We start from the raw sequence: 56,722 nt of genomic DNA on the forward strand, positions 1-56,722 counted from the left end.
CGAAGTCACAGGCGATGGCCATGCCGAATTGCTCGACGATGGCTCCATCGAAATCACGTTTGCCTATCACAACGGCGATGAGGTCATCCTCAAGGCCGCGCGACATACTTCTTCAACAGCCTGCTAGAACAATTCCAGGAAAAGTGTGGAACGGTTTCCGTCCGGAATTGCGCAGGAGCAAAGAGGGAGAGCAGCGATTGGCCGCTCTCCGAAAAGGTCACGCTGTACCGAAGGCGCTGGCGCCATGGTCGGCGCGGCCTACCAACTGCCGGAACCCGGCGAAAAGCTCGCGGCCGAAGCCGAATTCATTGCCTATGAGGTCGCTGTCGGCGGGCCGGCGCAGGGCAAAGTCGCCGGCCGGCACCAGCACTTCGAGAGTCCCGGCCTCGGCGTCGAGCCTGATGATATCGCCGTCATGGATCCTGGCGATCGGCCCGTCCTCCGCCGCTTCCGGCGTCACGTGGATCGCCGCCGGCACCTTGCCTGAAGCGCCCGACATGCGGCCGTCGGTGACCAGCGCCACATGCTGGCCGCGGTCCTGCAGGATGCCGAGCACGGTGGTCAGCCTGTGCAATTCTGGCATGCCGTTGGCCTTCGGACCCTGGAACCGAATGACGGCGATGAAGTCGCCGGTCAGCGACCCCGCCTTGAACGCCTCGTTCAGCCCTTGCTGGCTGTCGAACACCTTGGCCGGCGCCTCGATGATGCGCCGCTCCGGCTTGACCGCCGATGTCTTGATGACGGCGTGGCCGAGATTGCCTGAAAGCACTTTCAGCCCGCCGCTCGGCTGGAACGCCTTCTTGAACGGTGCCAGCACCTTCTCGTCGCCGCTTTGGCGCGGGGAGGCCTCGCGCACGACGCCGCCGTCTACACCGAGCTTGGCCTCGACCGCGTAGGGGCGCAGCCCTTCGCCCCACACAGTCTGCACATCCTCATGCAGGACGCCCGCGTCGAGCAGTTCGCGGATCAGGAAGCCGAGCCCGCCGGCGGCGTGGAAATGGTTCACATCGGCAAGGCCGTTCGGATAGACCCGCGCCAGCAGCGGCACCGCTTCCGAGATATCGGAGATGTCCTGCCAGGTAATGGCGATGCCGGCCGCCGCTGCCATGGCGATCAGGTGGATGGTGTGGTTGGTCGAACCGCCGGTTGCGTGCAGGCCGACGATGCCATTGACGATCGAGCGCTCGTCGATCATCCGCCCGACTGGCGTGTAGGCGTTGCCGAGCGCGGTGATCGCCAGCGCCCGCTTCGTCGCTTCCCTGGTTAGCGCGTCGCGCAACGGCGTGCCGGGATTGACGAAGGAAGCGCCAGGCGTGTGCAGGCCCATGATCTCCATCAGCATCTGGTTGGAATTGGCGGTACCGTAGAAAGTGCAGGTTCCCGGCCCGTGATAGGATTTTGATTCCGCTTCGAGCAGTTCGGCCCGCCCCGCCTTGCCCTCGGCATAGAGCTGGCGGATCTTGGCTTTTTCGTCGTTCGGAATGCCGGTCGTCATCGGCCCGGCCGGGATGAAGACCGCCGGCAGATGGCCGAAGGTCAGCGCCGCGATCACCAGCCCCGGCACGATCTTGTCGCAGACGCCGAGATAGACGGCGGCATCGAACATGTTGTGCGACAGGCCGATTGCCGCGGCCATGGCGATCACGTCGCGCGAGAACAGCGACAGCTCCATTCCGGGCTGGCCCTGGGTGACGCCGTCGCACATCGCCGGCACGCCGCCGGCCACCTGGGCGATGCCGCCGGCCTCGCGCGCCGCGTCCTTGATCAGCGCCGGAAATGTCTCGAAAGGCTGATGCGCCGACAGCATGTCGTTATAGGAGGTGATGATACCGAGGTTCGGCACCCGGTCGCCGCCAAGCGCTACCTTTTCGGAAGGGCTGCAGACGGCAAAGCCGTGGGCCAGGTTGCCGCAGGACAGCACGGCCCGGTTGGCGGTGCGGTTCGAGGCTTCGGCGATGCGGCCGAGATAGGCCTCGCGACCGGGCTTGGAGCGCTCACGGATGCGCTGGGTGATGGCTTCGATGTCGCGTCTTGCGGTCATGGCGGTCGGTCCTTTCAGGCGAGGTCCCGCAACACCTTCCGGCTGTTGCCGGGACCTGCAGCCAAGTTGAGATCAGGGTGCCCAGAAAACCTCTACGGGCTTTTGAGTGGCATCGAGCACGGCGCGAATGGGCTTTCGTGTTCCAGTTCCAAGCGCGGCCTCGAATGCGGTGCGTTTTTCCGCGCCCTCGATATGCAGCGCGATGAAGGCGGCATTGATGATCCGCGCCAATGACAGCGTCAGCCGTGGCTCGCCGGCGCTTGCCGCGTGAACCGGAAGCACGATCCTTTGCGACGACGGATCGAGCAATCTTGCCAGGTTGTCGGCATCCGGAAAGAACGAGGCGGTGTGGCCATCAGTTCCCATGCCGAGCACAACGACGTCGAGTGGCCAGGGCAGCACTTGCAGCGCCTCACCGTCGGAGACCGCTGCACCCTCGATACTTGCCGCGGCGCGGTAGAGCGGCACGAAATTCGCGGCCGCGGCCGCGTTCTGCAGCAGGTTGGCGGCAACCAGGCCGGCATTGGAGCGCGGCGATGAGGGCGGCACGAAGCGCTCGTCGACCAATGTTATCGTCACCTTTTCCCAGGCGATCGGAACGGTCGAAAGCGCCGCGAAGAATTTCGCCGGCGTCGTGCCGCCCGAGACCGCGAGCAGTGCCGTGCCGCGCTCGGCGATCGCCTTTGACAGACGGCCGGCGACGTGGCCGGCAAGCGCTGTCGCCAGCTCCTGGCGTCCGGCAAATTCGTGCCAGTTGTAGGCGCCGCCTAATTGCTCTCGTGCCATGTCCGCCCGTCGCGTTCGATCAGCGCAATCGAGGCCGAGGGGCCCCACGTGCCGGCGGTGTAGCCTTGCGCCTCTTGCCTGCCGCTTTCCCAGGCGTCCTGGATCGGGTCGATCCATTTCCACGCCGCCTCGACCTCGTCGCGGCGCATGAACAGCGTCTGGTTGCCACGGATGACGTCCATGATCAGCCGCTCATAGGCATCGGGGGCGCGGCCGTCGAAGGATTGCGCAAAACTCATGTCGAGCGGGATCTGGCGCAGCCGCATGCCGCCCGGCCCCGGATCCTTGATCATGATGAACTGCTTGACGCCTTCGTCGGGCTGCAGCCTGATGACCAGCTGGTTGGCGGAGATCGGCCCGGCGCTCTCGCCGAAGATCGAGTGCGGGATCGGCTTGAATTCGATGACGATCTCCGAAACGCGGGTCGCCAGCCGCTTGCCGGTTCGGAGGTAGAACGGCACGCCCGCCCAGCGCCAGTTGCCGATCTCGGCCTTGAGCGCAACGAAAGTCTCGGTGTTGCTGTTCTTGCCGAGTTCCTCGACATAGCCTTTCACCGGCCCGCCGGCCGAGGCGCCGGCACGATATTGCCCGCGCACCGTGTGCTTCGGCGCTTCGTTGCCGTTGATGCGCTTCAGCGCCCGCAGCACCTTCAGCTTTTCGTCACGGACAGCATCGGCGTCCATCGACGACGGCGCCTCCATCGCGACCAGGCAGAGCAGCTGCAGCATGTGGTTCTGCACCATGTCGCGCAATGCGCCGGCCTTGTCGTAATAGGTGACGCGGTCTTCCAGGCCGACCGTCTCGGCCACGGTGATCTGCACATGATCGACATTGGCGGAATTCCAAAGCGGCTCGTAGAGCGCGTTGGCAAAGCGCAGCGCCATCAAGTTTTGAACCGTCTCCTTGCCGAGATAGTGGTCGATACGGAAAATCTGGCTTTCATGGAAGTCGTCGCCGACCAGGTCGTTGAGCGCGCGCGCCGAAGCGAGATCGCGGCCGATCGGCTTTTCCAGCACGATGCGCGAATTCGGCGTGATCAGCCCGTGCTCCTTCAGCTTGTGCGAGATGTCGCCGAACAGCGCCGGCGCCACCGCCAGATAGAAAGCGCGGATGTGTTCGCTGTCGCCGATCGCCTTCTTCAGCCTGTCGAAGCCGGCACCTGTGGTTGCATCTGCCGGGACATAGGAGAGCCGCGCGAGGAACGTCTTCAGTTCCGTGGCGTCGATATCCTCCGGTTTCACATGATCGGCAATCGCCTGCCTGGCGAACGACTGGAATTCCTCGTCGGTCATCTTCGAACGTGATGTGCCGATGATGCGCGTCGGCTCGGAAAACTGGTGGTCGCGCTGCCGGTGGTACAGCGACGGCAGAAGCTTACGTTCCGACAGGTCGCCGGTGCCGCCGAAAATGATGAAGTCGAAGGGGTCGACGGGAATGATCTGGCTGGTCATGGTCTGTCCGCTGTGACGCCGGTCGCGATAACGCGGCTGATATAATCTAATCGATTTAAACTTGCCAGTGCCATTGCGTCACATCCGCGTGTGCTCTTGACACGGGCGCTAGGCGGAGGCTTGTCGGCAAGCGATGCTTCCGGAACCTTCGCAGGTGCAGCATAGTGCCGGATGGCAGTGAAAGCCAAAGGAGAAATCGTCGATGGACGCACATCTTTCGATGGCCTGGCCAAAGGCGTCGTCGATCGCCTTCAACGATGAGTGAGAAAAGCATGCGCCTGCAAAACAAAGTCGCCATCATCACCGGCGCTGCCTCGGGCTTTGGCGAGGGCATGGCCAGGCGCTTTGCCGAGGAGGGCGCGCGGGTAGTCGTCGCGGATCTGAACGCCAAGGGCGCGGAGCGCGTTGCCGGCGAGATCGGCGAAAAGGCGATCTGGACCCAGACCGACGTCTCGCTGCGGTCCGAATTCGACGACATGGTCCATGCGGCAATGAGCGCCTTCGGCCGCATCGACATCATGGTCAACAATGCCGGTTACACCCATCGCAACGGTGACATGCTGGAAGTCGACGAAGCGACCTTCGACCTGATCACAGCTGTCAACATGAAGGCGATCTACCACGCAGCGCTTGCCGTGGTGCCGGTCATGGACCGGCAAGGCGGTGGCGTCATCCTGACGACGGCCTCCACGGCCGGTATCAGGCCGCGGCCTGGCCTCACCTGGTACAACGCATCGAAGGGCTGGGCGATCACCGCGACCAAATCGATGGCGGTGGAACTCGCGCCGAAGAACATCCGCGTCAACTGCCTCTGCCCAGTTGCCGGCGAGACCGGCATGCTCGCGAAATTCATGGGCGCCGACACACCCGAGATCCGCGAGAAGTTCCGCGCATCGATCCCGCTCGGCCGGCTTTCGACGCCGCTCGATATTGCCAATGCCGCGTTTTGGCTTGCTTCGGACGAAGCGGCTTTCATCACTGGCGTGGCGCTGGAAGTCGACGGCGGACGTTGTATTTGAACGGCCGGGTCGTCAGGCGCAGGACTGGCTGATGGCGAGCCACCCGCGATCGCTGTGCCGGCCTTACGCCCCGGTTTTGACGTAGCTCTTGTACACCCAGCCCCGCTTGCCGTTGTAGACGATCTGGCACCATTGCTTGCAGCTCATCACCTGCACCGAGGTCTTGGCAGGCACGGTGAGAATGGCGGCAGCATTCTTCTTCGGGCCGATCCGCATGGTGACGGATCTCAGGATGCGTCCGGTACCCGCAGTATTGGCTTTTCCGGATTTTGCCTTGGCGCCGTCGCCGTCCTCACTCGCGGACTGCGTTGCCGGTAGTTGCGGCTTGGGTGTCGGGATGGCGGCGGTCTGAGCACCGTCTGGCCCTGTGTTTTTCGTCGAGCTGCCGGGAGCCGCCACTTTGGCAAACAGTGCCGCAGCGTCGGGCTTCGCTGCGGGGTCAGCAAACGCCACCGCGGCGGACGATTTATCGGCCGCCTGCTCGGTCTGGCTTGCCAGTTGGTCGGATGCTGCCGTGGCGGCGGCCGATGCCGTCTTTGGCCCCGTCCAGCGCGGATCGTTGGGAGCCAGAGCCGGTATCTCGGCTTCCGCAGCGGCAACCGCCGGGGAAACCGCATCTGCCTTGCCCGTCGTCCGCGGCGCCGCAGCGACCTTGGCAGGCATGATCTTTGTCGTCTTGACCGGGATGGTCGGAACGATCTGCTCAGGGCTTGCGGCCGCTTGTCGCTCATTTGCCGGCAATGCCAGCCATAGTGCCACCGCGGCAACGCCGAGCAGTGCGGCCGTGCCAAGCGCGGCGATTACCAGATGCGCGTTCGACCGGACCCCATGCCAGAACGTCGGCCGCATATCGTAACCGAATTGCATCGCAAGGCGCCGTCGTTCCGGCGCGCCGAAACTGAAGGGCTCTCTCACTCTTGCCACCTCCATTTGCGGGCCGATGTTCTTACGACCCCTTGCCGGAGAGCCGGCATTTCGATCGGCATCGGTCCCAAACCAAAAGCGGGCAAGCCCGCAAAATACCCCGTTCAGCTGCCCACGAGCATCATCTTTCGCCCGCGATTGTGGCATCACTGCGCCCTTGGCGGGAATTCTGCGCCCAGGTTAAGGATTCCGCAACGTCTGGTTAAATCCTGTCCCGCAACGCGTACCAGTTGAGCGCAAGAAAGAGCAATGGCGCGCGCAAACGCCGGCCGCCGGGGAAGGGAGGAATTTTCAGGTCCTCGATCAGCTTCAGCCGGTCGCGGTTGCCGGCGACCGTCTCGGCATAAAGCTTGCCGAAAAAGTTCGACAGCATGACGCCATGGCCGGAATAACCGCCGATCGAGATCACATTGGGCATCACTTCGCGCACGAATGGCTTTCTCGGCACGGTGATGCCGACATAGCCGCCCCAGCCATGGGTGATCTCGACGTCCTTCAATGAGGGATAGATCTCGGCGATCTGCCGGCGGATGTGGATGTGGATGTCCTTGGGATCGTTGACCGCGTAGATCTCGCGCCCGCCAAACAGCAGCCGCCCATCCTTCGATTTGCGGAAATAGCGCACGACGAAGCGCGAATCGTCGACCGCCTCGCCACCCGGCAACACTTTGGAATCGGCTCCCAGCGGCACCGTTGCACCGATGAAGGAGCCGATCGGCATGATATGCGCGGCACTCACCGGTTCGAGCGTGCCGCCATAGGCGTTGACCCCGATCAGGCATTTAGCGGCGGTAATCGTGCCCTTCGGCGTCGCAACCCTGACCTTGCCGCCGCCGGAGGTGATGCCGGTCGACGGCGTCTGCTCGAAAAGCTTTGCGCCGGCCTGTGTCGCGACTTTCGCGGTGCCGATCACCAGCTTCAGCGGATGGATGTGGCCGGTGCCGGTATCGCGGGTGCCGCCGAAATAATGCGTCGAGCCGAGCCGCTCGGCAGTCTCCGCGGCATCCATGAATGAGATGTGCGGATAACCGAACCGGTTTGCCATGATCTCGGCATGAGCCTTGTAGTCGTCGACATAGCGCTTCTTGTGCGCCACCGACATTTGGCCGGGCATATAGTCGATCTCGATCTGGTTGACCGCGGCGAAGTCGAGCAGATGCGCCTTGGCCTCTTCGGCCAGGTCGAACAGCGCCTTGGCGCGGGAAAAGCCGTATTCCGCTTCCAGCTCCTCTGCCCAGGCCCGCTGTCCGGTGCCGAGCTGGCCACCATTGCGGCCCGATGCGCCGTCACCGAAACGATGCGTTTCGATAAGCACGACATCCGCGCCTGTCTTGGCGAGGTGAGCCGCCGCCGACAGGCCGGTAAAGCCGCCGCCGACAATCACGACATCGCATGTCCGGTCGCCGTCGAGCGCCGGATATTCGGGCCTTGGCCCGGCGGTGTCTTCGTACCAGGAGCGGCCGGGGGAGATTGGGGATTGGTAGGGCATGGTGCTCGGAGTGGGGGAGTAGGGGAGTAGGGGAGTAGGGGAGTAGGGGAAATAGGCGCTTTAATCGGCTGAAAGTTTGCGAATTAGAAGTCGAAGAAGCTTTCCGACGCTTTCGGTACTCGCCAATAGTGAGGCCGCCGTTGCTTTTTGCGCGATGCCGGTACGCTCGGCTATCAGAAGCTGAGTTTCCAGTTCCTTCAATGATCCTTGAGCGATACGGAGAAATTGTTGATAGGAGCCTCGGATCTCTCTGCCATATCCCTCCGCAATGTTCGACGGCACCGAGCTTGCAGCGCGCCGCACTTGGCTGGTCAGTCCATAAAGTTCTTCCTTGGGCCACGATTTCGTCGCGCCGTAAACCGCCACCGCAAGGTCCATTGCCTGTTGCCAGACTATCAAATCCTTGTAGGAACCCGTTTTCTCAGCCATTCGTCCCTACTCCCCTACTCCCCTACTCCCCTACTCCCCTACTCCCCTACTCGCCTACTCCCCTACTACACATTCAGCAGCAAATACTCCCTCTCCCACGGGCTGATCACTTCCATGAAGGTCTCGAATTCCGCTCGCTTGATCGCCGCATAGGTCGCTGCGAAGGATTTGCCGAGGAGGGCGCAGAGTTCCTCGTCGGCCTCGAACAGGTCGACGGCTTCGAGCAGGCTGCGCGGCAGGTCGATCTGGTCCTCGTTGGCGGTCGTCAGAACCGGCGGCTCGGCCTGGATCTTGTTGGTCATGCCGATCAGCCCGCAGGCGAGCGATGCCGCCAGCGCCAGATAGGGGTTGGCGTCAGAGGAGGGAATGCGGTTTTCGACGCGCCGCGCCGCCGGGTCGGAGCGGGGCACGCGGAAGGCCGTGGTCCGGTTATCGTAGCCCCATTTGTTGTTGACCGGCGCCGAGGCCGACTGCGTCAGCCGCCGGTAGGAATTGACGTAGGGCGCAAACATCACCAGCGCGTTCGGCACATGTTTCTGCATGCCGCCGATGAAGTGGAAGAAGGCGTCGGTCTCCGAGCCGTCCTCCGCCGAAAAGACGTTCTTGCCGGTCTTCTTGTCGATGATCGACTGATGGATATGCATGGCGGAACCGGGCTGGCCCTGGATCGGCTTGGCCATGAAGGTGGCGTAGATTTCGTGCTTCAGCGCCGCCTCGCGGATGGTGCGCTTGAACATGAACACCTGGTCGGCGAGCTCGATCGGGTCGCCGTGACGCAGATTGATTTCGAGCTGGCCGGCGCCCTCCTCGTGGATCAGCGTGTCGATCTCCAGGCCCTGGCTTTCGGAGAAATGATAGATGTCGTCGATCAGTTCGTCGAATTCGTTGACCCCGGCGATCGAATAGCCGGCGCCGCCGCCGATCGGCCGCCCGGAGCGCCCGACAGGCGGGGTGAGCGGGTAGTCCGGATCGGGGTTCTTGCGCACCAGGTAGAACTCGATCTCGGGCGCCACGACCGGTCTCAGCCCGCGTCTGTCATAAGCGGCGAGCACGCGCTTCAGCACGTTGCGCGGCGTGAACTCGACCGAGCGGCCGTCCTGGTGGACGAGGTCGCAGATAACCGCCGCCGTCGGGTCCTCCTCCCACGGCACCACGGTCAGCGTCGAGAGGTCGGGCATCAGCTTGAGGTCGCCATCGTCCTCCGGATAGTGGAAGCCGTTGCCGTCCTCCGGATAGCCGCCGGAAATCGTCGTCATGAACACCGCCGAAGGCAGTGCCAGCGAGGTATTGGAGGTGAATTTCTTCGATGGCATCATCTTGCCGCGCGCAACCCCGGCCTGGTCGGGCGTGATGCATTCGATGTCTTCGATGCCGCGCCATTGTAGCCAGGCGCTGACTTCTTTCCAGTTCTTGACGCCACGTTGGTTTTTCACGAAGGCAGGCGTGCGGGCGCGTCCTCCGCGGCTCGACGGACGGACTTCCTTTTTTGCAGGCGGCATCAATCACCAGATTTGTTGCAGATTGTGGAGTATAGCTGTTGCCGACGACGGAAGGGAAGGGGAGCTGGCTGGCATGCGCCTCGATAATCGGGGAAACACAACGACTTCCGGATAAAGGCCTCTTGGTCTAGGGTCGGCCTCCCGCGACGCTGCAATTAATGGGCCGCATGCAACACAGCCGCAAACTGACGACGATCGGCTTCGACGCCGATGACACGCTGTGGCAGAATGAACAGTTCTTCCGCATGACCGAGACGCGCTTTGCCGCACTGCTCGCCGATCACGCCGAGGAGGACCGGATTTCAGCAAGGTTGTTGGAGGCCGAGAAGCGCAACCTCGCGGTCTACGGCTTCGGCATCAAGGGATTTACGCTGTCGATGATCGAGACGGCTATCGAGGTCACCGAGGGCCAGGTGCCGGCCTCAACGATCGCCGAAATTCTCGCCGCGGGCCGCGAGATGCTCAGCCATCCGATCGAGCCGCTTCCGTATGCGCGCGAGACCGTGGAAAAGCTGGCCGGCGCCTACCGCCTGGTGCTGATCACCAAGGGCGACCTGTTCGACCAGGAACGCAAGCTGGCGCAATCCGGACTGGGAGCGCTGTTCCATGCGGTCGAAATCGTCAGCGACAAGAGCGCTGCCACCTATAGCCGCATCTTCAGCCGCCACGGCGATGGCCCGGAAAAGGGCATGATGGTCGGCAACTCGCTCAAATCGGACGTCGTGCCGGCCATCGAAGCCGGCAGTTGGGGCATCCACGTGCCGCATGAACTGACCTGGGTGCTGGAGCATGTCGAGCCGCCGGTCTCAGCACCGCGCTTTCGCCAGATAGCCAATCTCGGTGAACTGCCAGGCCTGATCGAGCGTATCGGCGAGATTGATTGATCAGGTCTGCGGTCGGCGCGTCGCCGTAGAGGTCAGTTGCGGCCGACCCCGACCAGCCGGTCAATCACCGGCTGCAGCCGTTCGGTGGTGATCGGCTTGACGACCACCACATCGACGACGCTCGACAGGCCCAGGCTCTCCGGAGTGCCGGTCTTGACCGAAAGCAGGATCACCGACGGAAGCGATCTGCCTGACGCCCTTCGCAGTGCATCGATACCCGACAGCAAGGCGTCGCAGTCCCCGTTCTCCGCGCCGCCGTCGAGAACGACAGTCCCGGGTATCAGCGCCTGCAAGGCCTTTGCCGCGGTTTCGGGAGTTTCCGAGATCGGTTTGAGGCCGGACCGCTCCACGATTTTTGAAACCACGACGCGGTTGATCGGTGATTTTCCGACCACCAGCACCCGCGAGAAATCCGGCAGCATCCGCGTCTCCATGTCCCGGCTAACGAAAGGCGGCTGTTTTGCAGGCTCGATATCGCGATTCGCTGGGCACATGGCGGGGCAGGCCGTTGTTCAACATTTCAATGCAGGGTTGAAACTCGAGCGGTAATTGGCGTGAGATCACTGCTCATGTCAAGCTCAAATGGCATATCAGGAGAATATCGCAAGAAACATTAAAATTAAAATTAAGTGCTTTCTTTGTCGCCGCCCGAAGGAGAAGTTGCCACCACAACGGGGCAGGCTCCAGTGAACTTGAGCTTTGCAGCGCGAACGCACCAACTCGCAGCCGTAGCCGGGTTGACGAAAGATTGGATGAAGGCGAGGCAGGTCTGTCGCGAGCTTGTCGTATCGTCTCGGCGGACTACCCTTCCTCGTTGGCTAAGCACGTCTCTTTGATCGACGGGAGATGACAATGGAACTCGTGACTCACAAGAAATTCAAAAATGGCCGGTTGATGCCGTGGGGAAAGGGTACGGTCGTTACCGGCGCAAAGGGGTTTGTCTATCTTTCCGGAAACACCGCGACCGTCGAGGACTACGATCCGATCGGCAAAAGCGGCGGCGGCGCCGTCGGCGGTGCGGCCGCGCAGTGGCGCGAAATTCTCACCAACATCAAATCAGACCTGGAAGAGCTTGGCACTGCGCTCGACCATCTCATCAGACTGACCTTCTTTGTTAAGGGGCCATTTCCCGATGGCGGCGTTCTGAGCTCTCCCAATTTTCGCCTGGACGTCCTGGACGAATTCTTTGCCGAGCACTGCCCGAAGCACTGCAGCTACAACAACCCGCCGCCCTCGGAAGTTATCGGCGTTGCAGCACTTGCGCAGCCTGATCTTGTCATTGAAATCGTTGCACTAGCGGCTCTGCCGGACTAGGCAGAGCCGCGGCGTGCGGGGTGCGATAACATGCGCTCAAAAACGGCGCGGTGCGGTAGAATTCATCAGTCGTGGCTCCGTTGCGTGACGATGACCGGGATCAGCAGGTCGCCCCAGTTGCCGTCGCCGCCATGGTGCCGTGCCGAGCGCACCAGTTCGACCGAGACGCCGGCCTCGACCGCCTTCATTACCGACTGATTGAGCCTGTGCAGATCGTTCGCCAGCATTCGGATGGTCGCCTGCTGGTCGACATTCATGCTGGTGGCCTGCTCTTCGGCCCGTTCCTTGACGCGGCTTATCGATGCCATTGGTCTTTTCCCTGTGTTGCCATGCCTGTTGTGTTGCCATGCCCGTTTGGGCGTTCCCTCTGTTTGTCTGCTATTCCGCCGCCGGCCTGAATTGGGCGTGCTCGGTCGATCCATGCATGGCCGTGGTCGAAGACTGGCCACCGGTGATCGCCATCGAGACGGCGTCGAAATAGCCGGTGCCGACCTCGCGCTGGTGCTTGGTGGCGGTGTAGCCATAGGCTTCCGCGGCGAATTCCGCCTCCTGCAGTTCCGAATAGGCTGCCATCTGCCGCTCCTTGTAGCCGCGGGCGAGCTCGAACATGCCGAAATTGAGCTGGTGGAAACCGGCCAGCGTAATGAACTGGAACTTGTAACCCATGGCGCCGAGTTCCTTCTGGAACTTCGCAATCGTCGCGTCATCGAGATTCTTCTTCCAGTTGAAAGACGGCGAGCAATTATAGGCAAGCAGCTTGCCTGGATGATGCTTGCGCACGCCCTCGGCAAACGTCCTGGCCTGCCCCAGATCGGGCCTGGAGGTCTCGCACCAGATCAGGTCCGCATAGGGCGCATAGGCGACGGCACGGGCGATGCAGGGCTCGATGCCGTTGCTGACATGGTAGAAGCCCTCCGCCGTACGGCCGGCACCATAATCGACGAAGGGCCGGTCGCGTTCGTCGATGTCGGAGGTCAGGAGCTTTGCCGCTTCCGCGTCGGTGCGCGCCACGACCAGTGTCGGCGTGCCCATGACGTCGGCGGCAAGGCGCGCCGCGTTGAGATTGCGGATGTGTGCGGCGGTTGGGATCAGCACCTTGCCGCCGAGATGGCCGCATTTCTTCTCCGAAGCCAGCTGGTCCTCGTAATGGACGCCGGCCGCACCCGCCTCGATGAATGCCTTCATGATCTCGAAGGCGTTGAGCGGCCCGCCGAAGCCGGCTTCCGCATCGGCGACGATCGGCGCGAACCAGGTGTCGACCGACAGCCCCTTGCCTTCGCAAGTCTCGATCTGGTCGGCGCGCTGCAGGGTGCGGTTGATGCGCTTGACCAGTTCGGGCGCCGCATTGGCGGGATAGAGCGACTGGTCCGGGTACATGGCGGAAGCGGTGTTGGCATCTGCGGCGACCTGCCATCCCGACAGATAGATCGCCTTCAGCCCGGCCCGCACCTGCTGCATCGCCTGGTTGCCCGACATGGCACCCAGCGCGTTGACGAAATCCTCTTCATGGATGAGCTGCCACAGCCGGTTTGCCCCCATTTCGGCGAGGCTCTGCCGGATCTGCACCGAGCCGCGCAGCCGCTTCACCTCCTCCGGCGAATAAGGCCGTTCGATGCCATCAAAGCGGCCTTGCGGCGCCGACGGAACAAGATTGTAAAAGTCGGTCATTGGTCACTCCAGGCGGGTTTGATGCCGGTTTTCGGATGGCGTCGCAGAGGGAAAAATGTGTGCGCCATGTGTGAGATCATTTACACACCGGCACGACGCAAGCGAGGTAAACCTCCAGATTAGCCAGAAAATAAGAGAAAACCTGTGTTGTGTTTGACTAATGAGAGCGGTAAATCTGTCATGGTTGTAAAGGCCGCCATGCCATCGGCGGATGTAAATTCTGTCAAGGGCAGTCGATTGGCCGACCATAAAATCTTCGCCGGGCCGCGCATTCGTCGCATCCGCAACGCCAAGGGGCTAACCCAGACGGCGATGGCCGAAGGGCTCGGCATCTCGCCGTCCTATCTCAATCTCATCGAGCGCAACCAGCGGCCGCTGACGGTGCAGTTGATCCTGAGGCTGGCATCCGTCTACAAGGTCGACCCGCACGAACTGCAAGGCGAGGCGAGGGGGTCGGTCGCCGATTTGAAGGAAGTGTTTTCAGATCCGTTGCTGGCCGGCGAACTGCCGGGCGACCAGGAACTCATCGAGCTTGCCGAGGCGGCGCCCAACGCTTCCGCCGCTGTGATAAAACTGTTTCGCGCCTATCGCGAGCAGGCCAAGCGATTATCGGATCTCAACGAGCTGCTCGCGCGCGAGGGCAAGGCCACCGCACTCTCCGGTGCCCGGCTGCCGATCGACGAGGTGCATGAGATTTTCGAACGCCGGCCGAATCATTTTCCCGCGCTCGAAGAGGAAGCCGAGGCATTCACGTCGGTGCTCGATCCCGGCGACGATCTGTTCAGTGCGTTGAAGGCTTGGCTGCGGCGTGAATTCGGTATCGTCGTCAAGGTACTGCCGGTCGCCACCATGCCCAACTGGCGCCGTCGCTATGACCGTCACTCGCAACGCCTGTTCCTGTCCGAGCGCCTGTCGCCATTCGATCAGTTGCGCGAGGTGGCTATGGAGGCCTGCCTGATCCGCATGAGCGTCGCTGTCGCCGCCGAGATCCAGGCGCTGAAGCTGACCACGGACGAAGCCCGCCGGCTGGCGCGTTTCGAGCTCGGCCGCTATGCCGCGCACGCGCTGATGATGCCCTATCAGCCTTTTCACGCCGCTGCGGTCCGCACCCGCTACGACATAGACATGTTGCGGTCGCGCTTCGGCGTTTCCTTCGAGCAGGCGGCGAACCGGCTGGCCACGCTGCAGCGGCCGGGTGCGTCAGGTGTGCCGTTCTTCATGCTCGAGGTCGACAGTGCCGGCAATCGGTTCCGCAAGGCGGGCAGCCACGGCTTTCCGCAAAGCCGCTTCGGCGGCGGCTGTCCGAGGCTGCCGGTCCATGCCGCCTTCGCCCAGCCCGGCCAGATCCTGGTCGAGGCGGTGGAAATGCCGGACGGTGCAGCGTTTCTCTGCATTGCCCGCACGCTCGAGGGGCCGCAGGGCTCGTTTGCCGAGCGGCCGCGCCGCACCGCGCTGCTGCTCGGCTGCGACATCGGTTTTAGCGACGAGGTCGTCTATGGAGCGGCGTTGCCGAGGCCAGCTGCCATCGGCAAGACCGGACAGAGCGCCACGGCGACGGCGACGCCGGTCGGCCCTGCCTGCCGGCTGTGCGAGCGCATCGGTTGCCTCGCCCGCGCCGAGCCACCCGTTACACGCCCGCTCGGCCTCGATGAGATGGTGACGGGGCTGTCGGCATTCGATTTTCAGTGATTCGGCTCCAGCAATATTGCGGCTGAATCTTCGACCGAAGAACCTCATCTGTTCCTGCGGCGGCAACCAGTAAGCTGGTTCGCAGCTGCCGGCCAAAATATTGGTTCAGCCAAAATATTGATTCAGCCGAATATTGATTCAGCATTGACAGTACGGTATCAAAAAAAAGAACTGCGCAACGGTCGGGGGATCAATGACGGGCAGGACAGTTTTTTGGCTTGGCTTGGCGCTCGCGTTTTCGGTGGCCGATCCCGCATTGGCTGAAAAGTCCTCGGATTTCTTCAAGTCCTATCAACAGTATAATGATGCCGGCAAGGCGTTCCTGGACAAGATCGATCCGAAGACCGGCGCGATAAATCTTGCCGAAGGCATCCATCTCGATCTCAAGGACAAGTTCTATTTTCTGGACAAGAAGGACACGCTCTCCGTCCTCACCGAAGCCTGGGGCAATCCGCCCGACTCTGGTTCCGATGCCCTCGGCATGATCTTTCCAGTCTCCCATGATCCCATTGCCGATAACAATTGGGGGATAGAGCTGCGCTGGGAAAAGATTGGTTACGTCGACGACAGTGACGCCGCGTCCATCGATTACAATGAACTGCTGCGCAACATGCAGTCAGACACTCTGTCCGGCAACGATCAGAGGGTAAAGGACGGCTATGCGCCCATTACGCTGATCGGCTGGGCGTCGCCGCCGGTTTATGACGCGGCCCACAAGCGCCTGCACTGGGCCAAGGAGCTGCAATTTGGGAACGATGCCGCCCATACGCTCAACTACGACGTCCGTTTCCTTGGCAGGGAGGGCGTCTTCGTGATGAGCTATATCGCGACGGTGGAACAATTGCCGGAGATAAGGCAAAGCCTGGATGAAGTGCTTGGCCTCGCGGACTTCAATACCGGCAAGACATACGCCGATTTCGTGCCGGGCGTCGATACCGTTGCGGCGATTGGCGTCGGTGGCCTGATTGCCGGAAAGCTGGCGGCGAAAGCAGGTTTTCTGGTCGTGGCGCTGATCGCGCTGAAAAAGTTTGGCCTGCTCCTGCTGGTTCCGCTGGCCGGTCTCTGGCGCTTTATCCGCGGCAACAGGGGCACGTCGTAAAGCGATCGTCGACAGGTCGCCTCGGATCATCGCCGGGCGAGGGCGAGGCGCCCTCATCAGTGCGCCAAACGGAACATTGAACTGGATCACGCCCGGCCTTCTGCTTTGCGTTACCCGAATGAGGCACGTCTCTGTCGTCCATTGCACGTCGTGCTGCTCCGAATTCGCCGACAGTCGCACCCATGACCGATACCGCATCATCTCCGGTTGCCGCCTCGCCGATCGTGTCGCCGCAAGGGGAACGCGTCGGTTTCCTGCTGGTATTCCTGTCGGCGCTGATGTGGAGTTTTGGCGGCACAATTGCGCGCTTCATCGACAACACTGACAGCTGGACGGTGGTGTTCTGGCGCTCGGTCTGGGCCGCTGCCTTCCTGCTCTGCTTCATGGTCTGGCGCGACGGCTGGCGTGGCACGCTGAAGCTGTTTCGTGGCATGGGCCTGGCCGGCCTTGCGGTGGCGTTCTGCTTCGCCACGGCGTCGACCTCTTTCGTCGTCGCGCTTGCCTATACCACCGTCGCCAACATCCTGTTGATGCAGGCCGGCGTGCCGCTTCTGGCGGCGCTGTTTGCCTGGGCGCTGTTTCGCGAACGGGTGGCGGTGGCGACCTGGTTGGCGATTGCCGCCGTCATTGCCGGCGTCGCCATCATGGTGTCGGAATCGCTCGATGGCGCGGTATCGCCTATCGGTGACGGGCTGGCGCTGCTCATCGCCGTCATGTTCTCGGTCGCCACCGTCATCACGCGCCGCTTTGCCCATGTGCGCATGACCCCGGCGACTTGCCTCGGCACGATGCTGGCGGCCGCCTTTGCGGCATCGCAAGCGTCGGCCCTCGGCATCTCGAGCCACGATATGGGCTTTCTCTTTGTCTTTGGCGTGATCAATCTGGGACTCGGCCTCGCCTTCTTCGCCACCGGCGCCCGGCTTGTTCCGGCCGCCGTCGCGGCGCTGCTCGGCACGTTCGAACCGATCCTTGGCCCGATCTGGGTCTGGCTCATCCATTCCGAGGTGCCGTCGGCGCGCACCATCGTCGGCGGTGCGGTCGTCGTCACCGCGCTGCTCGTCCATATCGGGCTCGAATTCAAGCGTCAGACGCGGCCCGCGCGAGCGGGCGTCACCGGTGTGCCGTCGCCTAATTGATGCAGCGCACGCGTCAAAGCGAGATGAACCATTGACAATGTCGCGGCCGCGCGGGCAGGCTGCGATCACGGCAACAACAAGACAGGCGTATCTTGCCAAGTCTCCATGCCGGCCGCATCGAGGCCGGACAACATCGTCTTCCTGCCCGCGCCGTAGCGAAAGCTTCCGACGGCGCCGGAACACCAGCAACGCCACGCCAAGTCTTCGCTGTCGCCTCGTCGCCGAACCATAATGGCGCCGGCAATTCGCGCTTGTCGCCTGCCTGCAAGCCCAATACCCTGAAGCAAATGCCCAGCCGCGCGGACGCCGCGACGAGCTGGCGACGGAACACTCAGCAAAGGAGAATAGCATGACCCGCAAAGCGCTCTGGCTTTCGGCGACTTCGGCGTTTCTGGCAGTTTTCACCTTGGGCGCGCATGCCGAGGATCGCGTCGTCAACGTGTTCAACTGGTCGGACTATATCGACAGTTCGATCATCGACGACTTCACCAAGGAAACCGGCATCAAGGTCGTCTACGACACTTTCGATTCCAACGAGATCCTGGAAACGAAGCTGCTCGCCGGCGGCAGCGGCTACGATGTCGTCGTGCCGAGCGGCAATTTCCTTGCACGCCAGATCCAGGCGGGTGTGTTCCAGAAGCTCGACAAGTCGAAACTGCCGAACATTTCCAATATGTGGGACACGGTCATGGAACGGACCGCCAAATATGATCCCGGCAACGAATATTCGATCAACTACATGTGGGGTACTGTCGGCATCGGCTACAACATCAAGAAGGTGCAGGCAGCGCTCGGCACCGACAAGATCGACAGCTGGGACGTGTTCTTCAATCCCGAAAGCCTGGCCAAATTGAAGGACTGCGGCGTCTATGTGCTGGATTCGCCGGCCGACATCATACCGGCGGCATTGAAATATCTGGGCCTCGACCCGAACAGCACATCGCCCGATGAGATCGCCAAGGCCGAAGAAACATTGCTGAAGGTCCGGCCCTATATCCGCAAGTTCCACTCGTCCGAATACATCAACGCTCTTGCCAATGGTGACATCTGCCTGGCGGTTGGCTGGTCGGGTGACGTCTTCCAGGCCCGCAACCGCGCCGACGAAGCCAAGCAGGGCGTCGAGATCGGCTACTCCGTGCCGAAGGAAGGTGCGCAGATGTGGTTCGACCAGATGGCGATCCCGGCCGACGCGCAGCATGTCGCCGAAGCGCATGAGTTCCTGAACTACATGATGAAGCCCGAAGTGATCGCCAAATCGTCGAACTATGTGCTCTACGCCAACGGCAACAAGGCTTCGCAGCAGTTCATCGACAAGGCGATCCTGGAAGATCCGGCGATCTATCCAGACGCCGCCACCTTGCAGAAGCTCTACACCGTCTCGCCTTACGATCCCAAGACCCAGCGCATCATCACCCGCACCTGGACCAAGATCGTCACTGGCCAATAACAATCTGCCCAGGCCCCGGCAGCCGGCTGCCGGGCCCGCTTTCTCATGGGGCAAGCAGCAGGACGGAGTGGGACATGAAATCGCTTGGCAGCATCCGCAGGGATTTCGCGCCATGGAACGATCCGAACGCCAAGCCATACATCCAGTTCGACAACGTCACCAAGAAATTCGGTGAGTTCACGGCGGTCAACAACCTGTCGCTGACCATCTTCGAACGCGAATTCTTTGCCTTGCTTGGAGCCTCAGGCTGCGGGAAATCGACGCTGCTCAGGATGCTTGCCGGCTTCGAGGAGCCGACCGCCGGCCGCATCATGCTCGACGGCCAGGATCTGCGCGGCATTCCGCCCTACCGGCGGCCGGTCAACATGATGTTCCAGTCCTACGCCTTGTTTCCGCATATGACGGTCGAGAACAACATCGCGTTCGGCCTCAAGCAGGAAGGCATGGTCAAGGCCGATATCGAAAAGCGCGTCGCCGAGATGCTGAAGCTGGTCAAGCTCGAGCAGTTCGCCAAGCGCAAGCCGCACCAATTGTCGGGCGGCCAGCGCCAGCGCGTCGCGCTCGCGCGCTCGGTGGCAAAGCGCCCGAAAGTCTTGCTGCTCGACGAGCCGCTTGGCGCGCTGGACAAGAAGCTGCGCGAGGAAACCCAGTTTGAGCTGATGGACCTGCAGCAGAATCTCGGCCTCACCTTCGTCGTCGTCACCCATGACCAGGAAGAGGCGATGACGATGGCCGACCGCATCGCCATCATCGACAAGGGCGAGGTGATGCAGGTGGCGACACCGGCCGAGGTCTACGAAGCGCCGGGCTCGCGCTTCGTCGCCGGCTTCGTCGGGAACGTGAATATGTTCGACGGCAGGATCGCGGCTGGCGAGGCCGGCAGCGCAAGCATCGATGCCGGCAACGGCATCACCATCCGAACCGAAAACGCCGGCAGTGCCGCCGCCGGGACATCCGTCACCTTCGCCATCAGGCCGGAGAAGATCAAGGTGTCCTCGACGAAACCCGCCGGTGCCGTCAATGCCATCCAGGGCGAGGTCTACGATATCGCCTATCTCGGTGACATGACCGTCTATCACGTCAGGCTGGACGATGGTCAGGTGGTGCGGGCAAGCACCATGAACGCGGCACGCCTCACCGAGGATCCGCTGAGCTGGAACGACCGCGCCTGGATTTCCTTCCGCCCTGACGCCGGCGTCGTGCTGACACGGTAGGGATTGATCATGTCCGCTGTCACCGCCGCAACAAGCTCTCCGGCAAATGCTGCCGGCAAATCCGCCCCGGCCAGGCTGAGCGCGGCTTTCGTTAGCCGTCTCGTCATTATCGTCCCCTATCTCTGGCTGCTGTTCTTCTTTCTTGTCCCCTTCATCATCGTTTTCAAGATTTCGCTGTCGCAGACGGCGATCGCCATGCCGCCCTACACGCCGGTGCTCGACTTCCGCGGCGGCATTCCCGGGTTCATCTCGGGGCTTGGCGCGCTCAATTTCGACAACTACACGTGGCTGACGCAGGATGCGCTTTACTTCAACGCCTATGTGACGAGCGTCGTCGTCGCCGCCATCTCGACAGTCCTGACATTGCTTGTCGGCTATCCCATTGCCTATGGCATGGCGCGCGCTCCGGCGACGATCCGCCCGACCTTGCTGATGCTGGTGATCCTGCCGTTCTGGACCTCGTTCCTGATCCGTGTCTATGCCTGGATCGGCATCCTCAAGCCCGAGGGCCTGCTCAACCAGCTGCTGCTCGCCAGCGGCATCATCAGCCAGCCGCTGATCATCCTCAACACCTATACGGCTATCTTCATCGGTATCGTCTACTCCTATCTGCCGTTCATGGTGCTGCCGCTCTATTCGTCGTTGGAGAAGATGGACCATACGCTGATCGAGGCGGCGAAGGATCTCGGGTGCCCGCCGACCAGCGCCTTCTGGAAGATCACCTTTCCGTTGTCGCTGCCCGGCGTCATCGCCGGCTGCCTCCTGGTGTTCATTCCCGCAGTCGGTGAGTTCGTCATTCCCGACCTGCTCGGCGGCTCGCAGACGCTGATGATCGGCAGGACGCTGTGGAACGAGTTCTTCGCCAACCGTGACTGGCCGGTGTCGTCCGCCGTTGCCGTCATCCTGCTGCTGCTGCTGATCGTGCCGATCATGATTTTCCAGCGGGCCCAGGCGCGTGCTCAGGAGCAAGACCAATGAACGCCACCTGGAGCCGCTTCAACGTCATTTCGATCGTGCTCGGCTTTGCCTTTCTTTACCTGCCGATCGTCCTGCTCGTCGTGTTCTCTTTCAACGAGTCGAAGCTGGTCACCGTCTGGGGCGGCTTCTCGACGAAATGGTACGTCTCGCTGTTCCACAACCGGGGCCTGATGGACGCCACCTGGGTGACGGCCCGGGTCGGCGTTATCTCGGCAACCGTGGCGACCGTGCTCGGCACGCTGGCGGCGCTCACCTTGACACGCTACACGCGCTTTCGCGGCCGGCTTCTGTTTTCGGGCATGGTGTTTGCGCCGCTGGTCATGCCCGAAGTCATCACCGGACTGTCGCTGCTGCTGCTCTTCGTCGCCGTCGGCCTCGACCGCGGCTTTCTGACGGTGACGCTTGCCCACACCACGCTGACCATGTGCTTCGTCGCGGTGGTGGTGCAGTCGCGCCTGATCACCTTCGATCGGTCGCTGGAAGAAGCCGCGATGGACCTCGGTGCACCGCCGGTAAGGACCTTCTTCCAGATCACGCTGCCGGTCATCATGCCGGCGATCGTCTCCGGCTGGATGCTGGCCTTCACGCTCTCGCTCGACGACCTGGTTATTGCCAGCTTCACCTCGGGTCCCGGCGCCACGACACTGCCGATGAAGATCTACAGCCAAGTTCGCCTCGGCGTGACGCCGGAAATCAACGCCGCCTGCACCATCCTGATCGCCGTTGTCGCCGTCGGTGTGATCATCGCTTCGCTTGTCAACAAGAGCCGCGAAGTGCAGCGCCAGCGCGACGAGCAGGCCGCGCAGCGCGGTTAAAGCTGCGGCTTACTCTCCTGAAACGCCGCGGCTTACCGGCGAGATGAACGGCGTGCTCCACGTGCCGCCGACGAAAAACGACGACTGATTGGGTTCCTGGCCGTTCGTCTGCGTGCCAGCCTGGCTCGGCCGGACGATGCCGCCGGACAGTGCCAGCCCGCGTCCGGCATAGGATGCAATGCCGGAAAGCCAGATCTTGTATTGCGCGGAATTCACCTCGGCCTTGTCGATGCGCGCCACGCCGTTCGAAATGCTCGCCTTGAGCTCGGCCCCGTCGATCGGCAGCGTTCCGTCCGAGACGTCGTCCAGCGCGAAGAATCCGCCCTGTTCGGTGTGCTTGAGGAACGCCGGCAGATTAAGCCGGCTCAGCGCGCCCGCGCCGAACGTCGCGGACAGCGAGCCATTGGCGTTTTCGAAAATGGAGTCCCAGGTTCTGCCAGGCCCCTTGAGGATGACCGAAACGGTTCCAGTGCCGATCGGCACCAGCCGCGTCATCCCGGCCGCGGTGCCGAAAGCGCCGCCGTCGATATCGGAAGCAAGCAGCCGGATCTCGACTTCCGTGCCGGCGGGCTTGCGGTCGAAACGGACGCTGCTCTGGACGTTGCCGCCAAAGGCGGATGCATCCGAGATGTCGAAGACGGCAAGGCCGTTCTTGACCTGGGCGGTGGCGGCGACGTCGGCAAGCTGGATGGCGCCGGCCGTGGCATGCGCCGCCGACAGCCTGAGATCGAGATTGATCCGGTCGGCGAAGCTCGTATCGATTTCGCCCGGATCGGTGCCGCCGGCCGATGGCACCGGGGCAAAGGCGGAGAGAAATGATCTGAGGTCGAGCGTATCGAAGGCAAGTGTGCCGGAGATCACCGGCAATGCCTCGCCGTAGGTGAAGTCCAGCGCGCCCATTCCGGGGTTGTTGTCGAGGGTCAGGGCGGTGTTTTCGAATTTGACGCGCCCGGCCGTCGCCGTGATCTTGCTTGAAACCGAGATCGAGCCGATTGCCGCACCGGGCGCGATGCCGGCCTGCGACCATTCGAGCACACGTCGGAGCGAAGGTGCGGCGAATTTTGCCTGGCCGTCGAAATAGCCGTTTTCCGACATGCTGGCGCGGCCGTCGAACGAAAAACTGGCCGGCGCCGCCTTGAAGGAAAACGTGACCGGTGCTGTGCCGCCGCCAAACAACACAAGCGGGTTCGGCGATGCGGCGTCGATGGCAACACTTTCGCCGCGCCATATCCCGGTCGCCGACAGCGTCGCATTGCTGTTCATCGCGGCCCAGTTCGCCTGGCCGCTCAGGCTGCTCAATATCTCCTGGTCCTTGCCGCCGATGGCAGCCACCACGCGGCCGTCCCTGAACTCGACTGTGCCGAACGGATCTGTTGGCAGCTTGCCGAGATCCGGCTTGGCGGGATTTGTGTTGATCACCGCGCGGGCAGCATCGATCGAACGCGTAATGCGCCCGCCGCTGGGAATCGCAGGCAGGAAAAACCCGGTCGCGGTACGCTGAACCCGGATCGTCGGTCGTACCAGCCGCGCCGTCGAAAACACCACGTCGCCACGCAGCGCCGCCATCGCCGAAAGGTCGACCTCGACCCGTTCGGCTTCGACCACGGGCGGCGCATCCGTCTCTGTCCATTGCGACAGCGTCACGTCGCTCAGGATCGCCCGGAAATTCGGCCAGACCTCGATGCGCGGCGCGCCGTCGATGTTGACCCGGAAACCGCTCCAGGCGCTCATTTCCCACGCGATGCGGTCGCGCACGATGCGGGTCGAGGCGATCAGCGGCAAGGCTGCGACGACCAGCGCGATGACGATGACGGCTGCGCCGATCGCCCATATTCCGCGTCGGATCAAAGGTGATGGCATATCGCCCTGTATGCTTCCATTCCGACAAAATCGCCCGACGGGTGTAACCGACGGCTGACGCATTTCAAGTCTTTATGGCCCGGCGATGGCATTTGCGCACACCCTGACCGGCGCGGTCCAACAAAATCTTGCTCTGCTGCATCGCGATATTGCATAAGCGATGCAGCCTGCGGAGGAACAATGATGGCTGACGACGCACCGCTCTGGATCCCGACGCAAGAGCAGATCGACGCGGCGCCGATGACCGCCTTCATGAACGCCGCGGCGAGCATGGCCGGCGAGTCTTTCTCCTCCTATGCCGACCTGCATCGCTGGTCGATCGATGACCGCGAGACCTTCTGGAGCTTGGTCTGGGACTTTTGTGGCATCGTCGGCGACAAGGGCGAACGCGTGCTGATCGATGGCGACAAGATGCCCGGCGCGACCTTCTTCCCTGATGCGAAGCTGAACTTCGCCGAGAATCTCCTCAAGAAAACCGGGCTTGGCGACGCAATCGTTTTTCGCGGCGAGGACAAGGTCGAGCGGCGGCTGTCCTGGAACGAGCTGCATGCGCTGACCTCGCGCCTGCAGCAGCTTTTCCTGTCGCTCAAGGTGAAGAAGGGCGACCGCATCGCCGCGATGATGCCCAACATGCCCGAGACCGTTGCTGCGATGCTGGCGGCGGCCTCGATCGGCGCCGTCTGGTCGTCTTGCTCCCCGGATTTTGGTGAGCAGGGCGTTCTCGACCGGTTCGGCCAGATCGAGCCGGTCATATTCATCGCGCCGGACGGCTACTGGTACAATGGCAAGGCGATCGAAGTCGCCGACAAGGTCGCGGCCGTGGCGGGCAAGCTCGCCACCGTCCGCAAGATACTCATTGTCGACTATCTCGGCACCTCGCTCGACGTCGCCGCGACCATCGGCAAGGCGGCCGCGCTGGAAGAGGCGCTGTCACCCTTTGCCGCCAGGTCTGTCAGCTACGAGAGGCTGCCGTTTTCGCATCCACTGTACATCCTGTTTTCGTCCGGCACGACCGGCATCCCCAAATGCATTGTCCATTCGGCCGGCGGAACGCTGATCCAGCACGTCAAGGAAGAACGGCTGCATGCCGGCCTGCTCGACGGCGACCGCTTCTTCTACTTCACCACCTGCGGCTGGATGATGTGGAACTGGCTGGTGTCGGGCTTGGCGTCGGGTGCCACCTTGCTGCTCTACGACGGCTCGCCCTTCTACCGGGACGGCAATACGCTGTTCGACTTCGCCGATGCCGAGAAGATGACGTATTTCGGCACCTCGGCCAAATTCATAGATTCCGTGCGCAAGGCCGGCCTCAAGCCGATCCGCACGCATGATCTTTCCAGCGTGCGCACCATTTCCTCGACCGGCTCGCCGCTATCGCCGGAAGATTTCCGCTTCGTCTACGAAGGCATCAAGAAGGACGTGCATCTGGCTTCGATTTCCGGCGGCACCGATATCGTCTCCTGCTTCGTGCTCGGCGTGCCGATCGAACCGGTATGGACCGGCGAGATCCAGGGGCCTGGGCTCGGTCTTGCCGTCGATGTCTGGGACGATGACGGCCGGCCGCTCCGCCAGGAGAAGGGCGAGCTCGTCTGCACCAAGGCGTTTCCCGCGATGCCGCTCGGCTTCTGGAACGACCCTGACGGCAGGAAATACCGAGCCGCCTATTTCGAACGGTTCGACAATGTCTGGTGCCACGGCGATTTCGCCGAATGGACCGCCCATGGCGGCCTGATCATCCATGGCCGTTCCGACGCCACGCTCAATCCGGGCGGTGTCAGGATCGGCACGGCGGAGATCTACAATCAGGTCGAGCAAATGCCGGAAATCCTCGAAGCACTATGCATCGGCCAGGATTTCGACAATGACGTTCGCGTGGTGCTGTTCGTGCGGCTGGCGGCAGGCGTCGAGCTCGATGCCGAGCTGGAAAAACGCATCCGCGCGAAAATCCGCATCGGGGCGAGCCCGCGCCACGTGCCGGCCAAGATCGTCGCCGTCAGCGATATTCCGCGCACCAAATCGGGCAAGATCACCGAGCTCGCGGTACGCGACATGGTGCATGGCCGCGCCATCAAGAACAAGGAAGCGCTCGCCAATCCCGAAGCGCTCGAGCTGTTCCGCAACCTGCCGCAGCTTGCCGACTGACCCGGGATCCAAGGCGGGAGCCGTTTTGAGGTCTCAGGTATCGTTAACAAATTATCTCTTCGGAATTTACCTAGATTTCATGAGTGGTACACATTGGTAAATTTTCCGGCGTGCCGGTAAGGATTTGTTAAGGCCCGGCATCGATAGTCGTGCGTAACTTGAGGGAGAAATCCCGTTCCTCTTAGCCCCGAGAGGATCTGATTCGCTCAAGCCCCGTTGTGACAGCAATTCCAATTTCTCAAGGCGTCCTGTTGGACGCCTTTTTCTTTGCGCAACCATAGCTAACCGGCGAGCACACGGGTCGAGGGAAAGGCGACTTCGACCAGGGTTCCCTCGCCGGGCGTCGAGTTGATGGTGAACCGGGCCCGGTTCGCTTCGACCATCGCCTTGGTCAGCGGCAGCCCAAGACCGGTGCCGTCGCCGCGGCCGCGCTTCAGCGCATTGATCTGCTTGAACGGCTTCAGCGCCTGCTCGATCTCGGACGGGCTCATGCCGATGCCGGTATCGCGCACGCGCATGACGACATCGCCGGAGAGCTCGTAGGCCGTCGACACGATCACCTGGCCGCCGGCCTGCGTGTAGCGGACGGCGTTCGACAGGATGTTGAGCGCGATCTGCCGCACGCTGCGCAGATCGGCCACCACTTCCGGCAGCCGTGAGGCGAAGCTGGAGCGGATGATGACGCGTTCCCGGTTGGCTTGCGGCTGCATCATCGCCACGGTTTCGGCCAGCGTGTCGTTAAGCGACACCGCCTCATAGGCCATCTCCTGCTGGCCGGCCTCGATTTTCGAAATGTCGAGCAGGTCGTTGACCAGATCGAGCACGTGGTTGCCCGAACGGTTGATGTCGCGCAGATAGTCGCGATAGCGGTCATTGGCCACCGGCCCGAATTTTTCGTCCACCATCAGCTCGGAAAAGCCGATGATGGCGTTGAGCGGCGTGCGGATCTCGTGGCTGATGCGGGCCAGAAAATCGGTCTTCTGCGACGAGGCGCGTTCGGCGACCGCGCGCGCCTGGGTCAAGTCCTCTTCGGCCCGCTTCCACTGGGTGATATCGCGCACCACTGCACAGAAGCCGCTGTCGTTGGGCAGCCTGCCGATGGTCATGAACAGCGGAATGAAACGCCCCTGCGCCTCGCGCCCGATCACCTCGCGGCCATCGTTCATCACGCTTGCAACGCCGGGCTCCGACAACCCCTCGAGATAGTCACGCGCCGCGCGCTGGCTTTCGATCGCAAACAGCGAGACGAACGGCTTACCGGTCACCTCGTCGCTGTCGAAGCCGAACAGCGCTTCCGCCGGACGGCTAATTGAACGGATCGTTCCGTTACGGCCGATCAGCACGACGCCATCGGTGGCGGTGTCGATGATGGTGCGCATTTCGGCAATGCGCGCCTTGAGCTCGGAAACATCCGGCTGCGTTTGGTCGTCGGCAGCGCCATGCGGAATGGCTGATGCTTCGTCGTCGCCGGAACGGCGTACGACCAGCATCAGTGCCTTGCCGTTCCCCCACGGGACGGAGCGCAAAATCGCGTCGATCGGAAACTCCTGACCGTCGCGCGTCCTCAGCCGCAATGCGCGGTCGCCGCCCTCCGAACTGCCGTCGTCGGCATAAGGGTCGGCAAACAGCGCGCCGAGCCCGCCCGCCTCGTCCAGGGCGTTGAGCGTCGCATAGCCGGTCAAGCCGAGGAATTCGTCGTTCGCGTAGTACAGTTGATCGCCGGAATGGATAAGCACCGGCACCGGTAGCTTGCCGAGGATCGAGGTATCCGGCCCCTTGTTGCCCGCTCCGGCAAACGCCGACGGCACGAAGCCGCCGAGTTTGAGCGGTGGTGCCTGCGGCCGCTCGACGGGCGGCACCTGGCCGGCAGCGTCGGCTGCGCTGTCCTCGGACCAATCCTCGCTGTCCTCGGCGTCATGAAAATCTTCGGCCGTCATGCTATCGTCGTCGCCATCCCGCGGCGCTTCGGCGACGATCGTTCGACGGTCGGTGCTGGGCTCGTCGCCTTCCTGCGCTTCATCGCCGGGTTCGCGGTTGGCATAGTCGAGCAGCGATCCGGAAACAGGGCGAGTGACGGGTTCGCCGGCTTGCGCCTCTGCTACCGCCTCATCCGGCTGCTCGCTGTCGAGCCGGGCGAGGTCCTTCTGGTCCTCGGCATCGGCCTCGGGTGGTTCGGCGGCAGCCGCCTCGCTTTCCGGACCTGGTTCCGGCATCTCACCCTTGTCCGTCGGGCCGGCTCCTTTCAGCTTTGGCTCGTCGGCATTGCCGGCTGCCTCGACTTTCTCAACCGGCTTCTGCTTTCCGGCGCTGGGCTGTTCTTCGGCCGGGGTGCTGTCCTTCTTGAGACGCTCGCCAATCTCGCGAAACGCGCTGCGTTCCAGCGTCGACAGGCCCTTGTCGTTGGCCGGCTGCCGGTGCTCGGCCAGCCGGATCACCTTGTCGGCAAAGCGCCGCTCCGGCTTTGGCACGATGGTCAACGCCGGCACTTCGCCCCTGAACGGATCGGCGGGTTTCGGTGTCGCCGGGGCAGGTTCGACGGCTTCCGGCCCGACGCTCGCGGCGGGCTTTTCCTCGGCGACAAGGGCCATGCCGACGGCATCCGGATCGACCACCGCATCGCCGCTCCTGGCGACGCCGAAACCGCGAAAACCTTCGAAAACCCGGCTGCGGCTGTAAACCGGGAGCGCCGCCAGATCGACTGGTATCTTCAGATCGGTGCCGGCGACCGGCCACAGCACGGAGCGGCCGGACCAGGTGTCGCGCCGTTCGAGCAGGCCGGCAATCTCGCCAGAGGCATCGAGGCCATAGGCGGCCGAAACATCCTCGAAGCGGCGCCCGATCACGTCGGCGGCAGGCTTGCCGACGAGCTCGGCAAATTCCGGCGACAGGGCGCTGAACCGGCCCTCCGCGTCGGTACGCCAGACGAAACGCATGGGTGGGGCGGCGCGATCGATCGCCGAAGCGCGGCGTGCGGCCGGGGAGGCGGCTTTGGTGGCTTTTGCGGCGCTTTCCGGCGAAGTATCCGCGCCGGCCTGCGAAGCGTCCGGGCTGGTCTCGGCTTTACCGGACGCAGCCGCCCCGGGCGTGACCTGCGCGTCGTCGCCGGCATTGAAGTACCAATGGTCATGCTGCGTCGGCGTTTCGCCAACCGTGTGTTGATTGTCAGCCGCGTCGACAGCTTCGTGCTCCGCCGATGCTGAGGTGCCTTCCATCGCTGCAAGGTCGATCTCCGCCGCGCCCATCCTGGCGATTGGCGGCTCGTTGTCTTGGCCCGTCGGCTGGGGAAGATCGCCACCGCTCGGTGCCGTTGCTGCTTCGCTGCCGGTTTCCCCCCCGGCACGCTCGCCATCAGGGGCCTCGCCGTCGAGCCGGTCCTCGTCGATCACCACCAGCAGGTGCCGCTCGTCCGTCAGCCGGGCAAGGCCCGCCGGATAGGAGCTGGATCCGCCCGGGACCAGGCGCTTGACGATGCGGTCGCTCTCGTTCGCCACGTCGGCGACAAGCGCGGCCAGCGTCTCAGGCCGGATGCCGAGTGCCGAAAAGCCGTCCGATGCGGCGTCGATATTGCCCTTGGCGTCGACAAAGGCGATGTAGTGGCCGTCATCCGTAAAACCACCGATGGCGCGATCGGCGATCTCGGCCGCGCTGCGCGAGCCGGTCTGCGCCGCCGGCACCGCCAGCATGATTGCTTCCTCGCCATCGGGCATGGTCACTGCGCTGGCCAGGAAGCCGACCGCGCGGCTGGTCAGGCCGGTCGCCAGCCGGACCGTGATGGCACGGTCGCGGCCGATCTGCGGAAAACCGCTGGTTGCCATGATCTGGCGCCTGGCGATCAGCGGCAAACCTGCCGAGGCGCCGATGATCGCGCCGATGTCGGGATAGCCGAATACCGCTGCGCCGGGGCCGTTGGCCCAGATCACCTGCTCGAGATCGGCCGACAGAATAGCGATCGCGTCGCCTGCGGCGAAGCGCAGGCGGACCGGGTCGAGCACGGCGACATCGAGGAAGGAGTAGTTTTCAGCCGGCATGCGTTTGGCGACCCTCACAGAGCGGGCAATTTGCGGTTAACGCTTTGTTAATAAAAGCCGACGGCGCGAAGGTCCACAAGTCATAGCGTGCAACCAATGGAATCTCTAGGCGCGTGGTTAACGCCACGAACAAATAATATATGGTGCGATGCAACAAACATGTTGCAATGCACAAAAATTGCCTTTATATTGCCATGATACATGAACGAGACGGCTTTTCGTCAAAGCCGCTGCCGCTGAAAAGGATGGAAAATGTCCAGGACCAAGACCGCTGAAACGATCGAAAACGTTGAATTCCCGAGCTTCGACGCTTCCAAGGCCACCGACCAGATCCGCGCCTTCGCCGAAAAGGGCGTCGAGCAGTCGAAAGAGGCCTATGCCAAGCTGAAGACCGGCGCCGAGGAGACCCAGAAGGCTCTGGAGTCGACCTACGAGACCGCCAAGTCCGTTTCCAGCGACCTGTCGCTCAAGACCATCGCCGCCCTGCGCGCCAATGCCGAAGCCGGCTTCTCGCATTTCGAAGCGCTGATCGGCGCCAAGTCGCTGTCGGAAGTCGTCGAGTTGCAGACCGCTTTCCTGCGCAAGCGCGTCGAAATGACCGTCGAGCAGGCCAAGGACTTTCAAGCGGTTGCTGCCAAGGCGGCCGAGGACGTATCCAAGCCGATCAAGACCGCCTTCGAGAAGGCCGTGAAAGAAATCAAGATCGCCTAATATTTGCACACAGTTTGACGATGCATCAAAAGGTCGCATTTCGTCAGACAAATAGATGTGCGATATAGTCGTTCAAACGAATACCCGGCGGGTGGAACCTCCTCCCTCTGCTCACCGGGGTAACCAGCCAGCACCTCCTCCCGCTGGCTCGTAACAGGAAAAGGCCGGCACCTCCTCCCGCCGGCCTTTTCTTTGTCCGGCGGAAAATGACGCGATGCCGGAGCGAGCTTTTGCCTTGCCAAAAGCCTTGAATTAAACTCCGATAGCCCGTATGGACGCATCGCCGAACGACAGAGCGGGTCCCGAACGTTTCATCTCGATCCCGCTCTGGCAAACGTGCCGTTGTAGCTCAGATGGTTAGAGCGCCGGATTGTGGATCCGGAGGTCGCTGGTTCGATCCCAGCCAACGGTACCATCACCTTCAGCCACACTTCTGACCGGCAAAATACTGCTAAAGCGGTCTTATGACTGGTTGCCTCACCCACGGTCCCGCGCCTGACGCGTGCCGCGCAGGTGGTCCACGAGGGCTCTCAGCTTCGGCGCGACATTCCGTCGGCTGGGGAAATAGAGATAGAAACCCGCAAACGGCGGGAAATAGCCGTCGAGGATTGGCACAAGCTCGCCGCGGTCGATCCAGGGGCGGAATGTATCCGCCATGCCGAACGTGATCCCGGCGCCTGCAACGGCCAGCCGGATCATCAGCCACATGTCGTTGGTCGTGATCTCGGGCGCAACCGCCACGTCGAATTCGCGCCCGTCCTCGCCAAACTCCCACCGATAGGGCGAAACTCCCGGCGCCGGCCGCCAGCCGATACAGCGATGAGCCACAAGCTCGCGCGGATGGGCGGGTGCTCCGAACTTTTCGAGATAGCGCGGGGCGCAGACGGCCATCTGCCGCTGATCGCCCGATACCGGCACGGCAATCATGTCCTGCTCAATCACTTCGCCGAGCCTGACTCCGGCATCATAGCCTTCGGCAACGATGTCGAATTCCTCGTCGGTGACCACAATATCCAGATGCACCTCGGGAAACCTTTCTGCAAAGGACGCCAGCAACGGTCCTGACAGAAAGGCCTCTGCGATAGACGAAACCGCGATCCGCAGCAGGCCGCGCGGGCGGTCCAGAAACTCCGTAGTGGCTTCGACTGCCGCGTTCAAGTCGGCGATCGCCGGTGCGACGCTCGCCAGCAGGCGCTCGCCCGCTTCGGTCAGGTTGACGCTGCGTGTCGTGCGCTGCAGCAATGCGATGCCAAGGCGCTGTTCAAGCCTGAGGATGCTCTGGCTGACCGCCGAGCGCGTCACGCCCAATCGGTCCGCCGCAGCGCGAAAATTGCGTTCCTCGGCCACCGTGACGAAGACGGCAATTGCATTGAGATCGATGTCCATTGGTTAGCAAAACTTACCATCGAGGTTAACGGCGGGCGGGTTATCGCGACAATGCCATGGCTCTATCTCTGTCGCAACGGCAAGAAGGCTTGATCCTCCCGATCAAAGCCGAAGCCGACCGACAAGGAGATATCCCATGACATCACTCCCTTCCTCCTGGGACCTGGACGGAAAAGTCGCCCTCGTGACCGGCGCGGCACGCGGCATCGGTCGCTGCACGGCGGAGCTGCTGCGTGCGCGCGGTGCCCGGATCGTGGCAAGCGATCTCAGCGACACCGTACGCGAATTGGAAGCCGAGGACGTGGCAACCCTGGTCGGCGACGTCGCCGACGAGGATCTGGCCAGACGCTCGGTCGAGCTCGCGGCGAAGCACTTCGGACGTCTTGACATCGTCGTGAACAATGCCGGTCGCACGCTCAACAAACGTCTGACGGAGACCTCGGTCGACGACTACGACCGCATTCTGCAGATCAACGCGCGCGGCAGCTTCGTCACCGCCCGTGCCGCTGTGGAACTGATGGCCGGTGGTGGCGGCGCGATCGTCAATGTCTCATCGATCTCGGCCGTCGCGGCCTTCGAGACGCAGGCGGCCTATGCCTCCTCCAAGGCGGCTGTCGCACAGCTGACCAAGGTAATCGCGATCGAATATGGGCGTATGGGCATTCGCTGTAACGCCGTTGCCCCTGGCGTGATCGAAACCGACATCATGGAAGGTGTGGTGGAGAATGGCCGGGAGATGCTGCGCAGCTTCGGCAACGCGCATCCAATCGGCCGGATCGGCCAGCCGCAAGAAGTTGCCGAGGCCATCGCCTTTCTTGCCTCGCCGGCATCCAGCTTCATCACCGGGGGGTTGCTTCTGGTCGATGGCGGCTACACCGCCCAGTGAGCCCCAATAGGGCCGGCGCACTGGGCGAACTCGCCCGCACGCCGATCCTTCACATCGTGAAAATACTTACAGGAATTCTGAAAGGATCATTTCCGTGACCATGAACAAAGTTGTTCTGATCACCGGTGCCTCCAGCGGCATCGGTGCTGGCATCGCCCGCGAACTTGGCGCGGCAGGTGCAAAGCTGATGCTCGGCGCGCGGCGCACCGACCGCCTTGAAGCGCTTGCGGCAGAAATCGAGGCGGCTGGTGGGACGGTTCGCGTGCGAGCGCTCGACGTCACCACGAGGGCCGACGTCGCGGCATTCGCCGATGCCGCGCGGGCCGAATGGGGCCAGGTCGATGTCATCGTCAACAATGCGGGCGTCATGCCGCTGTCGGCCATGGCAGCCATGAAGGTCGACGAGTGGGAGCTGATGGTGGACGTCAACGTCAAGGGTGTTCTGTACGGCATCGCGGCGGTGCTCCCTGAGATGACGGCACGTGGCTCCGGGCATATCATCAATATCGGTTCCATTGGCGCACTGGCCGTCTCGCCCATGGCTGCCGTCTATTGCGCAACGAAATACGCTGTCCGCGCGATTTCCGATGGGCTCCGCCAGGAGAGTGACGATATCCGGGTAACCTGCATTCATCCCGGCGTGGTGGAAAGCGAGCTGGCGAACACGATCTCCGACGAAGCCGCTGCCGCCGCCATGAAAACCTGGCGTGCTATTGCCCTGCAACCCGATGCCATCGCCAGGGCAGTGCGCTACGCACTCGAACAGCCCGACGATGTCGACGTCAACGAGATTGTCGTGCGTCCGACGAAGGCGGCGCATTGATGCCATCCACTTTGACCGCAGTGCTTACGGGTATTGCCCTTGCTGTAACTCCAGCCGGCCTGACCCTTCCTTCAACTCCAATCCTTGCAGAGGAACCAATGACGCAGCAAGATCATCCTTACGTCGGACTTTGGGTCACCGGGGATCGCCATATCAGGCACGAACTCCTGCCGAACGGCCGTTATGACGAAGCGCGCGGTGACCGCGAGAGCGCCTACCGGGGACGCTACGAAGTGCGGGGCAACCACATAGAATACTGGGACGATACGGGCTTCACCGCGGATGGTGAGTTCGTCGAAGGCGTCCTCCATCATGCCGGCATGATCCTTTACCGCCAGCGATAGAGAGCCACCCTGAGACAAGCACTTCAGGGTTCCACAAGACGCTATTGCATGCCTTGCATGAGGCGCTCGGCAGCTTGCACTGCAAGGCCGGTCACACCACATCTCTCCCAGCAAGCGCGGCGGAAAGAAGCAGGACCGGGAGCGGAGTCGACATTGCAAATGGTTGTCACTATATAGCGGCGGCTTTGACGGCTCGCTTTTTACGTCGTGCCAGCGAGAGCGCGGTAAATGTGCTAGCTATTGTGACATCTATTGTGATCTAAAACGGCTTGAAAACCGAAAAAAAGCAAATAGAATCAATAGCGCGGGTCGAACGAGTTTCCTCGAGAGAATCAGTCCTCAAGAACTAGAACGTGCTCCTTGAACCCTCCATTCCCTTCAGCTCTGTGGACCTCGGACAAGTTCGGCTTGCCGGGCGAAGCCGACTCGGCTCGAATGGCAGCACGCATCTTTTCGAAGATGCCGACGTTTATGATTACCAATCGGCATAGCCGCTAGGGAAACAGCAGTATGAGTGAACACGCGATCGAGTTCTTGCGCGGGTGGATTGGCGAAAAAGTCCACTGCCAGCCCTCGCCAGCCAGAATCGAGAAGCAGGCCGAGACCCTCGCCAGGGAATGCGCGGCCAAGGCTGCCGAAGCCGGCATACCCCTGGAGGACATTCAGGAAGAGGTCGGCGACATTCAGGAGCTCATTGCTTCAAGGCTCGAGGAGGCCGCCGAGGCCGATCAGGACGAGCGGAATTCCAACAAGCCTGCCGGCTGACGGACCGCCTCCGGCAAAACCTGCCGGGCGAACATTGCCTGTCTGATGCAGTTGCGCGGTCTCATCGCCGCGCAGCTTTGCCAAATCTCTCCGTAAGCCACCCTTTCGGCAATGCGGGCACGAAATTGCCGTCGCGCCCGCTCATGTCTTCGTTGGCGACCAAAGCATTGAGGATTGCTTCCTCCACGCTCTGAATGACGGCGTCGAAGAACGGGTTGATGTCGGCATCCGGTATGTAACCGGCGCTGGCCAATTTGCCGGCCGCGCCGCGCGCCGCATCGGCATTGGCCGTGCTGAACGCAAGAAAAATATCGCCGGACGAATTGTATCCATAGCCGCCGGTCAGCGCGATCCCGAGGGGCACGCGTTTCGCCAGCCGTTTCAACTGGTGCGGCATGAATGGCGCATCGGTGGCGACGATCGCGATGATCGAGCTCTTTTCCGCTCGCGGCGTGTTGTCCCGGATCGCCGGTTCGGCGAGTTCCGCTCCGGCCCTGATGCCACCGATGACGAGGTTTCGCCTTGCACCGAAATTCGACTGGACGAAGCAGCCGATCGTGAAACGCTCTCCGTTCCAGTCGACGCTGCGCGAGGATGTGCCGGACCCTGCCTTGAAGCCGAAGGTGATCATGCCTGTGCCGCCGCCGACGCTGCCCTCTTCGATCGGCCCGCTTTCAGCCGTATCGAGCGCGGAAAACACATGCTCGAAGCTCAAATGATGGCCGTTGATGTCGTTGAGAAAGCCGTCATAAGTCTCGCCCGCCACCGGCAGCGCCCAGGCGCTGTCGAGCGCGTGCGGCAGCGCCGTCTGCATCCAGCGCAACGTTGCGTCGCGGCTGACGCCGCAGGAATGCGTGTTGGTGATGGTGATGGGAAGATTGAACGCTCCGAGCTCCTCTATCAGATGCGAGCCGGTCAGTTCGCCATTGCCATTGGCGCTGAACACGCCGGCGAACGCCGGGACGGCCAACTCGTCTCTGGGCCTTGGCAGGATCGCGGTCACGCCGGTGCGTACCGGACCCTTGCCGACAACGAGCGGCCCGTCCCCTGAGATCAGCGTCGTATAGCCGACCGTCACGCCGGGCACATCGGTGATCGCATTGAAGCGGCCTGGGGTGCCTTCGAATGGGATATCGAGGGCGCGTGCACGCAGTTTGCCCGAGGGCGTCGTAAGATGCGGATCGGTCATTTCTTCCTCAGAAAAGCGCCTTGGTCTTCCTCAGAAAAGCGAGCCTTGGCCGCCCGGCGCCTTGAGCTTGGCTGCCGACTTGGCAATCGCCTTCGGCCGCGCCGTGCCACTGATGGCGACTGCATCGGCGGTGCCGTCGGCGAACTCCAGCGAAAGCGCCATTCCCGACACGACCTCCGCCGAACGCTTGACCACCGCGCCGTCCGCATCCTTGACCAGTGCGAAGCCTCGCGCCAGCACGGCCTTGTGCGACAGCGTCGCCAGCAATCGATCGGCCTGCGTCAGTTTTCCACGCAGACGGTCCAGCCGCCGCGAAATCGCCTGGTCCTGCCGCCGTGTCAGTGCCAGCAGGGCATCGCCTTGCAGTTTCTGCCGTCTGGCGATCGGCGCCGGTGACAGTCTGGCGGCCGTGCGCGAAAACCGTGCCCGACGCTCGCGCACGATGGCGAAGAACGCCGCTTGCGCTCGGGCGAGGTCGCGGCGGGTCAGTGTGCGGGCTTCGTTCATGCGCCGCGACAAGGTCGCCGGTGTCAGACGCTGGCCCAGAAGCCTGGCCCGCTTGCGCTCGACGCTGACCGACAGCGCCCGGCCGAGCCGGCTCGTCGCCTCGTCGAAGCGCCGCCGCGGCAGCGCCAGCAACTGGTCGGGCGAGGGCAGCGCCCGGGCGGCTGCGCGCGCCGCCTGCCGCTTGCGTTCGAAATTGCGCGACAGTGCGGTCTTCAACCGCGCGCCAAGGCCGGCAAGCGTCGCTTCGAGATCGACTTTGACCGGTACGGCGATCTCGGCGGCTCCTGTCGGCGTCGGCGCCCGTACATCCGCTGCCAGATCGATCAGCGTCCAGTCGGTCTCGTGGCCGACTGCGGAAATCACGGGAATGCCCGAAGCGGCGACGGCGCGGGCGAGCGCTTCGTCGTTGAAGCCCCACAGATCCTCCAGGCTGCCGCCGCCGCGCGCCACGATCAACAGATCGGGCCGCGCGATGGCGCCGTCCCAAGGCAGTGCATTGAAGCCGTTGACGGCAGCGGTCACTTCCGCGCCCGCCGTCTCGCCCTGCACCCGCACCGGCCAGACGAGCACGTGCAGCGGGAACCGGTCCTTGATGCGGTGGATAATATCGCGGATCACCGAACCTGTTGGCGAGGTGACGACGCCTATGACGCGCGGCATGAACGGCAGACGCCGCTTGCGGGCCGCGTCGAACAGCCCTTCGGCCTGCAGCCGGCGCTTGCGCTCGTCCAGCAGCGCCATCAGCGCACCGGCACCGGCCGGCTCGAGATTGTCGATGACGATCTGGTAGTTGGATTTTCCGGGATAGGTGGTGAGCCTGCCGGTGGCGATCACCTCCATGCCTTCCTCCGGACGGAATTTCAGCCGGCTCATCGTGGTCTTCCACACCACGGCATCGAGCCGCGCGCGATCGTCCTTCAGGCAGAAATAGGCATGGCCGGAGGAATGCGGTCCGCGATAGCCGGAAATCTCGCCGCGCACTCGTACATTGCCGAAGACGTCCTCGACCGTGCGCTTCAGCGCGCCGGAAATCTCGCTCACCGTATACTCGGTGGCGTTGGTGCGTGATTCGGGTGCTGCGTCGCTCATCGGCCGATTGGGGAACGGTTGTTGGCCGCCGTCAAGGCGGCCGTGTTCGATGTCGGCCCCAATCGCGCGATCACCAGCCCGGCAGGATCTGGTTCGGCTTCGTCCGTTTCATCTTGGCGAAGGCGAGGGCGGCGAAATCGAACGTGCCGGTCTCCTCGCCGAGCGGCACGGAAATATTGTCGAGGCTCTCCGAAATGTGGCGCGCAAGCGCATCGACGATCTCCGGCCGCGAGGTCTGGCCGCGCATAATGCCGATGCGGCAATCGGGCAGGGCGCCGAAACCGTCGGCCTCGCCCAGCACCCGCATGCCGGGCCGCAGCGCGCATTCCGGCAGCACCGAGATCGCCAGGCCGGAGAGCACCGCCGCTGCGATGACGGTGGCCGAGAAGCTGGTGAACAGGATGCGGTAGTCGCGGTTCTGCTGATCGAGCACGTCGGCGGCGGCCCGCCGCCAGATGCAGTTCGGCCGGCCGAAGGCCATCGGCAGAATCGGCTGCTCATGCGTCGCATGGTTGGCGGAGGTAACCCACAGCAGCGGTTCGCGCCGCACCACTTCCGACTGGCCGCGCGCGTCGTTGTGCGTCACCAGCGCCAGGTCGAGATTGCCGCGCTTGATGTGTTCGACCAGTCCCGGCGTCGGTTCGCAGATAACGGTCAGTTCGACATGCGGGTTGGAGCGGCCAAACCGCGCCATGATCTCTGGCAGGAAGCGATCGGCATAGTCATCCGGCGTGCCGATGCGGATGGTGCCTTCGAGCCGGCGGTCGTCGAAGGCGGCCAGTGTTTCCTTGTTGAGATAGAGCAGCCGCCTTGCGTAGGAGAGCAGTCTATCGCCTTCCTCGGTCAGCCTGTTGGTGCGGCCGTCTTTTTCGAACAGCGGCTTGCCGATCCGTTCCTCCAACCGCCGCATCTGCATCGACACCGCAGACTGGGTCCGATGCACCGCTTCCGCCGCGCGGGTAAAGCTGCCGGTGTCGACAATCGAGATGAAGGTCTGCAACTGATCGAGATCGAGCGGCGCTTTCATTGGCCTAATCCATCATTGATGCTGATGCTAAAGATTAGAAACATTCGTTGGATTAATCAATCGCGCCATGGCAAATTCGCATTGTCCACATGAAGCTAATGCATGTCGCCCAAAAGTGGTCACCGGTTTTGGGGCAACGACATGCATCATCTTAGATGAATCGAAGCCGGAACGGCCGCTGTTGCCAGCGCCCGATCGATCGGTTTCGCCCGTTCGAATGTGAAGGAGACCGACATGGCTACGTTTGATTTCGCTACCGAGACCTCGCGCATCACCTCGCGTCCGGCCGTTGCGACGCGCGTGGCCAATGCCGCTGCCAATGTTTACCGCGCCTGGAAAAACCGCCGCGCCTTTTATCGCCTCGGCGAGATGTCGGATGCCGAGCTCGCCGACATCGGCCTGACCCGCGCCGACCTGCACGTCGCTGTCGGTGTACCCTTTGGCCGCGATCCGACAGAAAGGCTTCGCGTCATCGCGGTCGAGCGCGCCGAAACGATCGAGGATCTTGCCCGCAAGGTGGTGTGATCGCACAAATTTGCGATTTTGGTCGCATTGAACCTTTTGAGGCACGACGCCACCAAGTTACGCAGGCTCCCCACTCCCTGCCGGATCCCCCCGGCCAGCCTGCGCGCTGCCCGGTCCTCCCAGGACCGGGCTTTCTTTTTTGGGCGGCACTGATGATTGGTTGCCGGTGTCTGGTCTAGCGCCGGCCCATGCCCTGCTTGAACTGGTCGAAGATCGACTCCATGCCTTTCTGGTAGTCGTCGCGCTGCTGGGCGCCTGTCTCGAACATTTTGCCGAACAGGTCGTCGAACGGATTTCTCGGCCTGCCGCTCGGATTGGCCTGCGGCTGCGGCGCCTGAGGCTGCTGGGGCGCCTGACGCGTCTGAGACTGTTGTGCGCCACCGCCGAACATGTCCTGCAGTACTTTGCCGAGCGGATTGTCACCATAAGGGTTCTGTGTCTGCTGCGGCTGGCTTTGCGGCTGCTGCCCGCCGCCGAACATGTCCTGCAACACCTTGCCCAGCGGGTTGTCGCCGTAAGGGCTCTGCGTCTGTTGCGGCTGTTGGCCGCCGAACATATCCTGCAGCACCTTGCCGAGCGGGTTATCCGTGGGGGCCGCAGGCTGAGGGGCCGGTGCCTGGCTGCCGCCGCCGGCCTGCCGCATCATCTGCTCGATGAGCTCGCCGAGCGGATTGCCGCCACTGCCTGCCGCATGCATCTGTCCGCCTAGCTGGTTGGTGGTCTGCTTGAACAGCCCGCCCATCATCATCGAGGCAATTGCCGGCAGCATCTGCTGCAACACCTGCTGGCTGACCCCGCTTGCCTGCGCCGCCTGGCTGGCGACTGCGCGCGACAGGTCCTTCGAACCGAACAAATGACCGAGAATGCCGTTGCCTTCATCGAGGCCCTGCGGCGAGAAGGCCCGGCTTGCATCCTCGAAATATTTAGCGTGCTGGCCGCTGGCCATCGCCGTCATGAAGGAGCCGAGCCCATAAGGGTCCGCCGTGTTGCGCTTCAGCCCCTGCGAAAAGGCCGGCAGCAGCGCCGCGACCGCCGCCTGCGTCTGCTGCTGCGACAGCCCGAACTGCTGGGCCAGCGCCTGCATGCCGTTGCCGTTCTGGGCCTGTGCCAGAATATCGAACAAGGAAGGCATTGTTTTCTCCTCCGGGAAAATCCTCGTTGGAGAAGCCTAGTTCGTTTCCATCACTGATTGAAGCGAATTTGCCGGACCGTGGCTCATGCGGATTGCGAAGCGTTAATACGCGTATTCCATGAATACCGGCTCGATCGAGCCGCCCCAGCGTGTGTGGTAGGCGGAGAGCATCTCCTCGGCGCTGGTCGTCCCGCGCGCGACGACCTCGTCCAGCGTGTTGAGGAACGAGGTCTCGTCGTAGCCGTCGCGGTTCTTGCGGCCACGGTTCTTCAGTCCCATGCGCGAGATGACGAGCACGTCGCGGGCGATCTCGCGCAACGTCGTGTTGCGGAAGGGCGCCGAAATGCCTTGTTGCGGCACCGCGTTGCGCATCGCCAGCACTTCGTCATAGCTCCAGCTCGAGGTCAGCGCCTCGGCCGCGTCGAGCGCTGCCGCGTCGTAGAGCAACCCGACCCAGAAGGCCGGCAGCGCGCAGATGCGCCGCCACGGCCCGCCATCGGCGCCGCGCATTTCGAGAAAGCGCTTCAGCCGCACGTCCGGGAACAGCGTCGACAGATGGTTCGCCCAGTCGCCCATCGTCGGCAGCCCCTCCGGCAGTTCGTCACGGGCAGCCCCCGCCATGAACTGGCGGAAGGTGATGTGCGTCATGTCATGGTACTGGCCGTCGCGGATGACGAAATACATCGGCACGTCGAGCGCCCATTCGACATAATCGGCAAAGCCGAAATCGGGCGAGAAGCAGAATTCGAGCAGGCCGGAGCGCTGATTGTCGGTGTCGCGCCAGATCTCGCCGCGCCAGCTCTGCAAGCCGTTCGGCCGGCTTTCGGTGAAGGGCGAGTTGGCAAACAGCGCCGTCGACAGTGGCTGCAATTTCAGCGACACCTGCATCTTGCGGCGCATGTCGGCTTCGCTTTCGAAGTCGAGGTTCACTTGGATCGTGCAGGTCCGGTACATCATGTCGAGGCCCTTGGTGCCGACCTTGGGCATGTAGCGGGTCATGATCTCGTAGCGAGATTTCGGCATTTTCGGCGTCTCGGCCAGCGACCATTTCGGGCTGCCGCCAAGGCCGAGAAAACGAATGCCCATCGGTTCGGCGATCTCGCGCACCTGCGCCAGATGCGCATTGCCTTCGCGGCAGGTCTGGTGGATCGTCTCCAGCGGCGCGCCGGACAGCTCGAACTGGCCGCCTGGCTCCAGCGAGATAGCGCCCTGACCGGTCGGCTCGACCAGTCCGATGATGCGGCCGGCATCCATGATCGGGTCCCAGCCGAGTTTGTCCTGCATGCCTTCGAGGATTGCGCGGATGCCGCGCTCGCCGCCATAGGGCACCGGGGCATTGCCGTCGACATAGAACGGGAATTTCTCGTGCTCGGTGCCGATGCGCCATTTGTCGCGCGGCTTGTTGCCTTCGGCCAGGTGCTCGACGAGTTCGTCGACGCCTTCGATCGGCCGGAAATCGGTGGTATCGCGCGCCATAATAGCCCTCCGCACATGACCCCGAAAACCGGCTTCGATTTTCTGAGGGGATCAGGTGCCCAATCAAATGCTACAGCGTCCTTTGCGCGTCCGAAAGGACACGCGGCCACTGCCGGCGCTAGATGGACGAAATGTCAGTAGCCGATCAAGCGAAAAATCCTGAGCCAGAGGGTAACGGGAATTGATCACCAATCGCCGATTGTCGCCTGGATCAGCGCCAGTGCCGCCACCGCCGCCGTATCCGCCCGCAGGATGCGCGGCCCGAGCGGAATGGCGGTAACGAAGGGCAGCGCTCTCAGCATCCTGCGCTCCTCGTCGGAAAAGCCCCCCTCAGGCCCGACCAGCAGACCGAGCTTTCTCTCCCGCACCGCCTGCAATGCCGGCAGGGGATTGTTGGTCGATGCATCCTCGTCGCAGAAGATCAGCCGCCGCTCGCGGTCCCAGCCCGCCAGCAGGCGCTCGAATTTTTCCGCCTCGCGCAGCTCCGGCACCGCCAATATGCCGCATTGCTCGGCCGCCTCGACGACATTGGCGCGCAGGCGCTCGATGCCGGGTTTTGCCACTTGCGTGTGCTGGGTGATGACCGGCTGCAGGATGCCGGCGCCCATCTCCACCGCCTTTTGCACGAGGTAGTCGAGCCGCCCTTGCTTCAGCGGCGCGAAGCAATAGACGAGATCGGGCAGCGGCGGCTGCGGCCGCTGCAACTCCATCGCCTTCAGGCGCAACGCCTTCTTCGATTTCGCGGCGATTGCCGCCGACCATTCGCCGTCGCGCCCGTTGAAGACCAGAACCTCGGCGCCTTCGCCGAGCCGCAGCACATGCGAGAGATAATGGCTCTGCTGCTGGCCGACGTCGAATTCGATATCCGGTCCAAGTTCGTCCGGCACGAATAGCCGCTGCATCTTGTAATTGGCGCGCATCGCCGAGGAATGGGCGAGGCCGTCGCCGGCGTCAAGCCTCCGCGCTGGCGTGCCAGACAGGTCTGTAGCCACGCTTCAGCACGGAAACAGTTGTCGCCGGCGTGAGCATGCCGATTGGACCGTGGGTAAAATCGCCGAATCCCACCGGATCGCCATAGCCGCCGAAACTCCAGGGCAGCGCGGCGCCGTCAAACAGGGCGTATGCCCTGTTTCCTGACGAGATCATCGAGCCGTCCGGCAAGTCCGCAAGCGCCTCCGGTTTCAGTCGCGGCGCCCGCCCGCCCGATGCCAGGCGCTCCTTGTGCAGGCGCTTGTCGAGCTGCGGCGCGCGTGGCTCGGCAAGGCCGAAGGCGTCGCCGAAGCGCTGGACAAAATCCCTGGCCCGCTCGCGCCGGCAGAAGAAGCAGGGCCGGTGCCCGGCGGCAAGTGCCGTCACCTCGTCGAGGAAAAACAGCTCGGTCCAGCCGGCCTTGCCGCCCAATTGGTCGTCGCTTTGCCGGTTGCGCCCCATCGGCTCGCGCCGCACGTCGCCGTATTCGCAGACACAGATGATCCAGGCTTGCAGCGCCCAGCGCTTCTTCAACAGCGTTCTCGTCTCGGGGTCGTGAATGATGCCGCGATTGCCCATGAACAGGCCGCGCTCCGGCACGGCATGGATGGCGCCGAACGGGTCGACCCGGTTTTGCAGTGGCATAGGCGTTCCCTGTTGGCTGCAATGCTGACGCCATGATATCGCTCGCTGCATCAATTTCATGTCAGCAGGTTTCGATGCGGGTCTTGGTCGTCCAGAACTTCGACAATGAGGGCCTTGGCCAGATCGGCGCGGCGCTTGTCGAGGCGGGCGCCGATATCGACCTGCGCCGGCCGTATCGCGGCGACGCGCTGCCGCAAGATAGCGGCGGGCATGACGCCATGGTGGTGCTCGGCGGCGCCCAGAATGCGCTCGACGACGAGCTCTGCCCTTATTTCCCGGGTCTGCTCGATCTGACACGCGACTGTGCCGACAGGGACCGCGCGGTGCTCGGCATCTGCCTCGGCAGCCAATTGGTTGCGCGCGCCCTTGGCGGCGAGAACCAGATAGGCGGCGCCTCGGAGTTCGGCTGGCACGAGATCGCGCTCACCGCGGCGGCGCAGGCCGATCCGGTGCTCGCCGCCTTGCCCGAAAAATTTCCGATCTTCCAATGGCACGACGACACCTTTGCCTTGCCCGAGACTGCCGTGCGGTTGGCCGGCAATGCCGTCGCCGAGAACCAGGCGTTCCGCATCGGCCGCGCCATCTACGGCTTCCAGTTCCATTTCGAGGCCGACAGTCCGATGGTGCGCGACTGGAGCACCTCCTTCGCACCGCTGATCGCCGAGCGGCATCCTGAATGGGCGGGACGGCTCGACGATGAAATGGCCCGCAACGGACCGCAAGCCGATGCCGCCGGCCTGGCCATCGCCCGCGCCTGGGTGGCGACGATCTGACGGCTCATACAGCCAACGTATTTGGCGACGTTGCATATTTGGCACGCGGCGGCAAATCCGCCGGGGATAACGCGTTTCATCCTTGGCCTGTGTCAGTCCGCCAGCCTAAAAGGCGCCCGCTCTGCATCTTGCGTGCAACCGCGATGAACCTTTCCTGTGACCCGCGCGACACACCGCCGATACAGAACATGCCTAGAAGCGCGAAACCGTCAGACATTTGCGACGTATTTCGCGTTTCAACGCATTGGTAACCCGCTCGTGCATAGATGCAGAAAGCTCAACAAGAGATGACGTCCGTGAAAGCAGCCTTTTTGTCCTTTGCCATGTTGTCGGCCATCGTCTTGTGCGGCCTCGGCATTTATTCCGCCGACGCGGCCAACAACCACAATGCCGTCGACGGCTACGGCGTCACCGCCGCGCTTCGCTAGACCCTCTGCACATAACCTCACGCCTTACCTACGCCCGCTCACCCGTCACCGTCAGGATCCGTTTCTCCGCGCCGTCCACGGCGAGCGCGGTGAGGTTTCCTGAGTGCCAGGCGAGGGTGTCGACATTGACGCGGTTGCCGGTGATCTCGGGTTTGGCCACCGGCGTATGGCCGTGCACCACAATCTTGGGATGAAGGCCGGTGTGGTCGTGGAAGACCTCGCGGATCCAGATCAGGTCCTGCGGGCTCTGGCTTTCCAGCGCAATGCCGGGCCGGATGCCGGCATGACAGAAGAAGAAGTCGCCGAATGTCACTGAAAAGGCCAGAGAGCGCAGGAACTCGACATGGTTCTGCGGCACCGCCTCGACCAGCGCGGCGTGCCCTTGCCGCAATGCCGCATCGGCGCGGCCAAACCAGGCGCTGCTGCCACCGAGCGACACTCCATAGGATAGCGCCGTCTGGATGCCGCCATAGCGCATGAACAGGCCGTCCGGGTCGGGAACATCGAGAAAATCGAGGAAGCCGAGATCATGATTTCCGGCCAGCATCAGGTGACGTGGATCGCGTTTTTGCGCGTCGATCAGGAAATCGATGACGCCTTTGGAGTCCGGACCCCGGTCGACATAGTCGCCGAGATGGATCACGCGCCAATCGGCAATGGGCTTCCTCTCCAACTCGCTCTCGATCCGGCGGTGCATGGCGTTCAGCAGGTCAAGCCGACCGTGCACATCGCCGATCGCATAGAGGCGCATACCTTCCGGTCCGCGCGCTTCGAAAAAATTGATGCCGGGCTCCGTCAATGCCTGCGTCGCCTCCGTGGTCATGCCGTCACGGGACTTTAGCGCCGGAGCTGATCCTTGCCCATGTCGGTGACCAGACGCTTTCCACACAGTGCCAGCGTTATGTCCATCTCCTTGCGGATGATTTCCAGCGCCTTGGTAACCCCTTCCTTGCCGAGTGCGCCGAGGCCGTACAGGAAAGGCCGTCCGATATAGGTGCCCTTGGCGCCGAGGCACAGTGCTTTGAGCACGTCCTGGCCGGAACGGATGCCGCCGTCCATATGCACCTCGATCGTGTCGCCGACGGCGTCGGCGATCTCTTCCAGCGCCATGATCGATGACGAGGCGCCGTCCAACTGGCGGCCGCCATGGTTGGATACGATGATCGCGTCGGCGCCCGTTCTGGCGGCCATCAGCGCATCTTCCTTGTCGAGTATGCCTTTCAGGATCAGCTTGCCGCCCCAGCGCTCCTTGATCCAGGCGACGTCCTTCCACGACAGATGCGGATCGAACTGCTCCTTCGTCCAGGACGACAGCGAGGCGAGGTCGCCGACGCCCTTGGCGTGGCCGACGATGTTGCGGAAGCTCCGGCGCTTGGTGCCGGCCATGCCGACGCACCAGCGCGGCCTTGTCGCCATCTGCCAGATGTGCTTCGGCGTCATTCGCGGCGGCGCCGAAAGCCCGTTGCGGATATCCTTGTGGCGCTGACCAAGGATCTGCAGGTCGAGCGTCAGCACCAGTGCCGAACATTTCGCCGCTTTTGCGCGGTCGATCAAATCGAAGACGAAGTCCTTGTCGCGCAGCACATAGAGCTGGAACCAGAACGGCTTCCTGGTCACCGACGCGACATCCTCGATCGAGCAGATGCTCATTGTCGACAGCGTGAACGGCACGCCGAACTCCTCCGCCGCCTGCGCCGCCAGCATCTCGCCGTCCGGGTGCTGCATGCCGGTCATGCCGGTCGGCGCCAGCGCCACCGGCATCGTCACTTTCTCGCCGATCATGGTCGATTCCAGCGAGCGGTTGTCCATGTCGACAAGCACGCGCTGGCGGAACTTGATCTTCTGGAAATCCTCTTCGTTGGCGCGGTAGGTGCTTTCGGTCCAGGCGCCGGAATCGGCGTAGTCGAAGAACATCTTCGGCACGCGGCGGCGCGCCAGGTCCTTGAGGTCGGCGATGGTGAGAATGCTGCTCATGGATCTTTTTCCGCTGGTTCTTCGCTGGTTCGTGGTTGGATTTTCTGGGCGGGGCCTACGGCTGTTTTCTTGCCGCCTCACCGTCACCGGGCTCGGAGCGTTGCCTGAGCCTCAGCCGCGACACGCGCTGCCAGTCGCCGCTGCGCTCGGCCTCGGCCATCGATCGTTCGACGTAGGAGATGTGGTCCATCGCCGCCTGCCGCGCCGCAGCCGGATCGCCGGCCTTGACCGCCGCATAGATTGCCCGGTGCTGCGAAAGCAGCGCCTCGCGCGCGCCCGGCACGTTGAACACCAGCCGCCGGTTCTGGAACACGCCTTCCGACAGCAGCCGATAACAGGAGCGCAGCGTGTGCAGCAGGATGATGTTGTGCGCGCATTCGCAGATCGCGTGATGGAACTCGATGTCGATTTCCGCCTCGTCGTCGAAATTGGCGGTCCGGTGCGCCTCGTCCATGCGCGCCATGATGCGGTCGAGCAGCGCCAGATCGTCCGATGTGGCACGCCGCGCCGCATATTCGGCAGCCACCGCCTCGATCTCGCGGCGGTACTCCAGATAGTCGGTCACCGCCTTGCGATGCATCGAGATCAGGTCGGTCACCGGCTTGGTGAACAGCTGGCCGATGACATCGGCGACATGGGTGCCGCCGCCTGGCCGTGTCGTCAACAGCCCGCGCCCTTCCAAGGCTTTCAAGGCATCGCGCAGGATCGGCCGCGACACCTCGAACTGCCGCGCCAGCTCGCGCTCGCCCGGCAGCCGGTCGCCGGTGCGCAGCACGCCTTCGAGGATCAGGCTCTCGATCTGCTGCACCACCTCGTCGGCGGTGCGCGAATGCTCGATCCGGGAGAAAATGTCGCTCAAACGGGGTGCCTGGGGGTTGAACCGAAGTCGCGCAAGATAAAGCCAGCGTCGCCAACTGGTCAAATTATTTATCCAATTCGCCGGGGCCGGGCCCGTTCACTGCCGCGGCTTCATATCAGCGTAAGCTAAACTGGCCGTTTGCGTCCTCTGGCGATTGCCTCTAGAGCAATTCCAGGAAAAGTGTGAAACGGTTTTTCGTCCGGAATTGCGCAGAATCAAAGAGATAGAGCGGTTCGGCGTTTCCGTGAACAAGAGAGACATCATTGCCAAAAAGGGCTCAGAGAAGCCCGGGGGGACCAGCCGTGCCAGACGCCGACCCGTCCAACCTCGAATTCCAGCTGCGCGCCAAAGCCGTGGGCGGCAGCGTCATGGGCTTTCCGGCGCATGAAGGTCGGCCGGGCGCGCTCGGCGAGGTCCACGCCCGGCCGCATCCGCTGGTCGAAAAGCCGCGCGTGCTGGTGCAGCTTTCCTTCATGACCGAAGCTGGATCCGGCGTCGATCAGGCCGTGCTTTCCGAATTGTCGCGACGCCTCGGCATCGCCGCGCCCGACCCCCACGCCCGCCACCACGCGATGAAATGGGGCAAGGGCTCGCTACGCTGGGAACGGCACACGGAGTTCTCGACCTACCTCTGGGAAGGACCGCTCGCCGAAAACGGCAGAGGGCAAGAAGACACACCCTTCGGCAACGGGTTTTCGCCGCCGGGCACGGTGATTTCCGGCATTAGGCTGGAAATCCGCAAATGGACGCCGGCGAACGAAAAACTGATCGCCGGTTTCGACCCGACCAGCCTGTGCTACTCGCTGGTCGAGCGCGGCAACGCGGCCATCGTCACCGATTTCCGCCAGGATGGCGACGGCTTGACCCGCATGCTGATGCTCGACCGCGGCCTGACCCCGGCGCGCACCGGGGCACTGTCACAGCGGCTGATCGACATCGAGACCTATCGCACGCTGGCCATGCTCGGGTTGCCGCTGGCGCTGACGCTGTCCGGTCGCGCCCGCCGCATCGAAGACAGGCTGGCTCAGACCACGCTGGAAATGAAGGTCGCCGAGACCCGCGACAGCCAGACGCTACTTGCCGACTTGACCGAACTGGCTGCCGAGTTGGAGGCCGATGCCGCCTCCAGCCTCTACCGCTTCGGCGCCAGCCGCGCCTATGATGGCATCGTGCGCGAACGGCTGGAAGCGCTCGACGAAGAGGCGGTGCCCGGCTACGACACCTGGGGCGGTTTTCTGCAGCGCCGCGTGGCGCCGGCGATGCGTACCTGCCGTTCGGTCGAGGAGCGTCAGGCCAACCTGTCGACGAAGCTCACCCGTGCCACCACGCTGCTGCGCACCTGGGTTGACGTCGAGGTCGAGAAGCAGAACCGCGATCTCTTGGCATCGATGAACAATCGTGCCCGCCTGCAATTGCGGCTGCAGCAGACGGTGGAGGGCCTCTCGGTCGCCGCTGTCTCCTACTATGTCGTCGGCCTCATCGGCTACGTCGCCAAGGGCGCCTCGATCTTCGGCCATGCCTTTGCGCCGGAAATGGTCACCGCCGCCTCGGTGCCGCTCGCCGTCGTGCTCGTCTGGTGGGGCGTGCGCCGCGTCCGCCGCATGCACTCCGAACCAGGCAAGCAGCCCGGCGAATAGTGAAGGGCGGAGCGGCACATTGCCGCTGCGGAAGGCTGTCCCGGCCATAGGCCTCCCAACTCGGCCAACACGGCATTTGCAACCGACCACCGTCGCTGGTAAAAGATTTTTACCAGTCGATCTGAAGGAGGCTGTCGATGTCCGGCCTTGCCATGCCGAAACCAGACGGCACCACGATGCGCCGGCGCGACGAGATCGTCGCCGATATGCGCATCATCGTGCCGGGCGAGGGCGTCGTCGACGCCGCCAATGCCATGCGCGCCTTCGAGAGCGACGGGCTCACCGCCTACCGGCAATTGCCGCTCGTCGTGGTGCTGCCGCAGACCGTGGCGCAGGTGTCGCGCGTATTGAAATATTGCAGCGATCGCAACATCCGCGTTGTGCCGCGCGGTTCCGGCACCTCGCTGTCCGGCGGCGCGCTGCCGCTCCAGGACGCGGTGCTGCTGGTCATGAGCCGCTTCAACCGGATCCTCGAGATCGATTTTCAGAACCGCGTCGTCGTCGCCCAGCCCGGCGTTACCAATCTCGGTATCACCACCGCCGTCGAGCAGGAGGGCTTCTATTACGCCCCCGATCCATCCTCCCAGATCGCCTGCTCGATCGGCGGCAATGTCGCGGAAAATTCCGGCGGCGTGCACTGCCTGAAATACGGTCTCACCGCCAACAATGTGCTCGGCATCGAGATGGTGCTGATGAATGGCGAGGTGGTGCGCCTCGGCGGCAGCCATCTCGACGCGGAAGGCTACGACCTGCTCGGCGTTATGACCGGCTCCGAAGGACTGCTCGGCGTCGTCACCGAGGTTACCGTGCGTATCCTGAAGAAGCCGGAGACGGCGCGTGCCCTGCTGATCGGCTTCCCGACCAGCGAGCAGGCCGGCCAATGCGTCGCCGACATCATCGGCGCCGGCATCATCCCGGGCGGCATGGAGATGATGGACCGTCCGGCCATCCGCGCCGCGGAGGATTTCGTCCATGCCGGCTATCCCCGAGATGTCGAGGCGCTGCTGATCGTCGAACTGGACGGGCCGGGTGTCGAGGTCGATCACCTGATCGGCCTGGTCGAAGCCATCGCCTATAGGAACGGCTCGACCACATGCCGCATTTCGCAATCGGAGCAGGAGCGGCTGAGTTTCTGGGCCGGCCGCAAGGCGGCTTTCCCGGCGGTCGGCCGCATCTCGCCCGACTATTACTGCATGGACGGCACCATACCGCGCAAGGAACTGCCGCGCGTGCTAGCCGGCATGCGCGAACTGTCGGAGAAATACGGGCTCGGCGTCGCCAATGTCTTCCACGCGGGCGACGGCAATCTGCACCCGCTCATCCTCTACGACGCCAATGTGCCGGGCGAACTCGAGAAGGCGGAGAGTTTCGGCGCCGACATATTGCGGCTCTGCGTCAAGGTCGGCGGCGTGCTGACCGGCGAGCACGGGGTCGGCGTCGAGAAGCGCGACCTGATGCCGGAAATGTTCAGCCAGATCGACCTCGACCAGCAGATGCGGGTCAAATGCGCGTTCGACCCCAACCATCTGCTCAACCCGGGCAAGGTGTTTCCTCAGCTGAGGCGATGCGCCGAACTCGGGCGAATGCACGTGCATCGCGGGCAAGTGGCGTTTCCGGACATTCCGAGGTTTTGAGGGGTATGTTGGCGCTTGGACACCCCCCTCTGTCCTGCCGGACATCTCCCCCGCAAGGGGGGAGATTGGCTGCTTCAACGTCCTGCTCGCCTTCAAGCGTTGATGGTTGGCGAAAGCCTAAGCGACATCCGATCTCCCCCCTTGCGGGGGAGATGTCCGGCAGGACAGAGGGGGGTGGGAAGGATCGCGGCTTCTCGTCATTTACGACTGGTGGTTCTGCCGCATGACCACCTTCACCCCGACCACATCAGCGGAAACCCACTCCACCGTCGCTTGGGCAGCCGCCGAAGACTCGCCGCTCGAAATCCTCGGCCATGGTTCCAAGCGCGGCATCGGCCGGCCGCAGCAGAGCGAGCATACGCTCGACCTTTCCAAACTCTCCGGCGTCACGCTCTACGAGCCGGCCGAACTGGTGCTGTCGGCGAAGGCCGGGACGCGGCTGGCCGAGATCGAATGCCTGCTTGCCGAAAACGGCCAGCAACTGGCCTTCGAACCGATGGATTACGGCCCGCTGCTCGGCGGCGAGCCGGGACGAGGCACCATCGGCGGCGTGCTTGCCGCGAACCTTTCCGGCCCGCGCCGGCTGAAGGCCGGTGCTGCGCGCGACCACATTCTCGGCATATCTGCCGTTTCCGGGCGCGGCGAGGCCTTCAAGTCCGGCGGCCGCGTGGTCAAGAACGTCACCGGCTATGATCTGTCCAAGCTGATGGCCAACAGCTGGGGCACGCTGGCGGTGTTCACCGACGTCACCTTCAAGGTGCTGCCTGCCGCCGAGACCGAAGTCACGCTCGCCATTCGCGGCCTGCTCGACGATCACGCCGCCGCCGCCATGGCGCTGGCGCTCGGTTCCAGCGCGGAGGTGTCGAGCGCTGCCCATCTTCCCGAACGGGTCGCAGCTAGGGTTGCTGACGGCAGTCTCGGCAGCGATGCGGCGACGCTGCTGCGCATCGAGGGCTTCGGCCCGTCGGTCGCCTACCGCATTGCCGCGCTGAAAGACCTGCTGAAAGACGCTGGGCCGCTGCAGGAGATTTCCGGTCCGGTATCGTATTCGGTCTGGCGTGACATCCGCGACTGCGCGCCGTTCGCCGGTGGCGGCGGAAGGCCTGTGTGGCGCGTCTCGATGGCGCCGTCACAGGGCCACCAGATGGTGCTGGCGCTGCGCATGCAGGCCGCGGTCGATGCCTTCTACGATTGGCAGGGCGGGCTGATCTGGCTGCGCATGCAGCAGGACGATCCCGAGGCCGGCCTGTTGCGCGGCCTCATCAGAAGACATGGTGGCGGCCATGCGACGCTGGTGCGCGCAACCCCCTCGCACCGCGCTGCCGTTCCCGTGTTCGAACCGCAAGCGCCGCAACTGGCAGCACTGTCGGCGCGGCTGAAGGCCGAATTCGACCCGAAGAATATCCTCAATCCCGGCCGTATGGCGGCGGGCGCAGGCTCTGCTACTCTCGCCGCGGCAACCGAGGGAGGAGCCCAATGAGCGATCCAGGCCAAAACGGTACGTCACGCCAGACCGACCGCTGGCTAGAGCCCGGCCCGACCAACGCGCTGGTCATCTACATCCTCTATCTCGCCGGCCTAGCTATCGGCGTCAGCGGCATTGTCGGCATCGTCCTGGCCTATATCAACCGCGGCAAGGCCGGCGGCTTCGTCGAGAGCCATTACACATTCCTGATCCGCACCTTCTGGATCGGCCTGCTCTATGCACTGATCTCGGCGCTGCTGATGATCGTGGTCATCGGTGTCGTGCTGATTTTCGCCGTCGCCGTCTGGTTCATCGCCCGCTGCATTCTCGGCCTGCAGGCGCTGCAGCGCGGCGAAGCGGTCAAGAACCCGGAAAGCTGGTTTCTAGGATTATGAGCGTGATCCCCAAACGTGGGTACCGGTTTTGGGAAAAGATCATGCTCAAACGGTAAGGATTTGTTTACGTGCAGACCAATTTCTCAGCTGCCCAGCTTGCCGATCCGCATGTCGCGGAATCGGAAAAGATCCTGCGCAAATGCGTGCATTGCGGCTTCTGCACCGCCACCTGCCCGACTTATGTGACGCTCGGCAACGAACTGGATTCGCCGCGCGGCCGGATTTACCTGATCAAGGACATGCTGGAGAACGGCCGGTCGGCCGACAAGGAGATCGTCACCCATATCGACCGCTGTCTGTCCTGCCTCGCCTGCATGACCACCTGCCCGTCGGGCGTCAACTACATGCATCTGGTCGATCATGCCCGCGCCCACATCGAGGAGACCTACAAGCGTCCTCTGGCCGATCGTCTGACCCGCGCCATGCTGGCCTTCGTGCTGCCTTATCCCTTGCGTTTCCGCGCGGCGCTCAAGCTGGCGAAGCTCGGCCAGCCATTCGCCGGCCTGTTTGAGAAAATCCAGGCCTTGAGGCCTCTGGGCGCCATGCTCAAGCTCGCACCCGCGTCGGTCCCGGCAGTCTCGCCGATGGCCTCGCGGGGCGTCCATGCGGGGCAGGGCCCGAAGAAAAATGGCCGCGTCGCCATCCTCACCGGCTGCGCGCAATCCGTGCTCGATCCCGGCATCAACGACACAACGATCTCGCTGCTGACCAGGCTCGGTGTCGAGGTCGTCGTACCCGAAGGCGAAGGCTGCTGCGGCGCGCTTGTGCATCACATGGGCCGCGAGGCGGCTGCCCTGACGTCGGCCAGGCAGAATGTCGATGCCTGGACGCGCGCCATCGAGCAAGGCGGGCTCGATGCCATCGTCATCACCGCGTCAGGTTGTGGCACCACGATCAAGGATTACGGCTTCATGATGCGCCTCGATCCGGCCTATGCCGGCAAGGCGGCGCGCGTCTCGGCGCTGGCCAAGGACATCACCGAATATCTCGTGAGCCTCGACCTGCCCGAGCCGGTGCGCAAGCCGGGCACCATTGTCGCCTATCACTCGGCCTGCTCGATGCAGCATGGCCAGAAGATCACCCGCCAGCCGAAGGAGCTTCTGGCCAAAGCCGGCTTCGTCGTGCGCGAGCCGCGCGAAGGGCATCTCTGCTGCGGTTCGGCCGGCACTTACAACATCCTGCAGCCCGGGATTTCGGCGACGCTGCGCGACCGCAAGGTCAGGAATATCGAGGCTACCGGTGCTGACATCATCGCCACCGGCAATATCGGCTGCATCACCCAGATCGCCTCTGCCGCGAAGCTGCCGGTGGTCCATACGATAAAGCTGCTCGACTGGGCCTATGGCGGGCCGAAGCCCGAAGGCGTTCGCGAAGAGAGGGCGGTTGTCGCGGCTGAGTGATCCGCCAGTCGTCTACTCCGCCGCCAGTCTGTCCGCCGTGCCGTAGGTTGCCTGGTAGCGGGCGCGCTGGCGGCTGAGCGCCACCATCGTGTTGCGCAGCAGGATCGCCACGGTGATCGGGCCGACGCCACCAGGCACCGGCGTGATCCACGACGCGACATGCCTGACGCTCTCGGCATCGACGTCGCCGACGATGCGGCTCTCGCCATCCGGCCCGATTCCCGAATTGATGCCGATATCAATCACGGCGGCGCCCGGCTTGACCATGTCGGCCTTGATCAGCCGCGGCTTGCCGACGGCCACGAACAGCGCGTCGGCGCGGCGTGCGTGTGCCGCCACCGAGCGCGTCATGTGATGGCAGACCGTCACCGTCGCGCCTTCGCTCATCAAAAGGAAAGCGATCGGCTTGCCGACGATCTCGGAATGGCCGACGACCACCACTTCGAGCCCCTTGAGGTCGAGGCCGGTTTCCTTGAGCAGTTCGACCGAGGCAGCCGCCGTGCAGGGCGCCAGATCGAGCTGGTTGTAGACGATGTTGCCGATCGAGGCCGGATGCATGCCTTCGACGTCCTTGAGCGGATGCACCGCCGCCTGCAGCGTCTTGATCGGGATGTGCACCGGCACCGGTCGCTGGATGATGATGCCGGTGACGCGCGGGTCGGCGTTGAGGCCGTGGATCGCCGCTTCGAGTTCGCCGGCGGTGATGTCGGCGCGAAAGCGCCTTTCCTCGAAGCCGATGCCGGCAAGCCCCGCCTTGGCGCGCTGGTTGCGGACATAGACGTCGACCGCCGCCGTGTCGCCGACGGTGATCGACACCAGCTTGGGCGGAAAGCCTTCGGCGGTGGCGATCGCCGCGTCCTCGCGCACGCCGGCGATGATGCGTTGGGCCACCGGGCCGCCTCGGAGATAGCGGCTGTCGTCGGAGAGGGTCATCGAGATAGGGCCTTTGTCTGGAACTTTTAGCCGCCACATAGCAAAGCAACCGCGAAAAGGCAGTGCGAAAAACGAACCGCCATGCCGGTCGCGCGACGTGCCGGCGAAATCTTCCCGTCAATTCTTGCTGGCGTTGGCGGAAACAAAAAGGGCAGCACGGCTTGCCGCGCTGCCCTTTCGTGACTGGCCGCATCCCCACACGGCCCGTCCCCCGTTATTCAATACTCCCGAGGCTTCTGAGCAGAATCATCGGTGAGGTCAACCGCAGATTACATCACTACAACCGTCGTGCCAACATTGACCCGCTCGTAAAGGTCGACCACGTCCTCGTTGCGCATGCGGATGCAGCCCGACGACACCGCGCCGCCGATCGTCCAGGGCTGATTGGTGCCGTGGATACGGTACTCGGTCGAGCCGAGATAGAGCGCGCGTGCGCCGAGCGGGTTTTCCATGCCGCCGGCGAGATAGGTCGGCAGATAACGGCCCTTGGCGGCCTCGCGGGCGATCATCACCGCCGGCGGCCGCCAGTCCGGCCAGACGCGCTTGTTGGTGATCTTGTGGGTGCCGGACCATTCGAAGCCCGGCTTGCCGGTGCCGACGCCATAACGCCGCGCCTTGCCGTTCTTCTCGACCAGATAGAGGAAATTCTCTCGCGTATCGATGACGATCGTGCCCGGCTTCTGCGGGCCGTCATAGGCGACTTCCTGCGGCAGATAGATCGGGTCGATCTGCGGCCGCATGATCATGCGCTTGGCCGGTGCCTGCACCGCTGCGGTGCGCAGCTGATCGGGTTCGGCCTGGCGCCGATAGCGCCGTTGCGGCTGCGCCTCTTGCCGGCTCTGCCGCACGATGCCCGGCGCATGGCCGAGCTGCAGCACCCAGGGCGCCGAAAGGTCGGGACTGACCACCACCGGCGGCCTCTCGGCATAGCGGTCGTTGGCATTGGCGGCACCGGCGGCAAGCACGGCGGCGGCGCCGAACAGTGGGAACAAGAATGTCTTCATCGCAACGCACCTTGATCGTCGAACATGCCGGGGTGCAAAGCCTCCCCGATTTCGCCGACAATGAGCGCGAAGCGGCCACCGAAACATGAATCGGAATGCGTAAAATGCCGATCTGTCAGTAAAGCTTTTGGTGTGGTTACCGCCCGGTTCAGGAATCTGGTAAAGCCACGGTAAAGGCCACGTCAAAACGCGTTAACGCCAGGACAAGAACGGAATTCCGCCATGGACGAAAAGACAGGTCTGCTTGCCGGTCCCGACGGCGTCGCCCGCTGCTTCTGGCACGGCAACCTGCCGGATTATCTGCACTACCACGACCACGAATGGGGCCGGCCGGTCGCCGACGATCGCCGCCTGTTCGAGAAGATCTGCCTCGAGGGTTTCCAGTCGGGCCTGTCCTGGCTGACCATATTGCGCAAGCGCGACAATTTTCGCGAGGCCTTCGCCGGCTTCGATGTCGACAAGATCGCCGCCTTCACCGACGCCGATGTCGAGCGCCTGCTCGGCAATGCCGGCATCATCCGCCATCGCGGCAAGATCGTGTCGACCATCAACAACGCCAGACGCGCCCGCGAGCTCATCGACGAGGTCGGCTCGCTGGCGGCATGGTTCTGGAACTTCGAGCCCGGCCCCGACGAGCGGCCCGAGATCGTCGATCTCGCCCATCTGCGCGCCAACCCGACGACGGCCGTCTCGGTTCGCATTTCGAAGGAGCTGAAGAAGCGCGGCTGGAGCTTTGTCGGTCCGACCACCGTCTACGCCTTCATGCAGGCGATGGGGCTGGTCAACGACCATCTCGAGGGCTGCGTCTGCCGCGAGCCGGTCGAGGCGGAGCGG

The 56,722-nt window shown here is 63.3% G+C and carries 50 protein-coding genes and 1 tRNA gene (1 of these 51 cut by a window edge); 26 read left to right on the forward strand and 25 right to left on the reverse strand.

Annotated elements, in window-relative coordinates; genetic code table 11:
* Nucleotides 1–217: 217 nt before the first annotated feature.
* The 3 genes from edd to zwf all read right to left on the reverse strand — a co-directional run bounded on the left by edd (nt 218) and on the right by zwf (nt 4,278).
* Nucleotides 218–2,041, reverse strand: a complete 1,824-nt coding sequence (edd, locus tag NMG46_RS19775) for a phosphogluconate dehydratase (protein ID WP_254819277.1) — start codon at nt 2,039–2,041, stop codon at nt 218–220.
* A 72-nt stretch (nt 2,042–2,113) separates the two neighbouring features.
* Nucleotides 2,114–2,827, reverse strand: coding sequence for a 6-phosphogluconolactonase (gene pgl, locus NMG46_RS19780; RefSeq protein WP_254819278.1), 714 nt, complete (start codon nt 2,825–2,827; stop codon nt 2,114–2,116).
* Complete coding sequence (zwf, locus tag NMG46_RS19785; RefSeq protein ID WP_254819279.1) at nt 2,809–4,278, reverse strand: glucose-6-phosphate dehydrogenase; 1,470 nt, start codon at nt 4,276–4,278, stop codon at nt 2,809–2,811. The genes pgl and zwf overlap by 19 nt, the downstream gene beginning before the upstream one ends.
* 272 nt (nt 4,279–4,550) lie before the next feature.
* On the opposite strand from zwf, the gene NMG46_RS19790 reads away from it, so the two are divergent.
* Entirely contained in the window at nt 4,551–5,297 is a 747-nt protein-coding gene (locus NMG46_RS19790; RefSeq protein WP_254819280.1) for an SDR family oxidoreductase, read from the forward strand.
* Between the two features lie 63 nt (nt 5,298–5,360).
* Here the strand turns inward: NMG46_RS19790 and NMG46_RS19795 are convergent, their stop codons facing one another.
* The 4 genes from NMG46_RS19795 to NMG46_RS19810 all read right to left on the reverse strand — a co-directional run bounded on the left by NMG46_RS19795 (nt 5,361) and on the right by NMG46_RS19810 (nt 9,638).
* On the reverse strand, nt 5,361–6,164 hold the full coding sequence (locus NMG46_RS19795; protein ID WP_254819281.1) for an SH3 domain-containing protein: 804 nt from the start codon (nt 6,162–6,164) through the stop codon (nt 5,361–5,363).
* Between the two features lie 259 nt (nt 6,165–6,423).
* Nucleotides 6,424–7,710 carry an FAD-binding oxidoreductase gene (locus tag NMG46_RS19800; protein WP_254819282.1) on the reverse strand — a complete coding sequence of 429 codons (1,287 nt, stop codon included), beginning with the start codon at nt 7,708–7,710 and terminating at the stop codon, nt 6,424–6,426.
* Between the two features lie 60 nt (nt 7,711–7,770).
* The gene (locus NMG46_RS19805) at nt 7,771–8,139 is read right to left on the reverse strand and encodes a four helix bundle protein (protein WP_254819283.1); all 369 of its coding nucleotides are present in this window, start codon (nt 8,137–8,139) and stop codon (nt 7,771–7,773) included.
* 65 nt (nt 8,140–8,204) lie between these two features.
* The gene (locus NMG46_RS19810; RefSeq protein WP_254819284.1) at nt 8,205–9,638 is read right to left on the reverse strand and encodes a glutamine synthetase family protein; all 1,434 of its coding nucleotides are present in this window, start codon (nt 9,636–9,638) and stop codon (nt 8,205–8,207) included.
* 167 nt (nt 9,639–9,805) lie between these two features.
* Here NMG46_RS19810 and NMG46_RS19815 point away from each other — a divergent pair, with 167 nt between their 5' ends.
* Nucleotides 9,806–10,522 (forward strand): HAD family hydrolase, encoded by a 717-nt coding sequence (locus NMG46_RS19815; protein ID WP_254819392.1) that lies wholly within the window; start codon nt 9,806–9,808, stop codon nt 10,520–10,522.
* Between the two features lie 32 nt (nt 10,523–10,554).
* On the opposite strand, the gene NMG46_RS19820 is transcribed toward NMG46_RS19815, so the two are convergent.
* Nucleotides 10,555–10,944: a response regulator gene (locus tag NMG46_RS19820; RefSeq protein WP_254819285.1), complete on the reverse strand. Its 390-nt coding sequence runs from the start codon at nt 10,942–10,944 to the stop codon at nt 10,555–10,557.
* Between the two features lie 430 nt (nt 10,945–11,374).
* Between NMG46_RS19820 and NMG46_RS19825 the strand changes: the two genes are divergently transcribed.
* A complete protein-coding gene (locus tag NMG46_RS19825; protein WP_254819286.1) occupies nt 11,375–11,836 on the forward strand; it encodes a RidA family protein in 462 nt (153 codons plus the stop codon).
* A 65-nt stretch (nt 11,837–11,901) separates the two neighbouring features.
* Here the strand turns inward: NMG46_RS19825 and NMG46_RS19830 are convergent, their stop codons facing one another.
* Nucleotides 11,902–12,144, reverse strand: coding sequence for a hypothetical protein (locus NMG46_RS19830; RefSeq protein WP_023719402.1), 243 nt, complete (start codon nt 12,142–12,144; stop codon nt 11,902–11,904).
* A 70-nt stretch (nt 12,145–12,214) separates the two neighbouring features.
* Entirely contained in the window at nt 12,215–13,504 is a 1,290-nt protein-coding gene (gene aceA, locus NMG46_RS19835) for an isocitrate lyase (RefSeq protein WP_254819287.1), read from the reverse strand.
* 237 nt (nt 13,505–13,741) lie between these two features.
* Here aceA and NMG46_RS19840 point away from each other — a divergent pair, with 237 nt between their 5' ends.
* From NMG46_RS19840 to NMG46_RS19870, 7 genes are all read left to right on the forward strand, one after another.
* Complete coding sequence (locus NMG46_RS19840) at nt 13,742–15,193, forward strand: short-chain fatty acyl-CoA regulator family protein (protein WP_254819288.1); 1,452 nt, start codon at nt 13,742–13,744, stop codon at nt 15,191–15,193.
* A gap of 223 nt (nt 15,194–15,416) precedes the next feature.
* On the forward strand, nt 15,417–16,292 hold the full coding sequence (locus tag NMG46_RS19845; protein ID WP_254819289.1) for a DUF2167 domain-containing protein: 876 nt from the start codon (nt 15,417–15,419) through the stop codon (nt 16,290–16,292).
* A gap of 182 nt (nt 16,293–16,474) precedes the next feature.
* The gene (locus NMG46_RS19850) at nt 16,475–17,428 is read left to right on the forward strand and encodes a DMT family transporter (RefSeq protein WP_254819290.1); all 954 of its coding nucleotides are present in this window, start codon (nt 16,475–16,477) and stop codon (nt 17,426–17,428) included.
* Nucleotides 17,429–17,777: 349 nt separating this feature from the next.
* The gene (locus NMG46_RS19855) at nt 17,778–18,875 is read left to right on the forward strand and encodes a polyamine ABC transporter substrate-binding protein (protein ID WP_254819291.1); all 1,098 of its coding nucleotides are present in this window, start codon (nt 17,778–17,780) and stop codon (nt 18,873–18,875) included.
* A 74-nt stretch (nt 18,876–18,949) separates the two neighbouring features.
* The gene (locus NMG46_RS19860; protein WP_254819292.1) at nt 18,950–20,089 is read left to right on the forward strand and encodes an ABC transporter ATP-binding protein; all 1,140 of its coding nucleotides are present in this window, start codon (nt 18,950–18,952) and stop codon (nt 20,087–20,089) included.
* Nucleotides 20,090–20,098: 9 nt separating this feature from the next.
* Entirely contained in the window at nt 20,099–21,067 is a 969-nt protein-coding gene (locus NMG46_RS19865; RefSeq protein ID WP_254819293.1) for an ABC transporter permease subunit, read from the forward strand.
* Nucleotides 21,064–21,882 (forward strand): ABC transporter permease, encoded by an 819-nt coding sequence (locus NMG46_RS19870; protein ID WP_254819294.1) that lies wholly within the window; start codon nt 21,064–21,066, stop codon nt 21,880–21,882. The genes NMG46_RS19865 and NMG46_RS19870 overlap by 4 nt, the downstream gene beginning before the upstream one ends.
* Before the next feature lie 9 nt (nt 21,883–21,891).
* On the opposite strand, the gene NMG46_RS19875 is transcribed toward NMG46_RS19870, so the two are convergent.
* Nucleotides 21,892–23,742 (reverse strand): AsmA family protein, encoded by a 1,851-nt coding sequence (locus tag NMG46_RS19875; protein ID WP_254819295.1) that lies wholly within the window; start codon nt 23,740–23,742, stop codon nt 21,892–21,894.
* Nucleotides 23,743–23,925: 183 nt separating this feature from the next.
* On the opposite strand from NMG46_RS19875, the gene NMG46_RS19880 reads away from it, so the two are divergent.
* Complete coding sequence (locus NMG46_RS19880; RefSeq protein ID WP_254819296.1) at nt 23,926–25,884, forward strand: acetoacetate--CoA ligase; 1,959 nt, start codon at nt 23,926–23,928, stop codon at nt 25,882–25,884.
* A 281-nt stretch (nt 25,885–26,165) separates the two neighbouring features.
* Here NMG46_RS19880 and NMG46_RS19885 read toward each other — a convergent pair whose 3' ends face one another.
* Nucleotides 26,166–29,912: a PAS domain S-box protein gene (locus tag NMG46_RS19885; protein WP_254819297.1), complete on the reverse strand. Its 3,747-nt coding sequence runs from the start codon at nt 29,910–29,912 to the stop codon at nt 26,166–26,168.
* Between the two features lie 252 nt (nt 29,913–30,164).
* Between NMG46_RS19885 and NMG46_RS19890 the strand changes: the two genes are divergently transcribed.
* Together NMG46_RS19890 and NMG46_RS19895 are read left to right on the forward strand one after the other, a co-directional pair.
* Nucleotides 30,165–30,623, forward strand: coding sequence for a phasin (locus tag NMG46_RS19890; RefSeq protein WP_254819298.1), 459 nt, complete (start codon nt 30,165–30,167; stop codon nt 30,621–30,623).
* A gap of 338 nt (nt 30,624–30,961) precedes the next feature.
* Nucleotides 30,962–31,038, forward strand: a tRNA-His gene (locus NMG46_RS19895).
* A gap of 62 nt (nt 31,039–31,100) precedes the next feature.
* Here NMG46_RS19895 and NMG46_RS19900 read toward each other — a convergent pair.
* Nucleotides 31,101–32,009: a LysR family transcriptional regulator gene (locus NMG46_RS19900; RefSeq protein WP_254819299.1), complete on the reverse strand. Its 909-nt coding sequence runs from the start codon at nt 32,007–32,009 to the stop codon at nt 31,101–31,103.
* 136 nt (nt 32,010–32,145) lie between these two features.
* Between NMG46_RS19900 and NMG46_RS19905 the strand changes: the two genes are divergently transcribed.
* The 4 genes from NMG46_RS19905 to NMG46_RS19920 all read left to right on the forward strand — a co-directional run bounded on the left by NMG46_RS19905 (nt 32,146) and on the right by NMG46_RS19920 (nt 34,827).
* Nucleotides 32,146–32,895 carry an SDR family NAD(P)-dependent oxidoreductase gene (locus NMG46_RS19905; RefSeq protein ID WP_302896781.1) on the forward strand — a complete coding sequence of 250 codons (750 nt, stop codon included), beginning with the start codon at nt 32,146–32,148 and terminating at the stop codon, nt 32,893–32,895.
* A 94-nt stretch (nt 32,896–32,989) separates the two neighbouring features.
* Nucleotides 32,990–33,718 (forward strand): SDR family oxidoreductase, encoded by a 729-nt coding sequence (locus NMG46_RS19910; protein WP_254819301.1) that lies wholly within the window; start codon nt 32,990–32,992, stop codon nt 33,716–33,718.
* Nucleotides 33,718–34,062 (forward strand): Atu4866 domain-containing protein, encoded by a 345-nt coding sequence (locus NMG46_RS19915; protein ID WP_254819302.1) that lies wholly within the window; start codon nt 33,718–33,720, stop codon nt 34,060–34,062. Before NMG46_RS19910 ends, NMG46_RS19915 begins: the two co-directional genes overlap by 1 nt.
* A gap of 510 nt (nt 34,063–34,572) precedes the next feature.
* Nucleotides 34,573–34,827, forward strand: coding sequence for a DUF768 domain-containing protein (locus NMG46_RS19920; RefSeq protein ID WP_023677464.1), 255 nt, complete (start codon nt 34,573–34,575; stop codon nt 34,825–34,827).
* 61 nt (nt 34,828–34,888) lie between these two features.
* Here the strand turns inward: NMG46_RS19920 and NMG46_RS19925 are convergent, their stop codons facing one another.
* The 3 genes from NMG46_RS19925 to NMG46_RS19935 all read right to left on the reverse strand — a co-directional run bounded on the left by NMG46_RS19925 (nt 34,889) and on the right by NMG46_RS19935 (nt 38,639).
* Nucleotides 34,889–36,016 carry a P1 family peptidase gene (locus NMG46_RS19925; protein ID WP_254819303.1) on the reverse strand — a complete coding sequence of 376 codons (1,128 nt, stop codon included), beginning with the start codon at nt 36,014–36,016 and terminating at the stop codon, nt 34,889–34,891.
* 30 nt (nt 36,017–36,046) lie between these two features.
* The gene (xseA, locus tag NMG46_RS19930) at nt 36,047–37,612 is read right to left on the reverse strand and encodes an exodeoxyribonuclease VII large subunit (protein ID WP_254819304.1); all 1,566 of its coding nucleotides are present in this window, start codon (nt 37,610–37,612) and stop codon (nt 36,047–36,049) included.
* A gap of 70 nt (nt 37,613–37,682) precedes the next feature.
* Nucleotides 37,683–38,639 carry a LysR substrate-binding domain-containing protein gene (locus NMG46_RS19935; protein ID WP_254819305.1) on the reverse strand — a complete coding sequence of 319 codons (957 nt, stop codon included), beginning with the start codon at nt 38,637–38,639 and terminating at the stop codon, nt 37,683–37,685.
* Nucleotides 38,640–38,873: 234 nt separating this feature from the next.
* Between NMG46_RS19935 and NMG46_RS19940 the strand changes: the two genes are divergently transcribed.
* Nucleotides 38,874–39,164: a DUF1127 domain-containing protein gene (locus NMG46_RS19940; protein ID WP_254819306.1), complete on the forward strand. Its 291-nt coding sequence runs from the start codon at nt 38,874–38,876 to the stop codon at nt 39,162–39,164.
* Nucleotides 39,165–39,339: 175 nt separating this feature from the next.
* On the opposite strand, the gene NMG46_RS19945 is transcribed toward NMG46_RS19940, so the two are convergent.
* The 4 genes from NMG46_RS19945 to NMG46_RS19960 all read right to left on the reverse strand — a co-directional run bounded on the left by NMG46_RS19945 (nt 39,340) and on the right by NMG46_RS19960 (nt 43,386).
* A complete protein-coding gene (locus NMG46_RS19945) occupies nt 39,340–40,296 on the reverse strand; it encodes a DUF937 domain-containing protein (RefSeq protein WP_254819307.1) in 957 nt (318 codons plus the stop codon).
* A 102-nt stretch (nt 40,297–40,398) separates the two neighbouring features.
* Complete coding sequence (locus tag NMG46_RS19950; protein WP_254819308.1) at nt 40,399–41,772, reverse strand: glutamate--cysteine ligase; 1,374 nt, start codon at nt 41,770–41,772, stop codon at nt 40,399–40,401.
* Between the two features lie 185 nt (nt 41,773–41,957).
* Nucleotides 41,958–42,692: a 16S rRNA (uracil(1498)-N(3))-methyltransferase gene (locus tag NMG46_RS19955; protein WP_254819393.1), complete on the reverse strand. Its 735-nt coding sequence runs from the start codon at nt 42,690–42,692 to the stop codon at nt 41,958–41,960.
* A gap of 31 nt (nt 42,693–42,723) precedes the next feature.
* The gene (locus NMG46_RS19960) at nt 42,724–43,386 is read right to left on the reverse strand and encodes a hypothetical protein (protein ID WP_254819309.1); all 663 of its coding nucleotides are present in this window, start codon (nt 43,384–43,386) and stop codon (nt 42,724–42,726) included.
* Between the two features lie 74 nt (nt 43,387–43,460).
* Here NMG46_RS19960 and NMG46_RS19965 point away from each other — a divergent pair, with 74 nt between their 5' ends.
* Both NMG46_RS19965 and NMG46_RS29720 read left to right on the forward strand, forming a co-directional pair.
* Complete coding sequence (locus NMG46_RS19965) at nt 43,461–44,159, forward strand: type 1 glutamine amidotransferase (protein WP_254819310.1); 699 nt, start codon at nt 43,461–43,463, stop codon at nt 44,157–44,159.
* Nucleotides 44,160–44,455: 296 nt separating this feature from the next.
* Nucleotides 44,456–44,587 (forward strand): hypothetical protein, encoded by a 132-nt coding sequence (locus tag NMG46_RS29720; protein WP_280952144.1) that lies wholly within the window; start codon nt 44,456–44,458, stop codon nt 44,585–44,587.
* Between the two features lie 28 nt (nt 44,588–44,615).
* On the opposite strand, the gene NMG46_RS19970 is transcribed toward NMG46_RS29720, so the two are convergent.
* Genes NMG46_RS19970 through NMG46_RS19980 form a run of 3 tightly spaced genes read right to left on the reverse strand, consistent with a single transcriptional unit; the run spans nt 44,616 to nt 47,420 of the window.
* The gene (locus NMG46_RS19970; RefSeq protein ID WP_254819394.1) at nt 44,616–45,386 is read right to left on the reverse strand and encodes a metallophosphoesterase; all 771 of its coding nucleotides are present in this window, start codon (nt 45,384–45,386) and stop codon (nt 44,616–44,618) included.
* A 38-nt stretch (nt 45,387–45,424) separates the two neighbouring features.
* Nucleotides 45,425–46,561 carry an alpha-hydroxy acid oxidase gene (locus NMG46_RS19975; RefSeq protein ID WP_254819311.1) on the reverse strand — a complete coding sequence of 379 codons (1,137 nt, stop codon included), beginning with the start codon at nt 46,559–46,561 and terminating at the stop codon, nt 45,425–45,427.
* 55 nt (nt 46,562–46,616) lie between these two features.
* Entirely contained in the window at nt 46,617–47,420 is an 804-nt protein-coding gene (locus NMG46_RS19980; protein ID WP_254819312.1) for a FadR/GntR family transcriptional regulator, read from the reverse strand.
* Between the two features lie 302 nt (nt 47,421–47,722).
* On the opposite strand from NMG46_RS19980, the gene NMG46_RS19985 reads away from it, so the two are divergent.
* The 5 genes from NMG46_RS19985 (at nt 47,723) to glcF (ending at nt 53,951) form a co-directional block, all read left to right on the forward strand.
* Nucleotides 47,723–49,057, forward strand: a complete 1,335-nt coding sequence (locus tag NMG46_RS19985) for a DUF3422 family protein (protein ID WP_254819313.1) — start codon at nt 47,723–47,725, stop codon at nt 49,055–49,057.
* 137 nt (nt 49,058–49,194) lie between these two features.
* Nucleotides 49,195–50,691, forward strand: coding sequence for an FAD-linked oxidase C-terminal domain-containing protein (locus tag NMG46_RS19990; RefSeq protein WP_254819314.1), 1,497 nt, complete (start codon nt 49,195–49,197; stop codon nt 50,689–50,691).
* Nucleotides 50,692–50,914: 223 nt separating this feature from the next.
* Nucleotides 50,915–52,171, forward strand: a complete 1,257-nt coding sequence (locus tag NMG46_RS19995) for an FAD-binding protein (RefSeq protein ID WP_254819315.1) — start codon at nt 50,915–50,917, stop codon at nt 52,169–52,171.
* A complete protein-coding gene (locus NMG46_RS20000) occupies nt 52,168–52,551 on the forward strand; it encodes a hypothetical protein (protein ID WP_254819316.1) in 384 nt (127 codons plus the stop codon). The genes NMG46_RS19995 and NMG46_RS20000 overlap by 4 nt, the downstream gene beginning before the upstream one ends.
* Before the next feature lie 68 nt (nt 52,552–52,619).
* Nucleotides 52,620–53,951, forward strand: a complete 1,332-nt coding sequence (gene glcF / locus NMG46_RS20005; RefSeq protein WP_254819317.1) for a glycolate oxidase subunit GlcF — start codon at nt 52,620–52,622, stop codon at nt 53,949–53,951.
* Nucleotides 53,952–53,963: 12 nt separating this feature from the next.
* Here glcF and NMG46_RS20010 read toward each other — a convergent pair whose 3' ends face one another.
* Together NMG46_RS20010 and NMG46_RS20015 are read right to left on the reverse strand one after the other, a co-directional pair.
* Complete coding sequence (locus NMG46_RS20010; protein WP_254819318.1) at nt 53,964–54,884, reverse strand: bifunctional 5,10-methylenetetrahydrofolate dehydrogenase/5,10-methenyltetrahydrofolate cyclohydrolase; 921 nt, start codon at nt 54,882–54,884, stop codon at nt 53,964–53,966.
* Between the two features lie 269 nt (nt 54,885–55,153).
* Nucleotides 55,154–55,888: a L,D-transpeptidase gene (locus NMG46_RS20015; RefSeq protein WP_254819319.1), complete on the reverse strand. Its 735-nt coding sequence runs from the start codon at nt 55,886–55,888 to the stop codon at nt 55,154–55,156.
* 222 nt (nt 55,889–56,110) lie between these two features.
* Here NMG46_RS20015 and NMG46_RS20020 point away from each other — a divergent pair, with 222 nt between their 5' ends.
* Nucleotides 56,111–56,722 carry the 5' portion of a DNA-3-methyladenine glycosylase I gene (locus NMG46_RS20020; protein ID WP_254819320.1) on the forward strand. It continues 24 nt past the right edge of the window, so 612 of the gene's 636 nt are visible here — the first part of the coding sequence; it begins with the start codon at nt 56,111–56,113; its stop codon lies off the right edge, out of view.

The sequence above is a fragment of the Mesorhizobium sp. LMG 17147 genome (assembly GCF_024297145.1).
In the GTDB taxonomy this organism is placed as follows: Bacteria; Pseudomonadota; Alphaproteobacteria; order Rhizobiales; family Rhizobiaceae; genus Mesorhizobium.

Bases quoted from the DNA above. Each gene is read 5' to 3' on its own strand.
- NMG46_RS20010 (WP_254819318.1), bottom strand. From the start codon at position 54,884: ATGACCCTCTCCGACGACAGCCGCTATCTCCGAGGCGGCCCGGTGGCC.
- NMG46_RS19875 (WP_254819295.1), bottom strand. From the start codon at position 23,742: ATGCCATCACCTTTGATCCGACGCGGAATATGGGCGATCGGCGCAGCC.
- NMG46_RS19900 (WP_254819299.1), bottom strand. From the start codon at position 32,009: ATGGACATCGATCTCAATGCAATTGCCGTCTTCGTCACGGTGGCCGAG.
- NMG46_RS19885 (WP_254819297.1), bottom strand. From the start codon at position 29,912: ATGCCGGCTGAAAACTACTCCTTCCTCGATGTCGCCGTGCTCGACCCG.
- NMG46_RS19825 (WP_254819286.1), top strand. From the start codon at position 11,375: ATGGAACTCGTGACTCACAAGAAATTCAAAAATGGCCGGTTGATGCCG.
- NMG46_RS19820 (WP_254819285.1), bottom strand. From the start codon at position 10,944: ATGCTGCCGGATTTCTCGCGGGTGCTGGTGGTCGGAAAATCACCGATC.
- NMG46_RS19810 (WP_254819284.1), bottom strand. From the start codon at position 9,638: ATGCCGCCTGCAAAAAAGGAAGTCCGTCCGTCGAGCCGCGGAGGACGC.
- NMG46_RS19805 (WP_254819283.1), bottom strand. From the start codon at position 8,139: ATGGCTGAGAAAACGGGTTCCTACAAGGATTTGATAGTCTGGCAACAG.
- NMG46_RS19860 (WP_254819292.1), top strand. From the start codon at position 18,950: ATGAAATCGCTTGGCAGCATCCGCAGGGATTTCGCGCCATGGAACGAT.
- NMG46_RS19855 (WP_254819291.1), top strand. From the start codon at position 17,778: ATGACCCGCAAAGCGCTCTGGCTTTCGGCGACTTCGGCGTTTCTGGCA.
- NMG46_RS20015 (WP_254819319.1), bottom strand. From the start codon at position 55,888: ATGAAGACATTCTTGTTCCCACTGTTCGGCGCCGCCGCCGTGCTTGCC.
- NMG46_RS19920 (WP_023677464.1), top strand. From the start codon at position 34,573: ATGAGTGAACACGCGATCGAGTTCTTGCGCGGGTGGATTGGCGAAAAA.
- NMG46_RS19790 (WP_254819280.1), top strand. From the start codon at position 4,551: ATGCGCCTGCAAAACAAAGTCGCCATCATCACCGGCGCTGCCTCGGGC.
- NMG46_RS19815 (WP_254819392.1), top strand. From the start codon at position 9,806: ATGCAACACAGCCGCAAACTGACGACGATCGGCTTCGACGCCGATGAC.
- NMG46_RS19880 (WP_254819296.1), top strand. From the start codon at position 23,926: ATGGCTGACGACGCACCGCTCTGGATCCCGACGCAAGAGCAGATCGAC.
- NMG46_RS19795 (WP_254819281.1), bottom strand. From the start codon at position 6,164: ATGCAATTCGGTTACGATATGCGGCCGACGTTCTGGCATGGGGTCCGG.
- NMG46_RS19865 (WP_254819293.1), top strand. From the start codon at position 20,099: ATGTCCGCTGTCACCGCCGCAACAAGCTCTCCGGCAAATGCTGCCGGC.
- NMG46_RS19890 (WP_254819298.1), top strand. From the start codon at position 30,165: ATGTCCAGGACCAAGACCGCTGAAACGATCGAAAACGTTGAATTCCCG.
- xseA (WP_254819304.1), bottom strand. From the start codon at position 37,612: ATGAGCGACGCAGCACCCGAATCACGCACCAACGCCACCGAGTATACG.
- NMG46_RS19830 (WP_023719402.1), bottom strand. From the start codon at position 12,144: ATGGCATCGATAAGCCGCGTCAAGGAACGGGCCGAAGAGCAGGCCACC.
- NMG46_RS19800 (WP_254819282.1), bottom strand. From the start codon at position 7,710: ATGCCCTACCAATCCCCAATCTCCCCCGGCCGCTCCTGGTACGAAGAC.
- NMG46_RS19935 (WP_254819305.1), bottom strand. From the start codon at position 38,639: ATGAAAGCGCCGCTCGATCTCGATCAGTTGCAGACCTTCATCTCGATT.
- NMG46_RS19955 (WP_254819393.1), bottom strand. From the start codon at position 42,692: ATGCGCGCCAATTACAAGATGCAGCGGCTATTCGTGCCGGACGAACTT.
- NMG46_RS19995 (WP_254819315.1), top strand. From the start codon at position 50,915: ATGACCACCTTCACCCCGACCACATCAGCGGAAACCCACTCCACCGTC.
- NMG46_RS19905 (WP_302896781.1), top strand. From the start codon at position 32,146: ATGACATCACTCCCTTCCTCCTGGGACCTGGACGGAAAAGTCGCCCTC.
- NMG46_RS19950 (WP_254819308.1), bottom strand. From the start codon at position 41,772: ATGGCGCGCGATACCACCGATTTCCGGCCGATCGAAGGCGTCGACGAA.
- NMG46_RS19915 (WP_254819302.1), top strand. From the start codon at position 33,718: ATGCCATCCACTTTGACCGCAGTGCTTACGGGTATTGCCCTTGCTGTA.
- NMG46_RS19975 (WP_254819311.1), bottom strand. From the start codon at position 46,561: ATGAGCAGCATTCTCACCATCGCCGACCTCAAGGACCTGGCGCGCCGC.
- pgl (WP_254819278.1), bottom strand. From the start codon at position 2,827: ATGGCACGAGAGCAATTAGGCGGCGCCTACAACTGGCACGAATTTGCC.
- NMG46_RS19945 (WP_254819307.1), bottom strand. From the start codon at position 40,296: ATGCCTTCCTTGTTCGATATTCTGGCACAGGCCCAGAACGGCAACGGC.
- zwf (WP_254819279.1), bottom strand. From the start codon at position 4,278: ATGACCAGCCAGATCATTCCCGTCGACCCCTTCGACTTCATCATTTTC.
- NMG46_RS19940 (WP_254819306.1), top strand. From the start codon at position 38,874: ATGGCTACGTTTGATTTCGCTACCGAGACCTCGCGCATCACCTCGCGT.
- edd (WP_254819277.1), bottom strand. From the start codon at position 2,041: ATGACCGCAAGACGCGACATCGAAGCCATCACCCAGCGCATCCGTGAG.
- NMG46_RS19870 (WP_254819294.1), top strand. From the start codon at position 21,064: ATGAACGCCACCTGGAGCCGCTTCAACGTCATTTCGATCGTGCTCGGC.
- NMG46_RS19850 (WP_254819290.1), top strand. From the start codon at position 16,475: ATGACCGATACCGCATCATCTCCGGTTGCCGCCTCGCCGATCGTGTCG.
- aceA (WP_254819287.1), bottom strand. From the start codon at position 13,504: ATGACCGACTTTTACAATCTTGTTCCGTCGGCGCCGCAAGGCCGCTTT.
- NMG46_RS19925 (WP_254819303.1), bottom strand. From the start codon at position 36,016: ATGACCGATCCGCATCTTACGACGCCCTCGGGCAAACTGCGTGCACGC.
- NMG46_RS20000 (WP_254819316.1), top strand. From the start codon at position 52,168: ATGAGCGATCCAGGCCAAAACGGTACGTCACGCCAGACCGACCGCTGG.
- NMG46_RS19965 (WP_254819310.1), top strand. From the start codon at position 43,461: ATGCGGGTCTTGGTCGTCCAGAACTTCGACAATGAGGGCCTTGGCCAG.
- NMG46_RS19960 (WP_254819309.1), bottom strand. From the start codon at position 43,386: ATGCCACTGCAAAACCGGGTCGACCCGTTCGGCGCCATCCATGCCGTG.
- NMG46_RS19990 (WP_254819314.1), top strand. From the start codon at position 49,195: ATGTCCGGCCTTGCCATGCCGAAACCAGACGGCACCACGATGCGCCGG.